The organism is Sphingopyxis sp., assembly GCF_019459305.1.
In the GTDB taxonomy this organism is placed as follows: Bacteria; Pseudomonadota; Alphaproteobacteria; order Sphingomonadales; family Sphingomonadaceae; genus Sphingopyxis.
Genome location: NZ_JAIBES010000129.1, coordinates 1 through 55,975, shown reverse-complemented (window position 1 = coordinate 55,975; position 55,975 = coordinate 1). Strand labels below are relative to the sequence as shown.

56 protein-coding genes (1 of these 56 cut by a window edge) are annotated in these 55,975 nt (G+C 63.0%); 30 read left to right on the top strand and 26 right to left on the bottom strand.

The window, feature by feature from the left end; translation table 11 throughout:
* A protein-coding gene (locus K0M74_RS15230; protein WP_293974257.1) for an NADPH:quinone oxidoreductase family protein crosses the window boundary here: on the bottom strand, positions 1-539 show its 5' portion. 427 nt of this gene lie to the left of the window's left edge; the window shows 539 of its 966 coding nt (coding positions 1-539); the start codon lies at positions 537-539; its stop codon lies beyond the left edge, outside the window.
* Between the two features lie 102 nt (positions 540-641).
* Between K0M74_RS15230 and K0M74_RS15225 the strand changes: the two genes are divergently transcribed.
* Both K0M74_RS15225 and K0M74_RS15220 read left to right on the top strand, forming a co-directional pair.
* Complete coding sequence (locus tag K0M74_RS15225; protein ID WP_293974254.1) at positions 642-1,622, top strand: nitronate monooxygenase family protein; 981 nt, start codon at positions 642-644, stop codon at positions 1,620-1,622.
* Between the two features lie 4 nt (positions 1,623-1,626).
* A complete protein-coding gene (locus K0M74_RS15220) occupies positions 1,627-2,478 on the top strand; it encodes an NAD(P)-dependent oxidoreductase (RefSeq protein WP_293974251.1) in 852 nt (283 codons plus the stop codon).
* On the opposite strand, the gene K0M74_RS15215 is transcribed toward K0M74_RS15220, so the two are convergent.
* Genes K0M74_RS15215 through K0M74_RS15190 form a run of 6 tightly spaced genes read right to left on the bottom strand, consistent with a single transcriptional unit; the run spans position 2,475 to position 7,370 of the window.
* A complete protein-coding gene (locus tag K0M74_RS15215) occupies positions 2,475-3,221 on the bottom strand; it encodes an SDR family oxidoreductase (RefSeq protein ID WP_293974248.1) in 747 nt (248 codons plus the stop codon). The two genes, K0M74_RS15220 and K0M74_RS15215, sit on opposite strands and share 4 nt — an antisense overlap.
* Positions 3,218-4,513, bottom strand: coding sequence for an acyl-CoA dehydrogenase family protein (locus tag K0M74_RS15210; protein WP_293974245.1), 1,296 nt, complete (start codon positions 4,511-4,513; stop codon positions 3,218-3,220). The genes K0M74_RS15215 and K0M74_RS15210 overlap by 4 nt, the downstream gene beginning before the upstream one ends.
* Positions 4,514-4,528: 15 nt before the next feature.
* Entirely contained in the window at positions 4,529-5,596 is a 1,068-nt protein-coding gene (locus tag K0M74_RS15205) for a phosphotransferase family protein (protein ID WP_293974242.1), read from the bottom strand.
* Positions 5,593-6,054 (bottom strand): helix-turn-helix domain-containing protein, encoded by a 462-nt coding sequence (locus tag K0M74_RS15200; RefSeq protein ID WP_293974239.1) that lies wholly within the window; start codon positions 6,052-6,054, stop codon positions 5,593-5,595. The genes K0M74_RS15205 and K0M74_RS15200 overlap by 4 nt, the downstream gene beginning before the upstream one ends.
* A gap of 31 nt (positions 6,055-6,085) precedes the next feature.
* Positions 6,086-6,517 carry a nuclear transport factor 2 family protein gene (locus K0M74_RS15195; RefSeq protein WP_293974236.1) on the bottom strand — a complete coding sequence of 144 codons (432 nt, stop codon included), beginning with the start codon at positions 6,515-6,517 and terminating at the stop codon, positions 6,086-6,088.
* Positions 6,510-7,370 carry an SMP-30/gluconolactonase/LRE family protein gene (locus tag K0M74_RS15190; RefSeq protein ID WP_293974233.1) on the bottom strand — a complete coding sequence of 287 codons (861 nt, stop codon included), beginning with the start codon at positions 7,368-7,370 and terminating at the stop codon, positions 6,510-6,512. The genes K0M74_RS15195 and K0M74_RS15190 overlap by 8 nt, the downstream gene beginning before the upstream one ends.
* 106 nt (positions 7,371-7,476) lie before the next feature.
* Between K0M74_RS15190 and K0M74_RS15185 the strand changes: the two genes are divergently transcribed.
* The 5 genes from K0M74_RS15185 (at position 7,477) to K0M74_RS15165 (ending at position 12,064) form a co-directional block, all read left to right on the top strand.
* Positions 7,477-8,334 (top strand): SDR family NAD(P)-dependent oxidoreductase, encoded by an 858-nt coding sequence (locus tag K0M74_RS15185; RefSeq protein ID WP_293974230.1) that lies wholly within the window; start codon positions 7,477-7,479, stop codon positions 8,332-8,334.
* Complete coding sequence (locus K0M74_RS15180) at positions 8,331-8,834, top strand: SDR family oxidoreductase (RefSeq protein ID WP_293974227.1); 504 nt, start codon at positions 8,331-8,333, stop codon at positions 8,832-8,834. Before K0M74_RS15185 ends, K0M74_RS15180 begins: the two co-directional genes overlap by 4 nt.
* A complete protein-coding gene (locus tag K0M74_RS15175; RefSeq protein ID WP_293974224.1) occupies positions 8,827-9,687 on the top strand; it encodes a glucose 1-dehydrogenase in 861 nt (286 codons plus the stop codon). The genes K0M74_RS15180 and K0M74_RS15175 overlap by 8 nt, the downstream gene beginning before the upstream one ends.
* A 152-nt stretch (positions 9,688-9,839) precedes the next feature.
* On the top strand, positions 9,840-10,562 hold the full coding sequence (locus K0M74_RS15170; RefSeq protein WP_293974221.1) for a GntR family transcriptional regulator: 723 nt from the start codon (positions 9,840-9,842) through the stop codon (positions 10,560-10,562).
* A complete protein-coding gene (locus K0M74_RS15165; protein WP_293974218.1) occupies positions 10,559-12,064 on the top strand; it encodes an AMP-binding protein in 1,506 nt (501 codons plus the stop codon). The genes K0M74_RS15170 and K0M74_RS15165 overlap by 4 nt, the downstream gene beginning before the upstream one ends.
* On the opposite strand, the gene K0M74_RS15160 is transcribed toward K0M74_RS15165, so the two are convergent.
* From K0M74_RS15160 to K0M74_RS15145, 4 genes are read right to left on the bottom strand one after another with little or no spacing between them, the layout of a single operon-like run.
* Positions 12,061-12,849: an SDR family oxidoreductase gene (locus K0M74_RS15160; RefSeq protein ID WP_293974215.1), complete on the bottom strand. Its 789-nt coding sequence runs from the start codon at positions 12,847-12,849 to the stop codon at positions 12,061-12,063. The genes K0M74_RS15165 and K0M74_RS15160 overlap by 4 nt on opposite strands.
* A gap of 2 nt (positions 12,850-12,851) precedes the next feature.
* Positions 12,852-14,336: an aldehyde dehydrogenase family protein gene (locus K0M74_RS15155; RefSeq protein WP_293974212.1), complete on the bottom strand. Its 1,485-nt coding sequence runs from the start codon at positions 14,334-14,336 to the stop codon at positions 12,852-12,854.
* Positions 14,337-14,358: 22 nt separating this feature from the next.
* The gene (locus K0M74_RS15150; RefSeq protein ID WP_293974209.1) at positions 14,359-14,793 is read right to left on the bottom strand and encodes a VOC family protein; all 435 of its coding nucleotides are present in this window, start codon (positions 14,791-14,793) and stop codon (positions 14,359-14,361) included.
* Between the two features lie 4 nt (positions 14,794-14,797).
* Positions 14,798-15,985 carry a cytochrome P450 gene (locus K0M74_RS15145; protein ID WP_293974206.1) on the bottom strand — a complete coding sequence of 396 codons (1,188 nt, stop codon included), beginning with the start codon at positions 15,983-15,985 and terminating at the stop codon, positions 14,798-14,800.
* A gap of 59 nt (positions 15,986-16,044) precedes the next feature.
* Here K0M74_RS15145 and K0M74_RS15140 point away from each other — a divergent pair, with 59 nt between their 5' ends.
* Positions 16,045-16,608 carry a TetR family transcriptional regulator gene (locus K0M74_RS15140; protein WP_293974203.1) on the top strand — a complete coding sequence of 188 codons (564 nt, stop codon included), beginning with the start codon at positions 16,045-16,047 and terminating at the stop codon, positions 16,606-16,608.
* Between the two features lie 8 nt (positions 16,609-16,616).
* Here the strand turns inward: K0M74_RS15140 and K0M74_RS15135 are convergent, their stop codons facing one another.
* From K0M74_RS15135 to K0M74_RS15110, 6 genes are read right to left on the bottom strand one after another with little or no spacing between them, the layout of a single operon-like run.
* Positions 16,617-17,660 (bottom strand): NAD(P)-dependent alcohol dehydrogenase, encoded by a 1,044-nt coding sequence (locus K0M74_RS15135; RefSeq protein ID WP_293974200.1) that lies wholly within the window; start codon positions 17,658-17,660, stop codon positions 16,617-16,619.
* Positions 17,657-18,559: an acyl-CoA dehydrogenase family protein gene (locus tag K0M74_RS15130; protein WP_293974197.1), complete on the bottom strand. Its 903-nt coding sequence runs from the start codon at positions 18,557-18,559 to the stop codon at positions 17,657-17,659. The genes K0M74_RS15135 and K0M74_RS15130 overlap by 4 nt, the downstream gene beginning before the upstream one ends.
* A gap of 4 nt (positions 18,560-18,563) precedes the next feature.
* Positions 18,564-19,715 carry an acyl-CoA dehydrogenase family protein gene (locus K0M74_RS15125; RefSeq protein WP_293974194.1) on the bottom strand — a complete coding sequence of 384 codons (1,152 nt, stop codon included), beginning with the start codon at positions 19,713-19,715 and terminating at the stop codon, positions 18,564-18,566.
* A complete protein-coding gene (locus tag K0M74_RS15120; RefSeq protein ID WP_293974191.1) occupies positions 19,715-20,470 on the bottom strand; it encodes an enoyl-CoA hydratase/isomerase family protein in 756 nt (251 codons plus the stop codon). The genes K0M74_RS15125 and K0M74_RS15120 overlap by 1 nt, the downstream gene beginning before the upstream one ends.
* Complete coding sequence (locus tag K0M74_RS15115) at positions 20,467-21,378, bottom strand: SDR family oxidoreductase (protein ID WP_293974188.1); 912 nt, start codon at positions 21,376-21,378, stop codon at positions 20,467-20,469. Before K0M74_RS15115 ends, K0M74_RS15120 begins: the two co-directional genes overlap by 4 nt.
* A complete protein-coding gene (locus tag K0M74_RS15110) occupies positions 21,379-22,158 on the bottom strand; it encodes an enoyl-CoA hydratase/isomerase family protein (RefSeq protein WP_293974185.1) in 780 nt (259 codons plus the stop codon). It abuts the gene before it with no gap.
* 96 nt (positions 22,159-22,254) lie between these two features.
* Here K0M74_RS15110 and K0M74_RS15105 point away from each other — a divergent pair, with 96 nt between their 5' ends.
* Positions 22,255-23,013: an SDR family oxidoreductase gene (locus K0M74_RS15105; RefSeq protein ID WP_293974182.1), complete on the top strand. Its 759-nt coding sequence runs from the start codon at positions 22,255-22,257 to the stop codon at positions 23,011-23,013.
* Positions 23,014-23,021: 8 nt separating this feature from the next.
* The gene (locus tag K0M74_RS15100) at positions 23,022-24,509 is read left to right on the top strand and encodes a class I adenylate-forming enzyme family protein (RefSeq protein ID WP_293974179.1); all 1,488 of its coding nucleotides are present in this window, start codon (positions 23,022-23,024) and stop codon (positions 24,507-24,509) included.
* Here K0M74_RS15100 and K0M74_RS15095 read toward each other — a convergent pair.
* A complete protein-coding gene (locus K0M74_RS15095) occupies positions 24,506-25,117 on the bottom strand; it encodes a cysteine hydrolase (protein ID WP_293974176.1) in 612 nt (203 codons plus the stop codon). The two genes, K0M74_RS15100 and K0M74_RS15095, sit on opposite strands and share 4 nt — an antisense overlap.
* Positions 25,118-25,188: 71 nt before the next feature.
* On the opposite strand from K0M74_RS15095, the gene K0M74_RS15090 reads away from it, so the two are divergent.
* The 6 genes from K0M74_RS15090 (at position 25,189) to K0M74_RS15065 (ending at position 32,608) form a co-directional block, all read left to right on the top strand.
* Positions 25,189-26,010 carry an SDR family oxidoreductase gene (locus K0M74_RS15090; RefSeq protein WP_293974173.1) on the top strand — a complete coding sequence of 274 codons (822 nt, stop codon included), beginning with the start codon at positions 25,189-25,191 and terminating at the stop codon, positions 26,008-26,010.
* Positions 26,010-26,804 carry an SDR family oxidoreductase gene (locus K0M74_RS15085; protein WP_293974170.1) on the top strand — a complete coding sequence of 265 codons (795 nt, stop codon included), beginning with the start codon at positions 26,010-26,012 and terminating at the stop codon, positions 26,802-26,804. The genes K0M74_RS15090 and K0M74_RS15085 overlap by 1 nt, the downstream gene beginning before the upstream one ends.
* Before the next feature lie 22 nt (positions 26,805-26,826).
* On the top strand, positions 26,827-27,621 hold the full coding sequence (locus K0M74_RS15080; protein ID WP_293974167.1) for an SDR family oxidoreductase: 795 nt from the start codon (positions 26,827-26,829) through the stop codon (positions 27,619-27,621).
* A 142-nt stretch (positions 27,622-27,763) separates the two neighbouring features.
* Positions 27,764-28,651, top strand: coding sequence for a DUF2889 domain-containing protein (locus K0M74_RS15075; protein WP_293974342.1), 888 nt, complete (start codon positions 27,764-27,766; stop codon positions 28,649-28,651).
* Between the two features lie 119 nt (positions 28,652-28,770).
* A complete protein-coding gene (locus tag K0M74_RS15070; RefSeq protein WP_293974164.1) occupies positions 28,771-31,281 on the top strand; it encodes a TonB-dependent receptor in 2,511 nt (836 codons plus the stop codon).
* A gap of 76 nt (positions 31,282-31,357) precedes the next feature.
* Complete coding sequence (locus K0M74_RS15065; protein WP_293974161.1) at positions 31,358-32,608, top strand: MFS transporter; 1,251 nt, start codon at positions 31,358-31,360, stop codon at positions 32,606-32,608.
* A gap of 141 nt (positions 32,609-32,749) precedes the next feature.
* Here K0M74_RS15065 and K0M74_RS15060 read toward each other — a convergent pair whose 3' ends face one another.
* Complete coding sequence (locus tag K0M74_RS15060; protein ID WP_293974158.1) at positions 32,750-33,865, bottom strand: amidohydrolase family protein; 1,116 nt, start codon at positions 33,863-33,865, stop codon at positions 32,750-32,752.
* 131 nt (positions 33,866-33,996) lie between these two features.
* On the opposite strand from K0M74_RS15060, the gene K0M74_RS15055 reads away from it, so the two are divergent.
* From K0M74_RS15055 to K0M74_RS15025, 7 genes are all read left to right on the top strand, one after another.
* Positions 33,997-34,707, top strand: a complete 711-nt coding sequence (locus tag K0M74_RS15055; protein ID WP_293974155.1) for an FCD domain-containing protein — start codon at positions 33,997-33,999, stop codon at positions 34,705-34,707.
* The gene (locus K0M74_RS15050) at positions 34,704-35,930 is read left to right on the top strand and encodes an alpha/beta fold hydrolase (protein WP_293974152.1); all 1,227 of its coding nucleotides are present in this window, start codon (positions 34,704-34,706) and stop codon (positions 35,928-35,930) included. Before K0M74_RS15055 ends, K0M74_RS15050 begins: the two co-directional genes overlap by 4 nt.
* 67 nt (positions 35,931-35,997) lie before the next feature.
* Entirely contained in the window at positions 35,998-37,215 is a 1,218-nt protein-coding gene (locus K0M74_RS15045; protein WP_293974149.1) for a thiolase, read from the top strand.
* 5 nt (positions 37,216-37,220) lie between these two features.
* Positions 37,221-37,649 carry an OB-fold domain-containing protein gene (locus K0M74_RS15040; RefSeq protein ID WP_293974146.1) on the top strand — a complete coding sequence of 143 codons (429 nt, stop codon included), beginning with the start codon at positions 37,221-37,223 and terminating at the stop codon, positions 37,647-37,649.
* A gap of 3 nt (positions 37,650-37,652) precedes the next feature.
* On the top strand, positions 37,653-39,860 hold the full coding sequence (locus K0M74_RS15035) for a CoA transferase (RefSeq protein WP_293974143.1): 2,208 nt from the start codon (positions 37,653-37,655) through the stop codon (positions 39,858-39,860).
* A complete protein-coding gene (locus K0M74_RS15030; RefSeq protein ID WP_293974140.1) occupies positions 39,860-41,233 on the top strand; it encodes a phosphotransferase family protein in 1,374 nt (457 codons plus the stop codon). The genes K0M74_RS15035 and K0M74_RS15030 overlap by 1 nt, the downstream gene beginning before the upstream one ends.
* A gap of 107 nt (positions 41,234-41,340) precedes the next feature.
* The gene (locus tag K0M74_RS15025; RefSeq protein WP_293974137.1) at positions 41,341-42,168 is read left to right on the top strand and encodes a coniferyl-alcohol dehydrogenase; all 828 of its coding nucleotides are present in this window, start codon (positions 41,341-41,343) and stop codon (positions 42,166-42,168) included.
* Positions 42,169-42,317: 149 nt separating this feature from the next.
* Here K0M74_RS15025 and K0M74_RS15020 read toward each other — a convergent pair whose 3' ends face one another.
* Complete coding sequence (locus K0M74_RS15020) at positions 42,318-42,959, bottom strand: TetR family transcriptional regulator (RefSeq protein WP_293974134.1); 642 nt, start codon at positions 42,957-42,959, stop codon at positions 42,318-42,320.
* 148 nt (positions 42,960-43,107) lie between these two features.
* On the opposite strand from K0M74_RS15020, the gene K0M74_RS15015 reads away from it, so the two are divergent.
* From K0M74_RS15015 to K0M74_RS15000, 4 genes are read left to right on the top strand one after another with little or no spacing between them, the layout of a single operon-like run.
* Complete coding sequence (locus K0M74_RS15015) at positions 43,108-43,890, top strand: SDR family NAD(P)-dependent oxidoreductase (protein WP_293974131.1); 783 nt, start codon at positions 43,108-43,110, stop codon at positions 43,888-43,890.
* Positions 43,891-45,291: an MFS transporter gene (locus K0M74_RS15010; protein ID WP_293974128.1), complete on the top strand. Its 1,401-nt coding sequence runs from the start codon at positions 43,891-43,893 to the stop codon at positions 45,289-45,291.
* Complete coding sequence (locus K0M74_RS15005; protein WP_293974125.1) at positions 45,288-45,683, top strand: Zn-ribbon domain-containing OB-fold protein; 396 nt, start codon at positions 45,288-45,290, stop codon at positions 45,681-45,683. Before K0M74_RS15010 ends, K0M74_RS15005 begins: the two co-directional genes overlap by 4 nt.
* Entirely contained in the window at positions 45,680-46,849 is a 1,170-nt protein-coding gene (locus K0M74_RS15000; RefSeq protein ID WP_293974122.1) for a thiolase family protein, read from the top strand. The genes K0M74_RS15005 and K0M74_RS15000 overlap by 4 nt, the downstream gene beginning before the upstream one ends.
* Positions 46,850-46,879: 30 nt before the next feature.
* On the opposite strand, the gene K0M74_RS14995 is transcribed toward K0M74_RS15000, so the two are convergent.
* The 5 genes from K0M74_RS14995 to K0M74_RS14975 are packed head-to-tail and all read right to left on the bottom strand — an operon-like array spanning position 46,880 to position 53,341.
* Positions 46,880-47,992 carry a Gfo/Idh/MocA family oxidoreductase gene (locus K0M74_RS14995; protein WP_293974120.1) on the bottom strand — a complete coding sequence of 371 codons (1,113 nt, stop codon included), beginning with the start codon at positions 47,990-47,992 and terminating at the stop codon, positions 46,880-46,882.
* 14 nt (positions 47,993-48,006) lie between these two features.
* Positions 48,007-49,239, bottom strand: coding sequence for a CoA transferase (locus K0M74_RS14990; RefSeq protein ID WP_293974118.1), 1,233 nt, complete (start codon positions 49,237-49,239; stop codon positions 48,007-48,009).
* An 11-nt stretch (positions 49,240-49,250) separates the two neighbouring features.
* Positions 49,251-50,726, bottom strand: a complete 1,476-nt coding sequence (locus K0M74_RS14985) for an aldehyde dehydrogenase family protein (protein ID WP_293974115.1) — start codon at positions 50,724-50,726, stop codon at positions 49,251-49,253.
* 13 nt (positions 50,727-50,739) lie between these two features.
* Positions 50,740-52,014: a cytochrome P450 gene (locus K0M74_RS14980; protein ID WP_293974112.1), complete on the bottom strand. Its 1,275-nt coding sequence runs from the start codon at positions 52,012-52,014 to the stop codon at positions 50,740-50,742.
* A 13-nt stretch (positions 52,015-52,027) separates the two neighbouring features.
* On the bottom strand, positions 52,028-53,341 hold the full coding sequence (locus K0M74_RS14975; RefSeq protein ID WP_293974109.1) for an amidohydrolase family protein: 1,314 nt from the start codon (positions 53,339-53,341) through the stop codon (positions 52,028-52,030).
* Between the two features lie 134 nt (positions 53,342-53,475).
* Between K0M74_RS14975 and K0M74_RS14970 the strand changes: the two genes are divergently transcribed.
* The 3 genes from K0M74_RS14970 to K0M74_RS14960 all read left to right on the top strand — a co-directional run bounded on the left by K0M74_RS14970 (position 53,476) and on the right by K0M74_RS14960 (position 55,070).
* A complete protein-coding gene (locus K0M74_RS14970; RefSeq protein ID WP_293974106.1) occupies positions 53,476-53,889 on the top strand; it encodes an OB-fold domain-containing protein in 414 nt (137 codons plus the stop codon).
* Positions 53,886-54,359 (top strand): hypothetical protein, encoded by a 474-nt coding sequence (locus tag K0M74_RS14965; protein WP_293974103.1) that lies wholly within the window; start codon positions 53,886-53,888, stop codon positions 54,357-54,359. The genes K0M74_RS14970 and K0M74_RS14965 overlap by 4 nt, the downstream gene beginning before the upstream one ends.
* A 186-nt stretch (positions 54,360-54,545) precedes the next feature.
* Positions 54,546-55,070 carry a hypothetical protein gene (locus K0M74_RS14960; protein ID WP_293974100.1) on the top strand — a complete coding sequence of 175 codons (525 nt, stop codon included), beginning with the start codon at positions 54,546-54,548 and terminating at the stop codon, positions 55,068-55,070.
* On the opposite strand, the gene K0M74_RS14955 is transcribed toward K0M74_RS14960, so the two are convergent.
* Positions 55,067-55,864 (bottom strand): amidohydrolase family protein, encoded by a 798-nt coding sequence (locus K0M74_RS14955; protein ID WP_366932676.1) that lies wholly within the window; start codon positions 55,862-55,864, stop codon positions 55,067-55,069. The two genes, K0M74_RS14960 and K0M74_RS14955, sit on opposite strands and share 4 nt — an antisense overlap.
* Between the last annotated feature and the right edge of the window lie 111 nt (positions 55,865-55,975).

Here is a 55,975-nt window from a genome sequence, read left to right as displayed (position 1 = left end):
CCCGTGGTGGCCAGCGCGCGCTTCGCCTCGCTCGACGCCGAGCCAATGACGCGTGCGCCCAGATATTTGCCGATTTGCACCGCAGCATAGCCGGTCGCGCCCCCCGCACCCAGAACGAGGAGCGTCTCGCCCGCCTGGAGCCGCCCGCGGTCGACGAGGGCGTGCCAGGCGGTTGCATAGCTGACCGGGAACACCGCTGCTGCCTCGAATGACAGCGCCGCGGGCATTTTGCGAACGGTGCGTGCGGGCAGGTTGACGACCTCCGCGAACATCCCGCCCCAACCGCTGCCGACCACTTTGTCGCCGGGGGCAAGATCGCGCACCGCGCTCCCGACCGCCTCGACGATCCCCGCGCATTCGCTGCCGGGGATAAAGGGCACCGCCGGTTTGACCTGATAACCGCCCGACGCGGTCAGTACATCGACGAAGCTGATCCCCGCCGCCCTGACACCAATGCGGACTTGCGTATCAGAAGGCGGCCCCGGATCATGCAGGACAAGCCGATAGGTGTCGGGCGGCCCAAGTTCGTCCGCCCTCACGGCGCGGGAAATTGCTGGCGGTGCGATTGTCATGGGACACCTCTTGTCACGCGTTCAGAAGAAGTATAACCAGGTTAGATAAGTAAGGAAAGGGACAGGTTGATGGGCTTCAAGACGCGGATCACCGAAATGCTGGGGATCGAACATCCGATTGTCCAGGGTGGTATGCAAGCGGTAGGCACGGCGCAAATGGCGAGCGCGGTCTCGAATGCCGGTGGTTTGGGCATGATCACCGCCCTGAACCAGCCGACCCCCCAGGCTCTGCGTGACGAGATCGAAAAATGCCGCTCGCTGACCGACAAGCCCTTCGGCGTCAACCTCACCGTCTTCCCGACGATCCATTCGCCCGATTACAACGCCTATGCCGACGCCGTTGTCGAAAGCGGTGTCAAGATCATGGAGACCGCAGGCACGCCTGCGGTGCGCGAAATCTGGGCGCGGGTAAAGCCGCACGGCGTGATGATCCTGCACAAATGCACCGCCGTTCGCCACGCGCTGTCGGCCGAGAAGGCGGGATGCGATATCATCTCTATCGACGGTTTCGAATGCGCGGGCCATCCGGGCGAAGATGATATTCCAGGACTGATCCTGATCCCCGCCGCGGCGGACAAAGTGAAAATCCCGATGCTCGCGTCGGGCGGGTTTGGTGATGGTCGCGGGCTTGTCGCGGCGCTCGCGCTCGGCGCCGACGGCATGAACATGGGGACGCGTTTCTGCGCCACCCGGGAAGCGCCGATCCACGACAATGTGAAGCAGGCCTATGTCGACAATGACGAACGCGGCAGCTTTCTGATTTTCCGCAAGTTCAAGAACACCGCGCGTGTCGGCAAAAGCGAAGTCAGCGAAGAAGTGGTCCGCCGTCTGTCCGAGCCTGACGCCAAATTCAGCGATGTGCAGGAACTGGTGGCGGGAACCGCCGGACGCGAATTGTTGCGGACCGGCGATCTCAGCAAAGGCGTGTTCTGGGCGGGCATGATCCAGGGCCTGATCCACGACATTCCGACCTGTCAGGAACTGATAGACCGGATCATTTCGGACGCGGAGTCGATCCTCGATCAGCGGCTCGCTGCCATGCGGCGCTGACGCCATGAAGGTCATCGTTACGGGCAGCGCTGGAAAGATCGGTCGGCCCGCGCTCGCTGCGTTGCGCGCGGCGGGCCATCGCGCGGTCGGTCTCGATATTGTGGGGCCGATAGAGTCCGGTAGGCAATTGCACTGCGATTGCACCGATTTCGGCGCGGTCATGGGCGCGCTGTCGGGGATCGATCCGGCGGGCGGGGTGCCCGACGCGGTTGTCCATCTTGCCGGCATTCCCGCACCGGGTCTGGCGACCGACGAGACGACGTTTTCGGTCAATACGCGGTCGACCTATAATATCTTCTCGGCTTGCGCGCGGCTAGGCATCCGCAAAATCGTGTGGGCGTCCAGCGAAACGATCCTGGGCCTTCCGTTCGACGAGCCGCCCGCCTTCGCGCCGCTCGACGAAACGCATCCCGACCGGCCAGGCTGGTCTTACGCGCTCGCGAAACAGCTGGGCGAGACGATGGCCGACACGTTCGTTCGCTGGCATGACGATATGGCGATCGTGTCACTGCGCTTTTCCAATGTTTTTACGGCGGAGGATTATGCCGGGCTGGCAAAGATGCAGGCCGACCCCGCGCGGCGGAAATGGAACCTCTGGTCCTATGTCGATGCCGAGGATGCGGCGCAGGCCTGCGTCCGCGCGGTCGAGGCGCCGGTCTCTGGCCACGAACGGCTGCTCATCGCGGCGACGGACACGCTGATCGACCAGCCGAGCGCCGATCTGATGCGGACATATTTCCCCGATGTGCCTTTGCGCGCCGTCCAGGGTTTCCAGTCGCTCCAGTCGTCGGCCCGCGCTGCCGAACGGATCGCTTATCAGCCACAGCATAGCTGGCGCGATCGCCCCCGGCCCTAACGCTGACCACCGTCGACACGTAGCAGCGCGCCGGTCGTAAAAGACGATGCCGGGCTTGCGAGCATCAATGCCGCGGTGACGATTTCGGGCGGATTTCCCGGACGCCCGAGCGCCACGGGTTGCTTCTCGCGCTTTCGCTCGTCCCACGCATCGGCGATGTCGGTCAGGAACGGCCCTGCGGAGATGGTGTTGACGCGGACCTTCGGGCCATATTCGCGGCTCATCGACACCGTCATCGCATTGAGCGCGGCCTTCGCTGCACCATAGGGTACGATACCCGGCAGCGCCATCAGCGCGCCGGTTGAACTGATATTGATGATCGCGCCGCCCTCACCATCGGCCATCCGCTTGCCGATCTGGCTCGCAAGTCGGAACGGCCCCTTAAAGTTGAGGTTCATCACGCTGTCGAACAGGCTTTCGGGCATGTCATGGCTTGCCATCGGCGGCGACATGCCGGCATTGTTCACCAACACATCGACGCGGCCGAATTCGGCATAAGCGGCATCGATCAGCGCATCGCATTCGGTCCATTTTCCGACATGCGCGGCAAAGGGCAGGGCGCGGCGCCCGAGCGCGCGACATTCATCGGCGACGGTCGCGCAATTGTCGAACTTGCGGCTCGCGACGATCATATCGGCGCCGCGCGCCGCAAAGGCCTTGACCATCTGATAGCCGAGCCCGCGCGAGCCGCCGGTGACCAGAATGACCTTGCCGGTGAAATCGAATAGCGGATCGCGGCTCATGCGGCTTTGCTCTGTTTCAGCGCCGCGAGGCGGGTTGGAATATGCTCGCTGGGGAATAGTCCCGCTGCGGGCTGGGCGTTTTTCAGATAGGCTTTGGCGACCTGCGCCTTGTGTACTTCGGTTGGGCCGTCCGCCAGCGCCAGGCTGGGCAGCCCCATCCACATATCGGCCAGCGGCGTTTCGAGCGTCACGCCCAGACTTCCGTGGAGCTGGATCGCGCGCTGGACGATGTCGTGATAGACCTTGGCCATCTGCACCTTGCACATCGCGATGTGCGTGCGGGCCGCGCCGTGGGGCTCCCGCCCTTGTTCCACTTCGTCGATGATCCATGCGGTCTTGAGCACCAGCAGGCGGAATTGTTCCAGTTCGATGATCGAATCGGCGATCGCCCCCTGCACGAACTGATGTTCGCTCAGCATTCTGCCCTGTGTCCGGCGCGACACGGCGCGCTCAAGCATCATGTCGATTGCGCGCTGGCATTTGCCGACGGTGCGCATCGCATGATGAACCCGCCCGCCGCCAAGCCGCGCCTGAGCGACCTTGAAGCCCTCGCCAGGTCCGCCGAGCATCGCGTCGATCGGCACGCGCACCCTATTGTAGCGGATATAGGCGTGGGTGCCGTCATCCGCACCCTTGCTGTCGCCCATCGTCTGCGAATGGCGGATAAATTCGATTCCCGGCGTGTCGGTCGGCACGATCAGCATCGACATGCGGCTGTGTGGCGGATTGTCGGGGTTGGTCACGACCATCACGATCAGGAAGGCAGCATAGCGTGCGTTGGACGAGAACCATTTCTCGCCTTCGATCACCCACTCGTTGCCATCCTGCCAGGCGCGGCAAGTGAACTCCTTGGGGTCGGCGCCCGCTTGCGGCTCGGTCATCGAAAAGGTCGAGACGATCGTTCCCGCCATCAACGGCTTCAGGAAGCGGGCTTTCTGCTCCTCGGTCCCGAACATCGCGAGAATTTCGCTGTTTCCGGTATCGGGCGCGGCAGTGCCGAACACCGTCGGCGCCCAATAGCTGCGGCCGAGAATTTCATTCATCAGCGCCAGCGTCAGCTGGCCATGGCCCGGCCCGCCCAGCTCTTTGCCCAGGTGACACGCCCACAGTCCCTGCGCCTTCACCTGCTCTTGCAGCGGCGCCATATAGGCGCGCGATTCGGTGTTCGCGACGTTATAGGGCGCGCCATGACCCGGAAAAATCATATCCATCGGCTCGCATTGCTCACGGACAAAGGTGGCCATCCAGTCGAGTTTTGCCTGCAACTGGGCTTCGATACGAAAATCGATCATGCTTATGTCCCTGGTTTAGCCGATCAGCCTGATTAGTTTTTCGGCCTCGGCGAAATTGCCGCGCACCAGCCGGTCGAAAAAGCGCCCCGTCTCGGCGCTCAATATGCCTTTGGCCGCCTGCGCCACCTTGTATTCGAGGATGCAGCCGCCCTTGAACATCGCGAGCAACAGATAATAATCGAAGCTTGCCATGCCGCGCCCGGTGCCTGCGGCATAATGGGCCATCAACGCCTGCCGGCTCGGCCAGTCGCCGACATTATAGAGCGCCTTTTCGGGTACATGACTGGGGAAGCGGTTGTCGCAGATGCCGTTGCAGAACCATGCAAGATCGAGCAGCGGATCGCCGATCGTCGACAACTCCCAATCGATCAGTGCGGTCAGGCGGCACGGCGCATCAAAGCTGAACAGTGCATTGGGTGTTCCAACATCGCCGTGGATGATCCCCGGCCGGAAATCGTCCGGGATATTGGCGCGCAGCCAGTCGCGCAGCAGCGCAAAGCCGGGAATGTCGCGCCATTCATAGTCATAAAGCTGCTTGTAGCTCCTGATCTGACCCTCCCAACGGTCGACCTGGCGCTGCAGGTAATTGTCCGGCTTGCCAAAGCCTTCAAGTCCGACCGCCTTGTAATCGACATTGGCCAACGCGATCAGCCCGTCGACCATTGCGAGCGGGACTTCGTGCGCGTGCGGCGGCCTGTCGAACGGTGGGCGGTCGTGGATTTTCCCGTCGCGCAGGTCGGCGGGCCACCCGGTAACCAGCTCCATGACATAAAAGGGGGCGCCAATCACATTCGCATCGGCGCAGCTGCCCTGGCATTTTGGATGCGGCACGTCGGTGCCGCTGAGCGCGGTCAGCACCTGCGCCTCGCGCATCACGCTCTTCTCGCTGCCCGGCGGCGGCACGGCTGGCGGACGGCGAAGGATCAGCGTCTCGCCGCCGCGGTTCAGCGACAGGATCACGTTCGACGTGCCGCCGTGGATTTTCTCGATCCTCAGTGGCCCGTCCCCGAGCGCCGGAATGTTGGCATCCAGCCACGGCATCAGTCGGTCTGGATCGGCGAGGGTTTTTATATCGTCGCTCATCCGTCGCGCTCCCGCAAATAGGCTTCGATCTCGGCACGAATGATGTTCAACTGGTTTGCCGCACCGGCGAAGGTCGCGCCCTCGATCCGCGCCAGCAAGGCATTGGTGACAGCCTGGGCGCGCGCATGGTCGGCGGCTTTGAGTGCGCGTCCGGCGTCGGTCGCGACGATCAGCGACGCGCGCTTGTGATCGGGGTTATCGGCAAAGGTGACAAGGCCGCGCTCGGCGAGTGCATTTGCGGCGCGCTGCACGACCTGCCGCGGATGACCCAGGCTGCGGCCGATTTGCGCGACGGTCGGTGCGTCGGCGGCGTTGACCGCCGCGGTCAGCACGGTGAGTTCCATTTCCGCGATCCCGCTCGCGGCGCGCGTGTCGGCATATAGGGCACGCATCCGACCGCGCAGCCTTGCGACTTCGTCGGCGAATCGTTCGAAATCGGTGAAGCGCTGTGTCGACATGACACTATAATGTCAAAATGACACTAAGGTGTCAACGTGTGTGGCGTGTGGTCATCTTCCGGAACAGCGATGCTTCAGCCTGCCAGTCGATCCGCACCCGGCGGTGCGCAAATCGCCAGCCGTCGGCGGTCCGCACCAGCCGGTCGTCATAGGTGCCGCTGTGGTCAGGGCCAAAATCGCAGTGGACCGCAAAGTAACTGCGCGCGATCGCGGTGTCGCCATCGACCGCGATTAGCGGATTGGTGATGTGGTGGCGCACGAAAGTCAGCCGCGGATCGCGCGTGCCCGAACCGAGCGACGCCGCGATGGCGTCAGGGCCTTTCGGGCTGGCGCCAGGGTACTCGAGCACCCCGTCGGCGGCAAAACAGGCGGTCAGGGCATCGAGGCGCCCACGATCACCGTTATAAGTATAGCGCGCGAGCAGGTCGCGGATCGCGTCGCGGTCGGCGACCAGATCAGCCATTGAAATTGAGCTTCAGGCCGGGCTCGTCCCAGCGCACCTTGATGAGGCGGCCGGTTGTCGAAAGCGTGATCCAGGCATCGCGCATATCCTCGCCGCCGAAGGCGATATTGGTGACGTAAGGTTCACCTTCGATCACATATTTGAAAACATCGCCCCCCGGGGTTATCGTCGATATCCCACCGTCATAAAGTGTCGCGACGCATACATTGCCAGCAGCGGTTACCGCCAGACTGTCGAACCCGACTGGTCCCGGCGCCGTTGCCACCCATGTCGGGCGCTGTGCCGCGAAGTGACGGTCATAGCGCCACAGCCGGCCCTGATGCGTGTCGGCGACATAGAGATGCTCACCGTCCGGCGACAGGCCAACGCCGTTATATGACACCGCGTGGCGGTTGATCGCGGCAATCGACGATCCGTCGGGCAGCGCGCTGAACAACCCGCTCGCGGTGCGAATGCCGTCGTGCGTCTTGCCAAGGTCGGTAAACCAGATCCGCCCGTCGGCGTCGAATATGATATCGTTCGGCGCTTCCAGCGCGATCCCCTCGCAGCTGTCGTAAAGCCGCTCGAACCTGCCGGTGGCCAGATCGACGCGCTCGACCCGGCCTTCGTGCCCGGCACCCCGAGCATTCTGGAATTTGACTAAATCCAGCCCGCCGTTGTTGCAGACATACAGCGCGCCATCGGGTCCGATAGCAGCGCCATTGGGTCCGCCGCCGATCTCGCACATCGGCTCGGTCCGACCATTCCAGCACCGCGTGATACGTCCTGCCGCCAGTTCGACGACGATCACCGATCCATCGGCCATCACGACCGGCCCTTCGGGAAAGGCGAGGCCCTCCGCGATGCTCTCCATCCACCCTGTCCTATATAACCTAGTTATGTATGTCTTGACACGCGACAGCGTAGCGCGCAACCCTTGGCGCCGGGAGAGACAATTGCCGGTACCGCAGCATCATATTGTGGCGACACCGCCACCCTTCGACCATCCGCCTTATCCGGCGGATATATTTTCCGGACAGACCGTGCTCGTTACCGGCGGCGGTTCGGGAATGGGCCTTGCAATGGCCAAGGCTTTTGCACAGGGCGGCGCGCAGGTCGCGGTCCTGGGACGGAGCATCGAGCGGGCCGAAGAGGGGGCGCAGCAGATTGCTGCACTGGGTGTTCGCGCCCATGCGATGAGTTGCGACGTCCGTCAGCCCGATGCAATAGCCGCCGCCTTCGATGAGGCCGAACGCGCCCTGGGTCCGATCGGCCTGCTCGCCAACAATGCCGGTGCCAATTTCCCGATCCTGGCCGAGGATATTTCACCCAATGCCTGGAACGCCGTCACGCGTATCGCGATTGACGGCACCTTCCTCTGCTCGGCCGAATTTGCCCGCCGCCTGATCGCGCGCGGCGAGGGCGGGGCGATCGTCAACAACAGCGCGCAATATATCTGGACCGGCTTTCCCGGCGATGCGCACAGCGCCGCCGCAAAGACCGCTCAGGCGACGATGACCAGGAAACTCGCCGCAGACTGGGCGCCCTATGGCATCCGCGTGAATGCCATTGCTGCCGGTTTCTTCCCGCACGACACGTCGACGGCGGGGCGCCGCGAGGGCGGCGTCGAGCTGCTTCAGAACATGATCCCTGCCGGCCGTACCGGCAGCATATGGGAATTTGGTTGGCTGTCCGCGATGACTTGCACGCCGCTTTTTGGCGATATGACCGGACAGGTGATTGTCCAGGATGGCGGCGAAAGCCTCCGCCGCTCGCTGATGATGCCCGACTTCGTCCCGCCGCGCGAACGCGGCGATGGACCCTGGGGGTGGCAATGAGCGGCTGGCTTTCGGGGAAGCGCGTGCGCATCGAGGGCGTCAGTCCCGCGATTGCATCGGCATTGGCCGCGCAAGACGCCGCCGTTGATGATTCTGAAGATTGCGACATCTGGGTGCATGTTGCCCCGCCCCCTGCGATCAGGCTCGCACACGAATTGACCCACAGCGAATGGCGCGCGAGCCTAGACATCGGGCTTGATCGCCGCTTCCTCGGCGCCAGGGATTTCGCCGCGCAATGCCGTGCGCGCGGGACGGGCGGCGCGGTGCTTTTCGTTGGTGCGCCCGAACAGGCGCTCGGCGCCGATCACGCCGCCGCTGCTGGCGCTCTTGGCAATCTGACCAAGACGCTGAGCGTCGAATGGGCACGTGACGGCATCCGGGTGAATAGCATCCTGACCCGCGACACTGGCAACACACTAGGCAATCTCGCGGCTTATCTGGTCAGCGATTACGCCGCCTATGTTACCGGCGCCGTTATGGGGATCGACCTCGATGACTGACCGGTCGCGCCTCAACGGGCAGGCGGCGTTCGTCACTGGCGGCGGCGGTGGCATCGGGCGCGCCATCGCACTGCGGCTTGCCGAAGCAGGCGCCGATGTCGCGATCTTCGACATTTTTCCCGAACGCGCTGATGAAGCCGTCGCGCGCGTACGCGAACAGGGCCGACAGGCAATCCCGATTGTCGGTGACGTCATGGATTCCGCGGCGTTACGGTCCGCGATCGATATGGCGGCGGCCACGTTCGGACGACTCGATATACTGGTCAATAACGCCGGTGGCGTTTCGGCGCGCCCATTCCTTGAACAAAGCGAGCGCAGCATGCGCAAGCATATCGACATCAACCTGATGTCGATGCTCGTCGCGACGCAGGCGACGGCGCTTCATATGGTGGCGGGCGGGCGCGGCGGCACGATGATCAACGTCGCCAGCATCGAGGCGAGCCGGGCGGCGCCGAATTTTGCAGTCTATGCGGCGTGCAAGGCGGGGATGCTCAGCTTCACCAAGTCGATGGCTGTCGAGTTGTCGGAGCATGGCATACGCGTAAACTGTCTTGCGCCCGATCATACGATCACCCCCGGGAATCAGGGCAATCGAGCAGGTCCGGTCGATCCCGCGACATGGAAAAAACGCAGTGACGACGAAATCGACGCGATGAACCGGTTGATCCCGCTGGGGCGCGAGGGGGTGGATATGGAATGCGGCGACGCGGCGGTGTTCCTGGCAAGCGCGATGTCGACTTACATCACCGGCGTCCTGCTGCCCGTCGATGGCGGCACCTGGGCGTCGTCAGGCTGGGTGCGCGGCCGCGACCGCCGGTGGACGCTGAACGAGGGGTTGGCGTTTGGCGGGTAAGCGGCAGATTGGCTCCCGGCATTGCGAAGTTGCACTCGTCACCATAATGACGCACCAGAAACCCCAGAATTAACGGGCTTTGGCAAAGGGACGGTAGATTGCAGAGCGATAGGGACAATGGGCGGATTCGCGTTCCCAAGACTTCGGAGCTGGTGGCCGATCAGATCCGGGCGCAGATTATTCGCGGCGAACTGACCGAGGGCGATTCGTTGCCACCCGAAGGCGTGTTGATGACCACGCTCGGTGTGTCGCGGCCGACGCTGCGCGAGGCGTTTCGTATTCTCGAGGCCGAGAGCCTGATCAGCGTCGTGCGCGGATCGCGCAGCGGCGCGCGCGTGCATCGCCCTTCGACCGAGCTTGTTTCGCGTTATGCCGGCTACGTGCTGGAATCACAGGGTACGACGATCGCGGATTTTTACGCCGCGCGTCTGGCGATCGAGCCGACGGTGGTGCGCTGGCTGGCGACGGTTAAGGGCAAGACTCCGGGGATGCCCAAACTCAAGTCCGTGCTCAAGGACCTCGGTGATATGCTCGCCAACGAGCAATATGACGAATTCATCGATAATATCGCCTATTTCCATCAGGTGCTTGTCGAGGCGACGGGCAACAAGACGCTCAGTTTTATGAACCGGATGCTCCTGAACCTCGCGCGTACCCACCAGAATGATTATCAGCGCCGCCACCCACGCACGACGGAGGAACGGATGAAAAGCATCCGCGCCGGGTTTAAATCCTACGACAAGCTGATCGGCCTGATTGAAAAGGGTGAGGTCGAGGAAGCCGTCGCGCACTGGCGGCTGCACCTGCGCAACGCCAACGAAACGTGGGCGGTGCGCGGCGAAGGCGAGCGGATCGTCGATTCGCTGCACGGATGAGCTTCATCGAAGCGATGATCGTTGCGGCGGAGCGGGCAGCTGCTGCGCCGCTCACCGTTGCTTCGGATATCCGCCCCTGCACAACGGCTTTGGGCGAAGTGATCGCCGCGGGCCGCCGCATGGGCACACGAATGACGGCCTCGGGCGTCGGACCCGGCGATATTGTCGGCTGTATGGTGCCCAACTGGCGCGAATGGCTGGTGGTCGCGGTCGCCGCGGCGCAGGCGGGTGCCGTGATGCTCCCGATCGTCACGATTTATGGCGCCAAGGAGCTTGGCTTCATTCTTCGCCAGTCCGGCGCCAGATGGCTCTTCACCCCCGATCATTTTCGCGGCGTAGATTATGACCGCGTCGTTGCAGATTGCGGTGCTCTGCCCGCGCTCGAACGTCATATCGCGACCGGTCCCGCTTTTGACGCACTGGAGGCCGACGGTCCCATCGCCGATCCGGTGCGCATCGACCCGGACGATATGGCGCTGCTCGTCTACACATCCGGCACCACCGCCGATCCCAAAGGCGTTATGCACTCGGCGCGCGGTCTGCTCGCGGAACTGGCGACGATGCAGGCAACGCGCGGCGGCGATGGAAACGATGCCGTCATCTCGCCCTGGCCGCCCGGCCATGTCGCAGGCGCATTGTCGATGTACCGCTATCTTTGCCAGGGCGCGCCGCTGGTGCTGATGGACCAGTGGGACGCGTCCCTGGCCGCCGAACTGGTGGAACGGCACCGCGTCACCACGTCGTCTGGCACGCCTTTCCATCTGTCTGGCATGATTGCGGCGGCTGACGCCAACGGCAATGACCTCAGCTCGCTGCGCCAGTATCTGGTGGGCGCGGCGCCGGTGCCACCGTCCCTGATCGCGCGCTGTCAGGCACAGGGGCTGGCGGTCTATCATTGCTACGGGTCGAGCGAACATCCAACAGTGACTTCAGGCGTTGTCGACGATCCGCTCGACAAGCAACTCCACACCGAAGGCCGCGCGATCATGGGATCCGAAATGCGCTTCGTCGATGACGACGGCCATGACGTCGCCGCGGGGGAAGACGGCGAAATCTGCACCCGTGGCCCCGAACTCTTCATGGGCTATCTGGACCCTACGCTCAACGCGGCGGCCTTTCTTCCGGGCGGTTGGTATCGCACCGGCGACATCGGCCGCGTTGATGCCGACGGCTATTTGCTGATCACCGACCGCAAAAAGGACATCATCATCCGCGGCGGAGAAAATATCTCGTCGAAAGAGGTCGAGGCGGTGCTGTTGTCGCACCCCGCGATCGTCGATGCCGCCGCAGTCGCCGCGCCTGATGACCGGATGGGCGAGGTCGTGCTGGCCTGCGTCGTGCTGGCGCCGGACGCCGCGCTGACTTTGGATGATGTGCGCAACCATTTTGCCGGAGCGGGGATTGCCAGACAAAAGACGCCCGAACGGCTCAGCATCCTGCCCGAATTACCGCGCAACGCCTCGGGCAAGGTGCTGAAGCACGCACTGCGGCAAACCGCCTAGTTGCGCATAATAAAGCCGCCATCGACGTTGAGCGCCTGACCCGTGATCCAGTCACCCGCCGGCGAACAAAGTAGCAGCAGCGCGCCGACCAGCTCTTGCGGTTCGCCGCGCGGTTGCTTGACAACGCGCGCCATCGCCGCTTGCACGAACGGGCTTTCCTCGGGGGTCAGCGCCTTGCCCGCGTCGGACATCGTCATGCCAGGCGCGATCGCGTTGACGTTGACGTTCAGCTTGCCAAGCTCGGTGGCTAGCGTGGTGGTCAGGCCGAGCAGCGCAATCTTGCTGATGCCATAGGTGGTTTGCGCCGGAAAGCCGCCTGCCGACAGCTGGTTGACGATCTTTCCGCCGCCGCGCGCCTGAAACAGCGGCACGGCCGCTTTGGAACAGATCAGCGCGCCGGTCAGATTGACGCGCATCAGCTTCTCGAAATCGGCGACGCTTGTCTGGATCGCAGGTGTACCCACTGCTTCCACCATCAGTGCGGCATTGTTCACGAGGATATCAAGTCCGCCAAAGGTAGCCTTCGTGGCGGCCATCATGGCCGCTACCGACGCTTCGTCGGCGATGTCGGCCTCGACCGCGATCGCGCTGCCACCGGCCGCAGTAATCTCGTCCGCAACGCGATCGGCGCCCTCTTTGTTGAGATCGGCGACGACGACGCGGGCACCCGCATTCGCCAACCCGACCGCATAAGCGCGCCCGATGCTGTTGCCGCGCCCCCCCGCGCCGGTGACGATCGCGACTTTGCCGTCGAGCCGAAATTGGTCGTTGGTGAAATCGGCCATGCTCACGCCTCCTGCTTCGGGAAAATGGGGGCGCCGACGCCGATGGTGACGGTCTTGTAGTGCAGGAATTCGTCGATCCCAGCCTTGCCGCCCTCTTTGCCGAAGCCCGAGATGCCCACCCCGCCGAACGGCGTGTGCGGATTGATCTGGAATCCGCCATTGTTATAGACGCCGCCGGCGTTAAGCCGCTCGGACAGCCGGTGGACGCGCTGCAGATCGTTCGACTGGATATAGGCGGCGAGGCCATATTCGCTGTTGTTGGCGATGGCGACCGCCTCATCCTCGTCGTGGAACTTGATCACGACGACCGCGGGACCAAAGATTTCGACCTGGCTGATCTCATGGTCGGGGTCGGCATCGACGATCAGCGTCGGTTCGATGAAGTTGCCGCTCGCCAGATCGCCGCCGCAGCGCCCACCGCCGAGCAGGAAGGTCGCGGCGCCGTCGGCCCGGGCGCGGTCGAACATGGCGGTAATCCGGTCGACCGCCGCCTTGTTGATAACGGGGCCGACCGCGACCGTCGGATCCATCGGATCGCCGACCTTGAACTGGGTGATGATTGCCTTCAGTCGCGCGACGAAATCGTCGTAGATGTCGGCATGGACCAGCTGGCGAGTGGGCAGCGCGCATCCCTGTCCCGACAGACAGCCGACGGTCCAGAACACCGCGCGTTCCGCCGCCGCCTGGACGTCGCAATCGGGAAAGACCAGGCTGGCCGACTTGCCGCCCAATTCCATCACGCTCGGTTTGATCTCCTCGGCGCACGCGGCGAGGATTTTGCGGGCGGTGATCGGTCCGCCGGTAAAGCTGATCTTGCGGACCTTCTTATGGCGCACGATTGCGTCGCCCGCCTCGGCGGTGCCGGGCAGGATCGACAATACACCGTCGGGTACTCCGGCCTTGGCGCACAATTGCGCAAATAGTTCGGGCGCGAACGGCGTAATCTCGGCGGGTTTGCAGATCACGCAGTTACCCGCGGCAAGCGCCGCACACACCTTCATCCCCAGCGAGATCAGCGGGCCGTTCCAAGTGATGATGATACCGACGATGCCGATCGGCTCGGGCACCGTATAGGACAGCTCGCCGCGCGTATCGAAGGTGCTGAGCAGCTCGCCCGACAGCTTGTCGCACCAGCCGGCATAGTAGCGCGTCCACCCCACCGCGGTGTCGACCCCGCGTTCACCGACCATCAGCGTCGTGCCGCCGTCGAGCGCCGCCGCATGGGCCAGTTCGGCCCGATTTTCCTCGAGCAGGTCGGCCAGTCGGTTGAGGATATCGCGCCGCGCCTCCGGCTTGGTGCGACGCCAAGCCTCGCGCACCCCCTCGGCCTTGGCGACCGCTTCCTCGACCTCTTTGGTCCCGGCGAGCGGAATGTCCGCCTGCACCGATTGGGTCACGGGATGCAGATGGGCGTGCGTTCCGCCGCTGCCGCTGCTGCGTTGCTCATGTCCCAAATGCAGGTGAACTGCGGGTGCTGCGCTGGTCATCATTCTATCCTCTTCGGGTTGTTCAGTTGGTATCGGGCAGGACGAGCGTCAGGCCGCCGTCGGCGCCGGGCCGCATCACGGGACTCCAGACGATTTCCCACCCATTGCCTTCAGGATCGCTGAAATAACCCGAATAGAGCCCGCCATCGCGGTCGCGGATCGCACTGGTGACGGTGGCGCCTGCATCGATCGCCTTGGCGAACTGCGCATCAACGTCGGCCTTGGTCTCAACAAAGATGGCATTGATGGCGCGCGGAGTCGCCGACAGGTCGATGCCGCTTTCTGCGGCCAGATAGTCGCGCGGGACAAACACGATCACCGCGGTGCCGGCGCGCAGCATCAATGACCCCGGCATATCCGGACCCCAGCTATTCCAGCCCAGATCGCCCAGATAAAATCTGCGCAGCGCCGCCATGTCGGTGGCAGGCATCATCACCATATGAAGGGCTTGATCCAATTGTTTAGCTCCACGCCAGATGCAGATGTTCGAGCGCCATTACGCTGCCGCCCCGGCACGTCTCGTCACCCTTTTGGACCTGTTCGAAATGTCCGACGCGGGCGAACCAGGCGCGGTAGAAAACGATCAGCTCCATGCGCGCGAGGTGAAGGCCAAGGCAGGTGTGAATGCCCGCCCCGAAAGCCGCGTGGCGATAGAATTGTCGCTCGAGCGACACGATTTTCGGATCGGGATTAAGACCCTCGTCCCACCCGACAAGTGGCAAAGGGGCCAGAATACAGTCCCCGGCGTGCAGCTGCACGCCTTCAAGCTCGGTGTCCTGGACGATGTAGCGCGGGGTCGCGACAAAGGCATAGCGGCGCAGCAGTTCCTCGACCAGATCGGGGATCACGGCCGGGTCGTCGATCGCCCGCTGGCGCAGCTTTTCGTCATGCGCAAGGTGGCGCATCCCGAAACTCATCGCATTTGTGACCGTGTCGAGTCCGGCCAGGAACATCAGGAAGCCGATCGACATCATCTCCTCGAATGTCACCCGCCGGCCATCGACGTCGCTGACGATGATCTTGGAAATCATGTCGTCCTGAGGTTCCGCCATCCGCTGCTGGATCAACTCGGCCAGATGCCCCAGGATTTGTTGCGCCAGCGCATTGCGCTCGTCTGGCGTCGCGCGCGCATTGAAAAAACTGACGACAAGATGACGGAACTCGTCGAACTTCGACATCGGAAAGCCGAACAATTCCATGAACACAGCAACCGGTAGGCGCGATGCGATGGTCGATACAAACTCGCATTCCCCCGCATCGACGATTTCACCCAACAACTGGTCGGTCCATTCGACGACCCGTCCTTCGAGCGGTTCGATCGCTTTCGATTCAAAGAACGGGCGCAGCATCTGTCGATAGGGGCGATGCTCGGGCGGATCGAGCATCTCGGGGATCATCTTCGGCTGGTTGGGATTGGGCGGGATCGACAGATAGCGGCTGGAGAAGATTTCAGGATGCCGTATCACCTTCGAAACCGACGCCGACGTGTTGCACATCCAATGTCCGCCATGAGCGTTGGTCCAGAACACCGGCGGCGCGGTTTCCTTCAGTTCCCAATAACGGTCATGGACGTCGGCCAGCAGGCCGGGGTCGGCAATATAGTCGAACTCATAGACCGGCGAACGCGCCGGTGCTTGCGAATCGGTCATATTCTCTCTCCCATTGACGTAAGTAAACGAGTGTTTACATAAGGAGTCAACGGGGAGATATGATGACGACCACAATCGAACAGCCTTCGCGCGATGCCGACCGGACAAGGGCGGCGATCCTTTTTGCTGCGCAGCAAATTTTCGCCGAAAAGGGCTTTGCCGAAGCCGGCGTGCGCGACATTACCGCGCTCGCCGGCGTGAACCCGTCGCTGGTCAGCCGCTATTTTGGCGGCAAGCTCAAACTGTTCGAGGCGGCGCTCGATGCTGCACTCGATCCCCGGCTGATGACCAACCTGCCCAAGGAAAATTTCGGCAAACTCATTGTCGCGCGCTTTGCCGACGAGGATGATCGCGTTAGTCCGCTGCCGATGATGTTCCGTGCCGCCGGTGACAGCGAAGCGCGCGCAATCACCGCGCGATTGCTGCGCGACCGGGTGTTCGAGCCGTTGCAGATATGGTTCGGCGGCGACATTGCGGCGGTCAAGGCGGCGCGGTTCATGATGGTTTCGCTCGGCTTCTTTGCTTACCGCGACCAGTTGCCGCTCGCCGAATTCGCGGGTCCAGTCGAACCCAGTCTTCGCGCCTGGCTGGAAAGCGAGTTCCAGGCCATCGTCGACGACTAGGCACGGCCTCATAGCGTCCCCATGTCGATCACGAACCGGTATTTGACGTCCGATTTCTCCATGCGCTCATAGGCCGCATTGATGTCGGCCATCGCGATCGTTTCGATGTCGGGCAGGATGCCATGCACGGCGCAGAAATCGAGCATTTCCTGCGTTTCCTGGATACCGCCGATAGCGGAGCCGCCAATGGATTTGCGGCCGCCTAACAGCAGCCCCGAATGAAAGCCGGGCATTTGCTCGATCGCCCCGACGATCACCAGATGGCCGGATGTCTTGAGCAGGCGCAGATAATTCTGATACTCATGCCCGACCGGGATCGTGTCGAGGATGAAATCGAAGCGGCCGTTCGCTGCCTTCATTGCTTCCTTTTCGGTCGCGATCAGCACATGCGCGGCGCCTAGCGCACGCGCGTCGTCGGCTTTGGATGGTGAGGTGGTGATCATCGTCACCTCGGCGCCGAGCGCGGCGGCGAACTTTACCCCCATATGGCCGAGCCCACCGAGTCCGGCCACCGCGACCTGCTGGCCAGGGCCGACGCCCCAATGCCGCAGCGGCGAGTAGGTGGTAATGCCCGCGCAGAGCAGCGGCGCGGCTTTCGCGAGGTCGAGCGCTTCGGGAACGCGCAGCACAAACGCATCGCGCACGATCACGCGCTTCGAATACCCGCCTTGCGTCTGACTGCCGTCGTGCCGGTCGCGGCTATTGTAGGTGCCGACGCTGCCAGGGCAATATTGCTCCTGATGGTCGGCGCAGTTCGGGCATTCCAGACAGGCGTCGACGAGGCAGCCGACCGCGACAGCGTCGCCAATCGCAAAACCCGAAACCGCGCTCCCGACGGCGCTGACGCGGCCGACGATCTCATGTCCCGGCACGATCGGATAGCGTGTCCGTCCCCAGTCGTTGCGTGCGGTGTGCAGGTCGGAATGACAAACACCGCAATAGAGGATATCGATTGCGACATCGTCGATGCGAAGGTCGCGTCGCTCGATCGGCAGCGGGGCGATGGCGGCGTCGGGGGCGATTGCGCCCCAGGCGGCTACAGCTTCAGTCATACCGGATCCTTCAGCAACAGGGCCGCGTCGGCAGGCGCGATGAACTGCAACAGATGCGCGCGCTTCAGGCAAAGATGCGGCGCCGCTTCGTCGGTCATACCGATACCGCCATGGACCTGGATATTGGCGCGGCCGTTATCGAGCGCGGCCTGATCGGCGAGCCGTTTGGCGGCGGAGATGTGAAAAGCTGCGTCGGCGTGCCCGGCGTCGAGCGCGCAAGCGGCATAGTAGAGCTGCGACCGCGCAACCGCAGCGCGCACCGCCATGTCCGAACAGATGTGTTTTAACGCCTGGAACCAGCCGATCGGGCGGTCGAACTGCTGGCGCAGCTTGGCATAATCCGCCGCCATGTCGCGCGCTGCATCGGCGCACCCCACGGCATAGGCGGCGGCGAGCAATTGGAGGTGCAGCGGTGCGGCCGTATTGTCGCTCTGTACCGACACCGTCCACGACCGACGGCACTGGTCGGTCGACAGATCGATCGTCGGCGCGTGTGGAGCGTCGTCGGGCGTGACGAACAGACAAAGCTTGTCGGCTTGCCACATCAGCACCGCGGCCGATCCCCCGGGATCGAGCACGCGCATATCGCCGGGCTCGTCGGCGGGCAGCGCAAGGGCGACCTTGCCAGCAAAGCCGTCGGCGAACCAGCGGTTGGCCGCCGCGGTGGAGAGCAAGCCGATCGGCGCGATAGAACGGCCGAGTTCGCAAAACACCACGGCTTCGGTGGCATGATCCAGGTCCATTCCGGGCGCGGTCATGCCCGTCCAGCCCATCGCTTCCAATTCAGCCCACAGTCCCGGAGCACGCCATCGCGCATCCTCCAACGCCATGTTGTCGCGGCACCAGTCTGCGGTCGCGGTCCGCAGAGCTTCCTGCTCGTCGTTGAGGGTCAAATCCATCGCGTCACCTCGATTTCGGCAGGCCGAGCAGGCGCTCGCCGATGATGTCGCGCTGAATCTGCGCGGTTCCGCCCGCGATAGTCGATGCAAAGCCGCGAAGATAATCCTGCACCGCATTGTCGTCGCCATAGGCGAAGTCGATCATGTCCTCGCCCATCAGCAACACCGCCATCCGTTCCAGCCGCTGACCCAGCTCGGCCGTGAACAGGCGGATCACGGACGCTTCGGGCCCTGGCTGGCCCGTCCGCACCACCTCGGAAATGTTGCGATATGTCATCGCGCGGAGCGCAGCGACCTCGGCGCGCATCTGCGCCAGCTGATCGGCGATGCCGTCATCCCTGATCATGCCATTGGCGCGAGCGGTCGCAATCAGCTCGGCGATCTCCTGACCCGCTCTTACCTGCTCGGCGATGAAGCCGGTGCCGCGCTCAAAGCTCAGCGTCGACATGGCAACCTTCCAGCCGTTGCCCAAGCCCCCGACGACATTCGACAGCGGAATGCGGACATCGTCGTAAAACACCTCGGCAAATTCGGTCTGCCCCGACATTTTACGGATAGGGCGGATCGTGATGCCCGGCGCGTGCATGTCGCAGATCGCCCAGCTCAGCCCGGCGTGGCGCTGCGATCCCTCTTCGGTGCGCAAGACCAGTTCCTGCCAGTCGGCAACATGAGCAAAGCTTGTCCAGATTTTCGACCCGTTGACGACCAGTTCATCGCCCTCGATCCGCCCGCGCGTCTTGATGCTCGCAAGATCGGACCCCGCGCCGGGTTCGGAAAAACCCTGACACCAGATCGCCTCGCCCTGCAGGATGCGCGTCAGGTGATAAGACTTCTGTGCCTCGCTCGCGTTCAGGATCAGCGTCGGCCCGCCATGGTTGACGCCGACGAAATTGGCACCGATCCATGGTGCGTGCGCCTTGGCATATTCCTCCAGCCAGATGACCTGCTGGACGATCGACAGTCCGCGCCCGCCATAGGCCGTGGGCCAGTTTATCCCCGCCCAGCCGGCGTCGAACAGGCGGCGTTGCCACGCCTTGTCGAAACCGATCGCGTCGGCGGCATCGATCGGGCGCTTTTCAAGCGGCACATTGGACTGCAACCAGTCGCGGCATTCGTCGCGAAACCGCATTTCCTCGGGCGAAAAACCGATATCCATCAATCGGCCTTTTTGGCGCGGCCGATCGGCTCGCCCTTCTTGCGCATCGCCGGATCGAAGCCCGCGTTGCGCATCAATTCATGGCTAAGCCCGGCGCCCAGCGCCATGCCGTCGGTGTCATAGATCAGCCGTTTGTTTTCGGCACTGCTGTGGCGACTGTTGCCCAGCATCAGCGCGGCAAGTTCGGCGACCTTGGCGTCGAGCGCGTCTTCCGTCACGCAATAATTGGCCAGCCCCATCGCCGCCGCGTCCTCGCCCGAATAGGGCTGGCACGTCAGCATCATTTCCAGCGCCTTTGCCTGCCCGACCCGGCGCGGCAGGCGCTGCGACAGGCCCCACCCCGGCACCAGCCCCCATTTGCCATGCGTATCGGCGAAGCGTGCGCTGGGGTCGCAGACAATGAAGTCGGCCGACAGCGCGAATTCGAGCCCGCCGGTATAACAACTGCCGCTCACCTTCGCGATCACCGGTTGCGGCAGCTTGGTCAGCCGTTCGAGGATCAGCATCTCCTGCCGCAGCCAGCCCAGCGCATCGGCGTGGGGTGGCTGCTTCAGATCGTGTCCGGCACAGAAATGCCCGCCCGCGCCCGTCACGACGATCACTCCCACCGCGCTGTCATTCGCCTCGATATCGCGGATATGGGCGCGAAATTCGCGAAACAGCGCGCGGTTGACCGCGTTGCGCTTCGCGGGGCGGTTGAGGGTCAGCGTGCAGACGCCATCTGCATCGTCACGCAGGACGAGGGCGTCGGTCATATCTTGTCTCCGCGTGTCTTGGCGATGGCGGCCGCGGCGGTCCCGTCGGCGCGGGCGCGCTGGCCGAACTGTTCGCGGATCGGCACAAACTCGGGCATCACCAGCGACCGGCGAAGCCAGTTGGCGGCGTCGACGACCAGCGTATGACCGCTGATATACGTCGCATAGGGCGAGCAGAGGAACGTCGCGGCCCAGCCCAGTTCGCGCACTTCGCCGACGCGCATCCCCGGGATCGTGTTGTCACCGCGTTCGCCGACGCGGTGGCGCGTCATATGCTCGGGCAGATCGTCGTGCGGAAAGCGTCCCGGCGCGATGCAATTGACGCGGATGCCGTCGGGCGCCCATTCGACCGCAAGGCTCTGCGTCAAATTGGTGACCCCCGCCTTCGCCGCCGCCGAGTGCGCGGTTCCGGGTCCGCCCGTCCAGCTATAGGTCGCGCCGATATTGAGGATCGCCCCCGGCAGCCCCGCCGCAAGTCGGCGGATCGCAAACTCGCGGCTGCAATTATAGGTGCCATTGAGGACGATATCGACGACGGTGCGAAACCCGTTCGGCGTCATTTCCTCGGCCGGGGCCGGAAAATTCCCCGCCGCATTGTTGATCAGCACGTCCACTGGCCCCAGCGTCGCCTCGATCTCGTCGAACGCCGCTGCGATCGCTTCGGGATCGCGCACGTCGCACGCGACCGCAATCGCTTCGGCACCAACGTCCCGAATAGCCGCCAGCCCTGCTTCCAGATGCTCGGGCTTGCGGCTCAGCACCGCGATCTTCGCGCCCAGCCGCGCGAACTCGATCGCCATGCCCTTGCCCAGTCCCGTGCCGCCGCCGGTCACCGCGACCACTTGGCCGGTGTAGGTTCCATCGGGCAGCGCTTTCGCGCCGAGTGGCGGCGGGGCGGGAAGGGCCATTTACTTGCCTTTATAGTGGGGCGCGCGCTTTTCGCGGATTGCGGCGCGGGCCTCGTGATAGTCTTCGGTCTTGAAGAGGTAGCTTTGCGCATAAAGCTCGGCGCGCGTGCCGGAGCGGATCGTCGCGCCATGCATCAGGTTGATCATCTCCTTCGCCATTGCGAGGTTGATCGGCGGTTTGGCGGCGATGTCGCGTGCGACCTCCAGCGCTTTCGCATCGAGGCTTTCCGGCTCCACGACGAAATCGACCGCCCCCCATTCGAGCGCGGTGGCGGCGTCGATCTTCTGGCCGGTCATCACCATATATTTGGTGCGCGATGGCCCGATCAGCGCGGTCATCATCTGCGTCCCGCCGGTGTCGGGCAGCACACCGTAAAGTATTTCGGGCAACGCCATTTTCAGCGTGGTGTCGCTGATCCGGATATCGGCCGCGATGGCGAGTTCGCACCCGCCGCCGATCGCGCCGCCCTTCAGCGCGGCGATAATGGGTTTGGTCGATTCCTGCATCCGCAGACGGCCTTCCTGGTGGCGGCGCACAAAGTGAAAGTCGCTTTCGTCGCGCGCGCGCTGGCCGAGCACATTGGTGTCGCGCCCCGAGCAGAAGCTTTTGCCGGTCGCGCGGATCAGGATCGCGTTCGACTCGGTCTCCTCAAGCGCCTCTCCGATCAGCGCCTGAAACAGCGCCGACATATCGTCGTCCATCGCGTTGTGTCGGTCGGGCCGGTTCAACGTGATGATGCGCAGAGAACCGTCGATTTCGCTCAATATTTGATCGGCCATGACCGCGATTCTCCCAAAGCATTTCGACATAGGCCTTGCACGAGTTATATAACTAGGTCAATTATGTCGTGACAAATAAGATCAGGGAGAGAGCGGATGTTCGAAGCCAAAACGGCATTGGTCACGGGCGGATCGCGCGGCATCGGCGCGTCGATCGTAAGGCGACTCGGCGCCGCGGGCGCGCATGTCGCGATCAACTATGCCGGCAGCAAGGATGCCGCCGACGCGCTCGCGGCCGATATCGTCGCCACCGGGGGCAAGGCGTTCGCGGTCCAGGCCGACGTGTCGACCCTTTCGGGCATTGCGGCGATGTTCGACGCCTGCGACGCGCAGTTTGGCGGCGCCCCCAATCTCGACTTCCTCATCAACAATGCCGGGGTCGGGCGCAGCGGGCGCGATGGCACGTTAAAGGGTGCGGACGAGGATCTGTTCGACGAGCTTTTCGCGGTCAATGTGAAGGGTCCGCATTTCGTGACGCAGGCGGCGCTCCCGCGGCTTCGTGACGGCGGGCGGATTGTCAACATCGGCTCGATGTCGGGCAAGGTCGGCCAGCCCTTCGCCGCAAGCTATGCCATGACCAAGCGCGCGGTGCAGAGCCTGACCTTCAGCACCGCTCTGGCTGTCGCCAAACGCCAGATCACCTGCAACTGTATCGCGCCCGGCGCGGTCGCGACCGACTTCATCACGGCATTGCGCGACCAGCCCGGCTGGGACGAAGCGACCGCAAAGCATACCCCGATGGGCCGTCTTGGCGAGCCGGATGATATTGCCGGCGCGGTGATGATGTTGCTGGGCGACGACGCACGCTGGGTGACGGGCCAGATCATCGAAGCGAGCGGAGGGCTCGCGCTCTGATGGCGCTGATGACTGAAAAATTGCGCGCGATCATGGCGCTTGATCCCGAACGAACCGAAATTGATTTCGAGGGGCGGGATTATAGCTGGGGCCAGATTGCTGCGTCGGTCCGCGCCATCGAAGCCGCAATGGACGCCATGGACCTGCCCGAAGCCGCGCGCGTCGGCGTGATGCTGCGCAATCGTCCGGGCCATATTGCGGCGATCGTTGCGGTCCTCTCGTCCGATCGCTGCCTCGTGACGCTCAATCCGATCCTGCCCGACGCAAGACTGATGGCCGATGTCGAGGGATTGGTGCTTCCCGTCGTCATCGCCGACGCAACCGATCTCGCGCGATCCGGCGTCGCGGCGGCGCTCGAGCGGGCCGGATCTGCTGTCATCGAGATCGACCCGCTCCTCGGCGGCGTTCGCATCGTCCAAGCTGCGGTCGGGGTCGAGGTCAAAACCTCGTCGGGGGTCGCCGTCGAAATGCTCACTAGCGGCACCACCGGTGCGCCGAAACGCGTGCCACTGAGCCGAGCGGCCTTCGACGCGAGCTTTCGCGGTTTCACCAAATATGAACGCGGGCGCAGCTTCGACGACCCGCCAAAGCTCAATTCGGGTTGCACGATGGTGGTCAACCCGCTCACCCACATCGGCGGGATTTATGGCTGTATCGCTGCGCTTGCGGCGGGGCGAAAGATCGCGCTGCTCGAAAAGTTCAGCGTCGATGCCTGGGTCGCATCGGTAAAGCGCAACAAGCCCTCGGTCGCTCCGGCCGTGCCCTCGGCCGTACGCATGCTGCTCGATGCCGACGTCGAACCCGCCGACCTGTCCAGCCTCAAATCGCTCATCTCGGGTACGGCTCCGCTATCGCCTGATCTGGTCGATGCGTTTCTCGCCAAATATGGCATCCCGATCTGCAGCAATTACGGCGCGACCGAGTTTGCGGGCGCCATCGCCGGCTGGACGATTGATGATTTCCGCCTGCGTTGGGCGGAGAAGCGCGGCGCGGTAGGCCGCGTCCACGGCGATATCGAGGCGCGGATCGTCGATCCCGAAACCGGGGCCATTCTGCCGGACGGCGCGGAAGGGCTGCTCGAGCTCAAGGGCCAGCAGCTCGCCAACGATATGCAATGGCTGCGCACGACCGACCGCGCCGTGCTCGATCCCGATCGCTTTCTTTATATCCGGGGCCGCGCGGACAATGCGATCATCCGCGGCGGGTTCAAGATTCACCCGGACGACGTCGCGCGCGCGATCAACGATCATCCTGCTGTGCGCGAAGCCGCCGTCGTCGGTGTCCCAGACGAACGGCTCGGCGAAGTGCCCGTCGCTGCGATCATCTTGAAGGACGGTGCCAGCGAACCGGCAGCCGACGACCTCAGGGCTTGGCTTAAGGACCGGCTGATCCCCTATCAGGTTCCGCTCCATTTCCGATTCGTTGCCGATTTTCCGCGCACCCCTTCGATGAAACCATCGGCGCCTGAACTGCGGCGTCTGTTCGGCGACGCCTAACCGAGCGCCTCTATGATATCGGCGTGTCGGGAAACCGTCGCTACGAGCGGGAGGTGCATCGTCACCTGAATCTGATGCGTCTCCGCAGTGCCGCCTGCGGCGCTGTCCTCGGCAATCACCGAAGTATAGCCATGACCCACTGCTTCGACCGATCCGCCCATCAGCGCGACATTTGTCGAAACACCGCAGAATACCACAGTGTCGATCCCGAGCCCGCGGAGGGTGGAAGCGAGATCCGTACCCGTGAACGCAGCCATGCCATGGTGGCGTTCAGAAACGATATCCTGGCCGCCTACGACGATATCGTCATGGATCGCCGCGAAGTGGCTGCCCGATACAAGGTTACCCTCCCTGAAAATCCGGGCTGCAAGTACGCAATTGCGGTTCCACCCGTAAAAATCGGCACGTGCGGTGATCGTGCAATGAATAACCGGAAATCCACGCTCACGAAAACCCGCAGAGAGCGCATTGATCTTGCCGACAATGCCGCGCGTTGCGACTTGTTCGGCGAGCGGAGTATCCCGAAACGCTCGGTCGGTGATACCGTTCTGCATCTCAGAAATTAGCAACGCAGGCCGCTTTCCTGGCTCGAGACCCTTGACCGTCATCCCATTCTCCTTGCTCGACCTATCAAACTAGGTAATATATGTAGCGAAGGATAAGGGCAAGGGAGAGAGCGATGGAAGAGTCTTTTGTCGGCAAGTCGGTGATTGTGACCGGTGGCGGTCGTGGGGTTGGTCGCGGTGTCGCGAAGGCTTTCGCAAACGGGGGGGCACAGGTCATGCTGGGCGCCCGGACCATCGCTTATGCCGAAGATGTGAAAGCAGAGATCGAAGAAGCAGGCGGCGCCGCCGAATGCTATGCCGCCGACATCGCACGCCACGCCGACTGCCGCGCGCTCGTTGCGGCGACCGTAGAGGCCTTTGGTACGATCGATATCATCGTCCACGCCGCCGCCGACATTCCGCACGGCGGTGTTGGACAAGTCGACGACGAGCGCCTTGAGGCGGGCTTTGCCAGCACTGCCAAAGCAGCGTGGTGGCTGCTCGACGCAGCGCGGCCTTACCTTGCCAAGGCACAGGGCGGCGGCCGCTTCATAGCGATCGGGTCGATCAATGGCACGTTCAACGTCGTTCCGAACATGACCGCTTATGGCATGGCCAAAGCTGCGCTCGATGCCTTTATTCGCGCCGCCGCGGGCGATGTGGTGGGGGAAGGGATCACCGTAAACGCGGTCAACCCTGGCCTCATTGCCAGCGATCGCGCGAAAGCCGTGCTCGGCGACGAGGGGCTTGCCGCCTATGGTGCGACGGTCCCCGTTGGACGCGCCGGTACGCCCGCCGACATTGCGCATGCCTGTCTGTTTCTCGCATCGGCAAAGTCCGACTATATCACCGGCACGACGATCAAGATGGACGGCGGCTCGACCGTCGCCGCATCGCCAGGACGTAACGATATCTTGCAAGAACGGCTCAAGCTTCAGCAGGGCAAGGCACCCTGATGGACTTGGGCATCACCGGCAAGGTTGCGCTCGTTTTCGGCGGCTCAAAGGGGATCGGCCTCGGCTGCGCGCACGAATTCGCGGGCGAAGGCTGCCGGGTCGTGATCGCCGCGCGCACGCAGACGACGATCGATGATGCTGTCGCCGAATTGCAGGCGGCGGGCGGGCAGGCGATGGGCGTTTCGGCCGATTGCACCACGAAAGACGGAATCGCGTCGGCGGTGAAGACGGCGAGCGAAACGTTCGGGTCGCCAGACATATTGATCTTCAACGTCGATTCCGGCCCAAAGGGCGCCTTCCTCGATGTCGACGACGAAACCTTCGCGGCGGCGAACAACAACAATGTCATGGCCTTTCGCTGGGCGGTGCAGGCGGTTTTTCCGCATATGCAGGGCAAGGGCTGGGGCCGCATCCTGACCATCGGCACCAATTCGGTAAAGGCGCCGCACCGCAAGCTCGCGCGTGCGGCACAGAACACCTATCGGGTCGGAGCGCTTGCGCTCTCGAAAACATTGTCGGCTGAACTCGGTCCCTTCGGCATCACCGTCAACACGCTGGGCACCGGCGCGATCGCCACGCCGCAATTTCGCGATGTGTTCACGAAAATCGCCGAGGCGCAGGGACAGACCTATGACGAGCATATCGCCGAACGCACCAGCCATTATCCGATCCCGCGGATGGGGACGCCGCAGGACATGGCGGCTGCCGCTGCCTTCCTCTGTTCGGATCGTGCGGGGTTCATCACAGGTCAGGTGCTGATCGTTGATGGCGGCAATCTGGAAGTTCTGCAATGATTGAAAGCAAGGAAATAACAGCATGAAACTCGACGATAATTTGGTCGCAGTCGTTACCGGCGGCGCTTCAGGCCTTGGCCGTGCCAGCGCCGAGGCGCTCGCAAGCGCGGGCGCGAAGGTGGCGATCTTTGACGTCAATGAAGAGGGTGGTCAGGCGGTCGCCGACGCAATCGGCGGTATCTTCTGCAAAGTGGATATTACCAGCGAGGACAGCGTTATCGCGGGATTCGAAGCGGCCCGCGCCGCGCACGGACAGGAACGGGTGCTCGTCCACTGCGCGCAAATCTCGAAGGGCGGCAAGACGGTCCGCTACGACAAGGCCAGCGGCGGCTATGTCCGTTACTCGACCGACGACTATGCCTTTTCCGCGCAGGGCATTTTGATCGCAAGCTACCGCCTCGCGTCACTGTCGGCGCTTGGCATGGCAAACGCCGAACCGCTCAATGACGATGGCGAACGCGGTGCAATCATTCTCACGGCATCCGCTGCGGCGCAGGACGCTCAAATCGGTCAGGTCGGCTATGGGTCTTTGAAGGCGGGGGTGAACGGTCTGGTGCTACCGCTGGCGCGCGATCTCATGGATCTTGGCATCCGGGTCAATTCCATCATGCCCGGCATTTTCGCGACGCCGCCGATGCTGGCGGTCAAGGATCGCGCCCCCGCGATTTTCGAGGGGTTGGCGGCGTCGGTACCATTCCCCAAGCGCCTTGGGCATCCGGAAGAATTCGGTTCGCTGGTGCTGGAACTCGTCCGTAACGGCTATTTCAACGGCCAGACTCTGCGGCTCGACGGCGCCATCCGTATGCCGCCGAAATAGGATCAATGTTTTGAACGCTCCTCAGCAATTCCCCTTTGCACGTCAGTCGGCCGGCCCCGCGCCCGACCGTCGCCCCGGTTCGATCCGACGAACGACGTCGATCGACTCGGAATGGCCGGACGGCTTAGGTGAGCCTTGGGTGATGCAAGGACGCGGCCGCGATCTGCTGACCCCCTTCGACGGGGATCCGGTCGAGCTGGCGACCGGTGAATTTCGTATCCGGACGTCGCCGATGCGCGAGATTCTCGAAATATCGGCTACCCCCGATCATCCCCGCCTGTCCGACATGGTCGGCGTTCGCGCGGGCGGGGCAAGCCGCCATGCGCTGGCGGCGACGCTGAGCGACATTCGCGGCACGCCGACGTTTCAGCTTCTCGACGATTTCGCCGGCGCCAGCCTTGTCGCGGGATGGATATGGTCGCGGTGGATCGCCGACTGGCAAGCGGCGATGCGCAGCAAGGGAACCCAATCGACCGCCGGCAACAAGGGGCGGATGCTCAATATCTGCACCGGGTTTACCGAGGGGGCCAGTTCGCTGTCCGATGTCGGCAGCGTCGACCATTCGCATCAATCCTCGACCGAGGTCGGCCCTCTCGTCAATCCGGATGATCCAGTGGGCTGGCACGCGATGACCGAACAGACCGGCCGTCCGCAGGCGCGGCGTGCGCGGCGAATCGATGTGTGGCGCTCCGAGGGGGTGCTCAAGATCGACGCGGGCTTTCAGGACAGCGGCCCCAACCCGCAGGGCACACGCACCGCGATTCACGAGTATCGGGTCTATGCCGAAATCGACGAGGTGGATGAAATGTTGCTGTCGCTTCAGGTTTTGCCACTGATCCTGCCGTTCCGCGAATGTCCCGGTGCGTCGATGAAGGCGGCAAGGATGGTCGGCCAGAAGGTGGCGGACTTCCGGCAGGCGGTGCTCGACACGCTGGTCGGAACCTTGGGTTGCACCCACCTGAATGATGTGCTGCGCGCGCTTGCCGACGTCCCCACGCTCGCACGATTGTTACCAAAAGGACGCAGTTGAGAACAATTTAGCGCGCCATTCCCAACGGAAGGCGCAATCCACTTGTCTGTCTTATTAGACTTAGTTATATAACTGGATAAGTGAGGCCGGCAGGAAGCCTTGCAGGGAGGATGTTGACCATGAATTTCAAGCAGAAGCGCTATTCGTTTCGGATGCTCGCTCAGGTTTCGTTGGCGGCAGTGGCGCTGTCATCGGCCCCGGCCTTTGCCCAGGACGCCGCAGCGCCGGCTGACGAAGCCCAGGAATATGGCGGCCTTGACGCCATCATTGTTCAGGCACGCAAGGTCGACGAAAACCTCCAGGACGTCCCGGTTGCAGTTACTGTGCTGTCGGGCGATGATCTCGCCAACCGCAATGTCCAGCAGGTGCAGGACTTGGCCAATTTTACGCCTGGCCTGCTGATCCGTTCGGGTTCGAACACCCCCAGCGCGCTGACCGTAACACTGCGCGGTCAGGTCCAGACCGATACGCTTATCACGCTCGATCCATCGGTCGGAACATATGTTGACGGTGTTTATTGGGCACGATCCTATGGCCTGAACGGCGATTTCCTCGACGTCCAGTCGGTGCAGGTGCTCAAGGGGCCGCAGGGCACCCTGTTCGGTCGCAACACCACCGGCGGTGCGCTGCTGATCAACTCGAACAATCCGGATCTCAATGACTTTGGGGGCAGCCTGTCGGTCACGTACGGCCGATTCAACGAGTTTCAGGCGACCGGCGTACTCAATTTGCCGATCGTCGATGACAAGCTCGGCGTGCGCGTGGCGCTTCAGCGACTGAGCCGCGAGGGTTATACCACCAATGTCGTTCCTGCGGGCACCGTGTCGGCGATCGCGCCCGATAATCCGGCCGTCGCACAGGCGCCGTTTGCGGGTACGCCGGACGGCGTAAAGCTCGACAACCGCGACCGGTGGAATGGACGGGTCAAGGTCGATTTCAAGCCAACCGAAAATTTCACGCTCCGCCTGTCGGGCGAATATTTCCGGATGGATGAGCAGTCCCCCTCTCGGCAGTTGCGCCTTGCGACTTCGGGATTCACCGCGTCCAATTCCACCTTTAATCTTGGTGGGACTGGTGCACTGTTCGTCGGCCTGATCAATGGCGCCACACCCGCAACGGCCACAGCGCTCGGACTGTCGCTGCTCAACCCGGACATTGCGGCGCTCGCTGCCGACCCGTCGATCGCTTCGAACAACGAAGTGCCCTACGCCTTCGCCAAGACGAAGACTTTCGGTGCGACGGGCATCCTCGACACCAGCTTCGGTCAGATGCAGATGATCCTCGGTTATCGCAAGATCGACGCTCATGCCGGCGTCGACCTCGACGGCAGCCGCTTCGCGATCCATTTCACCGAGAGCCAGCAGTCGGTCGAACAATATTCGGGCGAGTTTCAGATCACTGGCACGGCGTTCGATGACAAGCTCGACTTTGCGACCGGATTCTTTGCCTTTCACGAGAACGGATTCGATCAGTCGATCTCAATCGTGGCTCCGGCGATCAACCCCGTTACGTCGCATTTCTTCGCCAATATCGACAATGACAGCATGGGTGCCTACACACAGGGCACGTTCCATTTCACCGATCGCTTTTCCTTCACCGGCGGCCTTCGCTATTCGGTAGATGACAAGGGGATCAACAGCCTCAACAACAATTTCAATCGGGCGACGCAGACCACGACTTGTTCGCTGTTCACTGCTCCGCCGATTGTTGGTCCGGAGCTGGTCGAAACGCCGCAATGCGCTGTGAAGCGCCGCGACAGTTTTTCAGGCTGGTCCTATACGGCGGGTTTAGAATATGATCTGACCGACGACACGATGGTCTATCTCAAGACCGCGAAGGGCTTCCGCTCGGGTGGTCAGAATCTGCGCGCGCCGTCGTCGGTCTTCTTGATTCCGTTCCAACCCGAAGTCGCCTATTCTTACGAGGCGGGGTTCAAAGGTGAGTTTTTCGATCGCCGCTTGCGTTTCAACGCGGCGGTTTATCAGTCGGACATCAGCGATATTCAGCGTAGCACCCTGATCGCCCAGCCCGGGGCTAACCAAGGCGCGTCGGCCACGGTTCTCGGCAATGCGGGCAAGGTGCGGGTTCGCGGTTTCGAAACCGAGACGATGTTCGCCGTCACCGACGATCTTCGGCTCAGTGGCTTCCTCGCCCATGTCGATCCGAAATATGTCAGTTATTCGGATTTGCAGGGAGACCGCAGCTTCGAACGTTTTGAATCGATCGCACGTTGGCAGTGGGGCGCCGCGCTCGATTTCAATCGCGATTTCGGCGATTTTCGTCTGAAACTTCACGCCGACTACAGCCACCTCGGCAAGAGCCCGACCGGATCCTATTTCTTTCCGCAGAATGCGGCGACCGTTCCCCCGGGATCGACGGCCGTTCCGGGTGCCGTCAACACGCAAAACGATGCGGTCGTGTTTACCACGACACGCAAGGCTCAGGATCTGTTCGGCGCGCGCGCGGCGGTCAGCTTTGCCGATGACACATACGAACTCGCGGTTTTTGTGCGTAATATCACCAACAACCGCACGTTTGTGAATAATCTGCTGGTGGCGCCGGTGGGCTATGTCTCATCGACCCGGCAGGAACCCCGCACCTTCGGCCTGACGGGGACGATAAGATTCTGAGAACACAGGGCGCTCTTAGGAGCATCGGGGGAGGGACGGCTTGCCGGACCTCCCCACTTTTTTGGGAAGGGATAGCATGGCTACCGACTCATCGAGCCGCCGCGGCCTGACCCTTGGACTGCTCGTAATCGTCGCGATCCTCAGCTATGTTGATCGCCAGGTTTTCACGCTGTTCCAAGATGATATCAAGGCCGAACTCGGACTCGACGATGGCCAGCTTGGCCTGCTTACCGGTATCGCCTTTGCCGCCTTCTATGCGCTCGCCGCGTTTCCGATCGCGCGTTATGCCGATCGCGGTGACCGGCGGCTGGTGATCGCGGTGTGCGTGTCGATCTGGAGCGCGGCGACCGCGCTGTCGGCCTTTGCGTTCAGCTTCTGGCAGATGCTGCTCGCACGTGTCGGGTTGGCCGCCGCCGAAGCGGGGGCCGGTCCGGCGGGCATGTCGCTGCTCACTGACATTTTTCCCAAGGAACGCCGCACGACCGTCATTTCGGTCATGCTTGCCGCCAACGCCGTTGGGCTTTCTGGGGGGCTCGCGCTCGCGGGATGGCTGTCGCAATGGTATGATTGGCGCACGGTCTTCATCATCGTCGGCCTACCGGGGATTGGCGTCGGTCTACTCGTCTATCTGTTGGCTGCCGAACCGCGGCGCCGCGGCGTAGTCGAGCCGGTCGCACCGCCGCAGACGAGCCTTGGCGAAGTGCTTCGCACCATGGCGGCCAGCCCGTCGCTACGCTGGGTCGGATTGCTGCTTTGCATGGTGCCGCTGACCGGTTTTGCCTTCATTCTGTGGGGCGCATCCTTCTTTCAACGGGTCCACGGCATGGACAAAACCGAAACCGGCTTCTGGCTCGGCGGGGCAATGGCGGCCGGGCTGGTGATCGGCAATCTCGTCGCGGGCTGGGTCAGCGACCGTTATGGTCAGGCAAACCCGCGGTTCAACGGCTGGTTCGCCGGTATCGGATTGCTCGTGTCATTTCCCTTTGGCGTCGGGTTCGCCCTTTCTGCCGATCCCTATGTTGCACTCGCCTGTTTCGTTGTCGTGAAATTCATGATGACGCTGCACCTCGGCCCGATCATCGCGCTCTGTTTTTCGCAAGTGCCGGTTCAGATGCGGGCGATGATGTCGGCGACGATCAACATGTTTATCGGGCTAGCGGGCGTCGGGCTTGGCGGCACTGTGGCCGGCTATCTCAGCAAGGCGTTTACACCGGGCTATGGCGAGCTGTCGCTTCAGCCGGCGCTGGCGATCCTGTCGGGGTGCCTGCTCGTGGGGGGTGTCGCTGCGATCATGGCGGGCAGAACAGCAAGACCGCTGGCGGAATGAGCCAATAGCCCCTCTTCTTCAGGGGAGGCGCTGGGGCGCGGGCTGTCGGCATAGTGCAAAAATGACCGATCCCACCCCGCTGCGATGAACGAACAAGTTCGTATGTCTCGCCGCCGTACCCATGAAGGAGAGGGAGCAATGTTACGCCGCGGCCTTTGCGCTGGTGGCGACCTCGGGTGTGACACCGAATAGCCGCGCGGCGTTCAGCCCCAGAATATTGCGACGCACCTCCTCGCTGACATCCATGTCCTCGAACAACTCGTCGACAATGCGGCGGCTGATCGGGAAAGTGCCTTCGGCGTGCGGATAATCGGAACCCCACATGACATTCTTCGCGCCCCGCAACCCGGCCGCGGCGGAAACGATGCAGGCGCGGTCATGCTGGAAGCTCGCCCAGATCTGGTCATCGACAATCTGGCTTGGCGCGCGGCTCAGCTTCGGAAAGACGAAATTGGAATGCGCGATCGACACTTCGTCCATGCGCTCGGCGAGCGCGACCAGCCAGCTGGCGCCGCTCTCGATAAACGCGACCCGCGCGCCCGGGTTGCGGTCAAGAACGCCGCCTGAAACGAGGTACATCGCGGTTTGCTGCGCATCGGTCATCTGATTGGTATAATTGATGATGCCCGCGCCAGGTCCGCGCTCGATGACCACCGTTTCCAGTCCGGTCCCCGTGTGCATGACAAATACGATCCCCAACGCTGCGGCTTTGGCAAAGACCGGATCCCATGCATCGTTGTTATATTTGGGCAGGTTGGGCGGCGAGACAGCCGGAAGCATCGCGGCGGTAAAGCCTTTCGACGACAGATAGTCCAGTTCGGCAAGCGTGTTGGAGAAATCGAGCACGGGCAGCATCCCGCAGCGGACAAAACGGTTTGCGTGTCCGCCAAGGAAGCTGTCGTTCCAATCGTTGTAGAGGCGCGCCGAAGCCGCTTCGGCGTCGGCATTGTCCAGGCAGTAAAGCCACAGGCCCAGCGAGGGGAAACAGATTTCGCTGTCGATACCCTCCAGCTCCATATCTTCCAGTCGACCAGCGATTTCGCGGATACCCCGCCGTTCATTATCGCCCAGCGCCTTTTCGCGATGCTGGCCGACGCGCAGGCGATAGATGATCTTATCCTTGGTGCCCGTGATTAGATATTCACCCTCTTTACGCGCGTGGATCGCATGATCCTTCAGCGACGCGGGCAGGCCTTCCAGGAAAATATCTGCCGGCTCCATGATATGGCTGTCGGCGCTGAATACGAAGGGTTTCATGATGGTCTTCCTCTCGACTCGGCTCGATCCGGTCTGATCTAATAACTACCTAGTTATACAAGTCTGGGCAAGGAAAATCTAGACATTGGGCCTATTTGCACATAAACAGATACCTATTAAGGGAGATGGTCATGCAATTTGCCGGCGCTAATGAGACGCTTGCCAGCCGCACCGCACGGGCGCTTGCCGGCCTCAGCCTCGCCGCCGAACCCGGCGACTATCTGGGCGCCGAGGACGAGTTGCTCGGGCGCTTTGGCGTCAGTCGGCCGACGCTCCGACAGGCGGCCAAGATGGTCGAGCGCGACCGGTTGATCAGTATCCGGCGCGGCACCAAGGGCGGCTATTTTGCCGAACGTCCCGACGCCCGCGATGCAATCCAATCGCTCGCGCGCTTCCTGCGGATGCGCGGCGCCAGCCTGAGTGACGTCATCCAGGTCACGCGCCCGGTATCGGAAGAGGCGGCGGTCGCAGCCGCACGCTTGCGCACCGACGAGGATGTCGGACGGATGCAGTCGTTCGTCGATCGAATCGACGGGCACGACACGGCGCGAGAGTTGATCACAGCCGAAGTCGAACTCGCGCGGATGATCGCACAGATGAGCGGGAATCCTGTCGTCGAACTGGTGATGGAGATCGGCTACAGCTTCGGCCTCGATGAACGGGGCAGCGACCTTTATGCCGACGCTGATCGGCGCGAGCGCACGCGCGCGATGCAGCGCAGCCTGTGTCAGGCGATTATCGAGGGCGACGCCGATATCGCGCGCCTGATGATGCGGCGGCGGTCGGAGCAGTTTGACGTCTGGCTTCACCTCGGCGTCGCGTCGCAGGAAGAGATGGTATGACCATCATCCAGTATCAGGGCTTTGCTGGCGTCCGGTTGGAGGCCGAAGTGGTCGGAGCGGATGATGACCCGTCGGTGCTGCTGGTCCACGGTGCGGGACAGACCCGCCGCGTCTGGGACAGCGTTGCCGAGGCCCTTCGACAGGCTGGGCGCCGTGTCATCAGCCTCGACTTGCGCGGCCATGGCGGCAGCGAATGGCCCGAGGACGGTCGCTATGATTTTGAGTCGATGGTCCAGGATTTGCGCTCTGTGCTCGCGCAACTTAGTACGCGGCCGGTGGTCGTCGCATCGACGCTTGGCGGCTGGATCGCCAGCGCGGCGCTCGAACGCGATGCAGCGATGCTCGCGGCCGGTCTGGTGCTTGTCGATCTCCCGCTCAACGTCAATCCAGCCGTCTCGCACAAGATCGGCGCGCGACTCCGCGAAGTTGCCTCGCTCAGCCCCGGCCAGGCCCAGTGGGACGTCCGCATGCTGGGCGCGTTCGATACCGCATCGATGACCGGGCGGCTTGAGGGTGTCGCCGAGCATATTGCGGTGCCGACGCTCTACGTTCGCGGGGCGATGAGCGAGATCGTCTCGCGTGAAGACGCAGGGGCGTTCGTCGATCGGCTCCCCGACGGCGAACTCGTCGAAGTGGAGGACGCGGCATTTGTCGTGACCGAGGACCGGATCGACGCGATGGGCGGCCATCTCATCGATTTTCTCGAACGACGTGCGCCGCGCGGTTCGCCCGAATATCGCGCCGGGTCTGACGCGCGCACTTTCCGCGACGCCCTCGGATGCTTTGCGACCGGGGTCACGGTCGTCACCGCTTTCTGCCCCGACGGCGCGCCGATCGGGCTGACCGCGAACAGCTTCACTTCGGTATCGCTCGACCCGCCGCTGCTGCTCGTGTGCATCGCGAACAACGCGGGCAGCGCGCCTCACCTGCGCAAGGCCGAGCGCTTCGCGGTGAATGTGCTGCAGATCGGCCAGCAGCCAACATCAAACCGTTTCGCGGGAAAGGGTGAAGACCGCTTCGCCGCGACTCCATGGGAAACCGGCGAATTTGGTACGCCAGTCCTGACCGGATCACTCAGCAGCTTTGAATGCGTGCGCGATGCGGTGCACGACGGCGGCGATCATTTCCTTTTGGTCGGGCGCGTCGTGAAGGCGATTTTCGAGCCCCGCCGCGACCCGTTGCTCTACTTCCGCGGCAAATACCGGAAACTCCATTTCGCTTGACGGCTGGACAAGGTGCGTTCGACGTCATATCAAACCTAGTTAGATAACTGGGAATCGGGAGAAAAGCATGGCCTGGGTCAATCAGGACAAGTGCGCGATCGTCGGCGTCGGGTCTACCGACTATTATGTCCGGGGCAAAAGCTGGCCGCGCACGATCAACGATATGGCGGTCGAGGCGATCATGAACGCTTGCGCCGATGCGGGGATCAGCCATAAGCAGATCGACGGCTTCTCATATTATTCAACCGCGGGCGCGGGTTATCTCGACAAGTTCGATACCGCCAGCCTGATGGAAACATTGGGCATGCCGCATATCAGCTGGTCGGCGACTTTGACCAGCGGCGGCGGCGGCTGTCCGGGCGCAATCGGCCTCGCGACAGCGGGGCTGATGAACGAGGATTGCACCTATAGCGTAACGCTGATGGCGCTGCAGCAACTGCCGCAGCATCGCCTCGGCGTGGTGTTCGGTTCGGCCGCGCCCAATCCTGAAAACAGCTTCCTCCAGCCATCGGGTCTTGTCGGTCCTGGCCATCTGATGTCCGTTCTCGCGCGCCGACATATGCACCTTTACGGTACCACGCAGGACGCTTTCGGCGAGGTTGTGATGGCCACCCGCGCGAACACCCATAACCGCCCGAAAGCGGTGCGCAAGGAACCGCTGACCAAGGAACAATATGACGCGTCGGTAATGCTAGCCGACCCGCTCCGGCGCCTCGATTTCTGTCTCGAAACCGACGGTGCGGTCGCTGTTATCACAACGACGATGGACAGGGCCAAAGACTGTCGCCACAAGCCCGCGGTCGTTCATGCTGCGGCGCATGGCGGCCAGCGCGAATGGGGCCGGGCCTTCGCGTGGATGGGAATGCCAGACCCGCATTTCGCCAGCTCGGGGCATAAATTCACCGCCGACCGCGTCTGGGCGCAGTCGGGTCTGTCGGCCAAGGATATGGACGTCGCGCTGATCTACGATCATTTCAGCCCGATGGTGCTGATGCAGCTCGAAGATTATGGCTTCTGCGAAAAGGGGGAGGGCAATGATTATGTCCTCTCGGGCAAGCTTCGATACGATCCGGTGACCGGCAAGGGCGTCAACGGCGGCACGCCGGTGAACACCCACGGCGGGAACCTCAACGAGGCTTATATCATCGGTATGACCCATATCGTCGAGGGCGTCGAACAGGTGCGCGGCACCGCGATCAACCAGGTCAAGGACGCTGAATTCGCGCTTGTCTCGGGCGGCCCGGCGTCGCTCCCCGTCTCCAGCCTCATCCTGCGCAAGGACTGACCCTCATGACCTATGGCCCCGCCCGCGCGCTTCCCGGCGACCAGATCCGCATCACCACCAACCCCGACACCGAACCTTTCTGGCAGGCGGCGAAAGAGCATAAGCTTACCGCGTGCGAATGCGGCGAATGCGGCCACTTCCGGATGCCGCCGACCGCGGTCTGTCCCGAATGCGGCAGCCGCGCCAAAAACTGGCCCGCGCTCCCAGGCACCGGCACGGTGTTCAGTTATGCGATCTGCAACAAGAACCCCAAGAATGGCGAGGATTATGTCTATGTCCCCGTTGTCGTCGACCTCGATGGCGCGCCCGGCACGCGCCTGAACGCCAATGTGTCGGGCTGCGATGCCGAGGACGTCCATATCGGGATGAAAGTCATCGTCGACTGGACTCCGATCCAGGACGACTGGGTTCTCCCGAACTTCAAGAAGGCCTGACCGATGCTCGGCGACCTTCGCATCGTCGAGATCGGCGAGGGAATGGCGGTCCAGGTCGCGGGGCTGATGCTGTGCGAACTCGGCGCCGACGTGCTGAAGGTGGAGCGCCCCGGTGGCGACCCCGCGCGCGGCACCGCACCCTTTGCCAACTGGAACCGCGGCAAGCGCAGCCTGATCCTCGACCTTGATACCGCCGACGGCCTTGCCGCGCTGACCGACCGCCTCCCGGGCGCCGACGTCCTGCTCCACCAGTTCACGCCGCAGCAGGCGCAAGCGCTGGGCTTCGACGACGCAGCACTGGCCCGCGCCTTCCCCCGTCTCGTCACCTGCGGCATCACCGGCAGCCCGCATAATCACCCCGATGTCGAACGCGGCGCCGACGATCTGCTCGTCGCCGCGCGCGTCGGCGTGCTTTACGAGAATGACGGCTATCGTGGCGGCCCGATCGTCTACCGCTACCGTCAGGGAAGCTGGGCCGCGGCGCACCTCGCCGCATCGGGCATCCTCGCGCGGCTCGTCATGCGGCTCCAGTCGGGGCAGGGCGGCGCCGCGCACACCTCGCTGTTCCAGGGATTTCTCTCGACGCTGCCGCTCGTCTGGGCGCGCAACAGCGAAGGGCCCATGCCCAATCCGCCGACCTATGCCCCCGGTGCCCCGCGCGCAATGGCGCAGCAGCTGTTCGAGTGCCAGGGCGGCGACTGGTTGCAGATCATGGATCCGACCCGCCAGTTCGATTACGCCACGATGCCGACGATGTGGGACGTGATGGCAGAGGCGGACGTCGACCTCGAGACCCCCGAAGGCATCGAGGCGGCGTTTCGTCTGCGCCCGCGCGACAGCTGGATCGCCGATTTGCGCGCTGCCGACATCGCGGTCGAACCCGCCTATCCGATGGGCGAAGTCCTGCGTCATCCGGAGGTCGAGGCGAATGGCTATGTCATCGCCGTCGACGACCCCGATCTCGGTAAGACGCGCCAGCCCAACGTCCCTTTCCACACCGACGCCGACCTGCCGCAGGGGCGCCCCGCACCGCGCCTCGGCGAAGGCGGCGACGAGAGCTGGACCTCAGAGTCCATCGCCCCTGCACCCGACGCCGCCCCCGCCGAAATCCTCGAAGGCGTCCGCGTCCTCGACCTTGGCATGTTCCTCGCTGGCCCGATGGGGCCATCGATGATGGGCGACATGGGCGCCAATGTGATCAAGGTCGAGGCGCTGACCGGCGACCGCATCCGTTTCATGCACCGCTATTATCAGGCGGCGGCGCGCTCAAAGCGCAGCCTCGCACTCGACTTGACACGGCCCGAGGCGCAGCCGATCCTCGAACGACTGATCCAGTGGGCCGAGGTCGTCCATCACAATATGCGGTTCAGGGGCGCGGCGAAACTCGGCCTCAGCGAAGAGGGCATCCGTAAATATAACCCCGACGTCGCGTTCAACTATGTCAGCGCTTATGGCCAAAAGGGCGCGCGCGGCAATTGGCCGGGCTATGACTCGATCTTCAACGCGATTGCGGGCTGGGAGTTCGAAAATGCGGGTGCCGGCAACAAACCCGTGTTCAACCGCCCCGGCACGATGGATGTCACGTCGGCGCAATCCTGCCTCGTCGAAATCATGGCGTCGCTATACGCCAAGCGTGCGGGGAGCAGGGGGTATACGACGCAAAGCTCGCTGCTCGGCGTCGCCGCTTTCACACAGGGCGAGCGGCTGATCGACGCCGAAGGAAAGCTCACCGAAACCTATCATCTGACCGACGACCAGACGGGTTTCTCGCCCTATCACCGCATCTATGAATGTTCCGACGATCAGTGGGTCGCGGTCGCCGCGCACCGACCCGAACAGCAGGCCGCCCTGCGCGATCTGCTGGGCGAAGAATCGCGCTTTGAAGCCGCCACTGAAGGGTGGAAAGCAGCCGACCTGCTCGCTGCGCTCGAAGCCGCTGGTGTGCCCAGCGACGCGGTTAATTTCGAAGATGCGATGCACCGTTTCTTCGACGATCCGCAGAATCGCGAATTGAACCTTGTTTCGGCCCTGCCTCAGCCACTCTATGGCCTCGTCGAACAGCCCGGCGCCTTCTGGAATTTCGGTGACGTGCCGATTGTCTTCAAACGTTGCGCCCCCGCGGTCGGCGAGCATAGCGACGAGATTCTGCGCGAAATCGGCTATTCGGATTCCGAGATCGCGGGCTTCCGCGAAGCAAAGATCATCGCCTGATGGAGCCCGCAGCACTTCTGCCTGACGGCCTCGCAGTTGCAGTTGAGGCGGCAAGCGGCGCGCGCGTGACAGCCGTCCGGCCGCGCGGCGGCGGAGGCGCATCGCGCGACGGCGCCGAACTCGACCTCGCCTGGCCCGACGGACGCACTGCAAGCGCGTACATGAATTATGATGTGCTTAAAGCGGGGGCAGGGGACGACGCCGCTTTCCTGCGCGAAGCGGCCGTGCTGCGCGCGCTGTCGGGTCCGTTGGCATCGGCAGGCGTGCGTGTAGCGCCCTATTTCGCATCGGTGCCGGACCAGCGCGCGCTCGTGTGCGGTATGGTGCCCGGCAAGGACCGCTTCGGCGGCATCGCCGATCCGGCTCAGCGCAGCGCAATCGCGGCCGATTTTATGGCACAACTCGCAGCACTCCATCGCATCGACGTGACCGCCAGCCCGGTCGAGGGCATGGGCGCGGTCGAGCCCGCCGACTCTTTCATCCGCCGGCGGCTCGCCGTGCTGCGCGCGGCGAATAGCGGAAAGGCTTGGGATCCGCTGATCCACCTGTCATTGAACTGGCTTGACGCAAATATCCCCGCCGATATGCCCGCGCCTGTGATCGTCCACGGCGACGCCGGGCCGGGGAATTTCCTTTACGACGGCAAGCGGGTCACTGCGCTGCTCGACTGGGAACTGGTGCATTACGGCGACCCGATGGCGGACCTCGCGATGCTCTGCCTGCGGATGCTGTTCCAGGGCTTTGTCCCGCTTCCCAAAGCTTTCGCAGATTATGAAGCTGCGGGCGGTTACCCGATCGATCTGGCGCGCGTGCGCTATTGGCGGCTGCTCTTTCAAACCGGCTTCGCACGGCGCTCGCGCTATGACGATCCCGATGCGCCGCCGCCGCCAAACCTCGGCATGAACCTCGTCTACTCGACGATCCACCGCCGCGTGTTGTCGGAGGCGCTGGCCGACGCGGCGGGGGTGGCTATGCCGCCTGTCGCCATGCCCGACGCGCCTCTCGGTGCCCATGACCGCAGCTTCACGATCGCGCTCGACGATATCCGCAACAGCATCGTTCCGCGCATCGCCGACCAACAGGCCGCGGTGAAGGCCAAGGGCATGGCGCGGCTGATCAAATGGTGGCGCGCGATCGAACGCTTCGAACCGGGTTTTCACGCGGTCGAGAAGCAGGAGGTCGAGGCTGCACTGGCTCGCCAATTTTCCGATCATGCCGCCGCCTGGGCCGCTTTCCGCGACTCGGTGGCCGCCGATCGCATCGCAACTGCAACCGCGATGATCCTCTGCAATGCGCATGAAGCGCGTGAGGCGGCATTGATGGCCGAAGCTATGGGCGGGCTCGCCCAGACGACGTTCGCACCGCTGGAATGATTTACAGCGTATCCAAATTATTGACGAAGTGTCAAGTTTTGACTTGCTGCTCGGTCGGCGCGGGTTTACCCCGGTTTCTCTAGATAAAAACGGACGGAGAAGGTGTGATGGCTACCGATATTTTGGGCTATAAGGGCAAGCGCGTGGTCGTCATGGGCTGTTTCTCGGGAACCGGCGAAGCCGCCGCCCGCGCACTCGTCGATCTGGGCGCGGAAGTGCATGGCGCCGATGTCAAACCGTCGCCCGTCGACCTCGCCAGCTTTACCGAAATCGACCTGAAAAGCCCTGAAGCGATCGCGGCGGGCATCGCCAGCATTGGTGGCAAGGTTGATGCGGTGTTCAACGTCTCGGGCCTGCCGCAGACTTTCCCGGGCGAGGATGTGGTCACGGTCAATTTCCTTGGCATCCGCGCCTGGACCGAAGGCTGGATTCCGAACCTAAACCCGGGCGCATCCATTGTCAGCGTCTCGTCGCTCGCTGGTATGGGTTATCTGGCGCGTCAGCCGCTGCTGCGCGAATTTATGGGTATCACCGACTTTGCAAAGGCGCGGCAATGGTACACCGATCGCGCCGACGAACTCGGTGATCCCTACACATTGTCAAAAGAACTCATCAATACCTGGACCCAGATCAGCGCCCCCGCCCTGATCGCTCGCGACATCCGCATCAACTGCACGATGCCCAGCCCGATCGACACCCCGATGCTTGGCGAATTTCGCAAGATTGCGGGCGATGCGGTGCTTGGCGCATTTGCCAAAGCAAAGGGCCGTTATTCGACCCCGGAGGAACAGGCGCTGCCGCTGATCCTTCTCAACAGCGACGCGGCACGTTTCATCAGCGGCGTCTGCCTGCCGGTCGATGCGGGTCTTGCCGGCGGATTGGCCACCGGCGTTCTCAACATTCAGCAGATGATTGCAGAGGCGTCGGCGGCGTGACTCAACCTCCCGGTGACGAAGTCATGGGGAAGGGAACCGCTCGCCCAGCGAGTGGTGAAGGCGCGGCGACGGCAGTGCCAAGGCCCCTCCGTCAGGGGTTACACCGCTGTCGGCTTCCCATCGCTGCGCGACAGGGGGGATCGCCACAGCTACCCTCTGGCGCCCAGCATCGTCGATATGCTGTACGCGGCTGCGGCCTTGAGGTCGGCATAGCCGACCCCGTCATCGTCGCGGCTCATCGGGCCGATGGCCGAAAGGCGTTCCAGCATCATCAGCATCGTTCCGGCGCACGAACGCGGCGACAGGTCGGCTGGGATACGGCCAGCCGCCTGCGCGCGCTCGACCTGCTCGCTGATCGCAATCAGGATGGGCCGCGCCAAGGTCATTCGCGCTTCGTAAAAGCGCGCGTCGCCTTCTTCGGCGGCGAGGTTGCGGACCACGAATATTGTCCGGTTGCGATTCCAGATATCGGTATAACAATCGACGAACGCTCGCGCATTTGCCGCGGCCCCAGCCGCCAGCCAGTCGCTCGCCACGATCGCCTCCAGTTCCGGGGACGTTTGCGTCGCACTTTCAAGCGCCGCCAGAACAACCTCTGGCACGCCTTTGAAATAGACATAGAAAGTCGCTGGCGAGGTATTGGCGGCGCGAGCGACGTCGACCACGGAAACGTCCCGCAACCCGTGCGTTTCCAGCAACGCAACCGTGGCATCGATCAGTTGCTGACGGGTGCGCTGACCTTTGGCGCCCAGCTTGCGACCAGTGCCCTCGGACACCGCATCAGACGCCACGCGCTGCTCAACCACGGCTTGTTGCTGTGTCGTCAAATTCGTGCCCCGCTCAAAATGTGCCACTCTTCCTAACAGCTGGGTTGCGATAAGGCAAAAAATTGACGTATCGTCAGAAACAAAAGAAAAGCATAGTAATTGGGGAATCGGGATGGAAAGCCTTTCCGGCAAAACTGCCGTTATCACGGGTGCTTCGAAGGGGATGGGCCGTCATTTCGTCACCGCGCTGACGGGGGCGGGGATGCGCGTCGCCTGCCTTGCGCGGCCGTCGGACGAACTCGACAGTCTGGCGCAGCAATTCGGCGACGCCGTCCTGCCGCTGGCCTGTGACGTCACCTCGTCGACCGCTGTCGATGCGGCGATCGCACGCACCATCGATGCGTTTGGCCGCATCGACGTCGTTGTTGCCAATGCTGCAATCTACCACCCTTTCGCGTTCGAACATGGCAGCGACGACCTGATCCGCAATCATGTCGATATCAACATCCTCGGCGTCGCCTGGCTGGCCCGCGCTGCGATTCCGCATTTGCGCGAAACCAAGGGGCAGATCATCGCGATCAGCAGTGAATCGGTCCGAATGCCTTTCCCGATGTTGGCGCTGTATGCGGCGACCAAGGCGGCCGTCGAAACGCTTTGTCAGGGCCTGCGCGACGAACTGCGCTCGGAAGAAATCCGCGTCACCATCCTGCGTTCTGGCTCGGTCAAGGGCGGGTCGGGCGGCAAGGCATGGTCGCAAGACACCATGGCAGCTTTCTATAAAAAGATCGTCGAGACGGGCCACGCCTCGATGTCAGGGGAATCGGCGACCCCCGAATCGATGGCTGCGGCGCTGCTGGCGGTCATCGGCCTTCCCGCCGACATCGGGGTCGACCTTATCGAGGTTCGCGCAGCGCAGGTAGGGGTTCCCGACGGGGCCAAGACGGTCGCAAGCTGAGTGAGCGATCGCCGCAACCTTCCACTTCTCATCGGTGCACTATGGGTCGCCGAAGTCACCGGGTCGTTCGAAACTGCGATGATCCTCGCGGCGCTCAAAAAGCTGATCGAGGATTTTGGAAATCCCGCAATGGTCGGCTGGCTGATCACCGGCTATCTTATCGTCGGCGCGGCGATCGCGGCGGTCGTTGGCCGTCTCGGCGATTTGTTCGGGCGGAGACGGGTGCTGATTGTCGTCCTAGCGATCGGGGCGATCGGTTCTCTGATCAGCGCGCTTTCGACCAATTTCTCGGTGCTGCTCGCCGGCCGGCTGATGCAGGGGGTCACCGGCGCGATCCTCCCTTTATGCATAGGGCTGGTGCATGAAAATATGCCAAAGGACCGCGCGCCAATGGCGATCGGCCTGATGATTTCGGGCGCGTCGATCGGAACGGCGGCAGGGCTCGTCGTCGGCGGCATGATCGTCGATCAGTTCAGCTGGCACGGCATTTTCTTCACCAGCGCCGGACTGTGCGTGACGGCTATGCTCGCGATTCTCGCCTTCGTGCCCGTTTCGATCCGGCGCCCATCGACGCAGGCGGTCGACTGGATGTCGGGCTTGGCTTTTGCGCCCGGCGTGGCGCTCGTGCTTGTCTATTTCAGCATGGGAAAAAGCTGGGGCTGGGGCAACCCAATGCCGCTGGGTGCGCTGGCGCTCGGCGTCGCGCTTGTCACCTGGTGGGTCCGCCGCAGCCTGACCAGCCCCAATCCACTGATCGCGATCCGCAGCTTCGCCGACCGCACGATCGCAGTGGGCGGCGCAGTTACCGCGCTCGTCTCGATGAGTACGCTTCAGATCACGGTATTCTTCTCGCTGCTGCTGCAGGCGCCGGCATGGACTGTTGCCGGGCTCGGACTCACGGCAACGGTGGCGGGACTTGCCAAGCTTCCCTCGAACCTCAGTTCGACCTTCGCCGGACCGCTCGGCGGCTGGCTCGCGGGCAGGGGGGGTGGTCGGATCGCGCTTATTGTCGGCGGCCTTATCACCACCGCGGGGTGGCTCCTGTGGTTTATCGTCGATATCGACGGCTTTGCCATTGCTGTCGCGCAGCTCATCATCATCAGCTTTGGCGCGACGATGCTATTCTCGGTGGCTCCGACGATCATCGCGCAAGCATCGCCGCCTGAACGGATCAGCGAGATTTCGGGAATGCTCACCGTCATCCGTCAGCTGTTCCTGGGTATCGGCGCGCAGATGGTAACGACCTTGCTCGCGGTCGATGTCGTGCGCCGCGGCGATGAAATCTATCCCTCGCCGTTCGCCTACGACCTCACCGTCACTGTCATCGTCGGTATCTGCCTCGTGGCGATTCTCGTCGCATTTGCGCTACCGCGACAACTTTCACCGCAGGAACAGCCATGAGACCACTCCCCGAACTGACGCCCGAAAATACCGCCTTCTGGACCGGCGGCGCGGACGGCAAACTGATGATCGCCTTCTGCGCCGACTGCAACCACGCGATCCACCCGCCGCAGCTGATCTGTCCGAAGTGTTGGAGCGAAGCCGTTGAAAGCAGGCCGGTTCCTGGAACCGGCACAGTCTATACCTATACGGTGAACCATCAGCCATGGGCCCCCGGAATGCAGGTCCCCTTTACCCTCGCGGTGGTCGATCTCGACGGCGCTCCGGGTGTCCGCGTGACCGCCGAAGTTGTCGGAACCGACCCTGAAAGCGTCGCTATCGGCCAGACGATGCGCATAAGCTTCGCCAACATCGAAGATATCTGGTTTCCGCAGTGGGAGAAGGCGCAATGACGCTGAATGCAGCGATTACTGGCGTCGGCATGTCCGACATCGGGCGGAAGACCGGACGCCCCGCAATGGCGCATCTTGCCGAAGCCGCGAAGCGCGCGCTCGAATGCGCCGGGCTGACCAAGGACGATATCGACGGCATCTCGACCTATCCGGGCAAAGCCGACAATTCGCCTGGCATGTCGCCACTGGGCACCGGCGAGGTCCGCAACGCACTCGGCCTCCAGACCCGCTGGCACAGCGCGGTGCCCGATGGCCCGTCGCAGATGGCGCCGCTGATGGTGGCGGCCATGGCGGTCGCGACCGGGCAGGCGCGTCACGTCCTTTGTTTCCGCGCGCTTACCGAAAGCAGTTCGCAGACTGCGACCCAGCGCGCGAGCATCCCGGGTGCGGGACGCGCCCGGCTGGGTGGCTGGTACAGCTATCTTGTCCCTGCCAACGCCATGTCGGCATCGAACTGGGCCGGCTGGATGGCGACGCGATACTTTCACGAATTCGGCATGACGCGCGAGCATCTGGGCCTCGTCGCGACCGGTCAGCGCGCCTTTGCACGGCATAATCCATCGGCGGTGATGCAGGCGCCGCTGTCGATGGACGATTATCTGGGCGCGCGGATGATCTCGTCGCCGCTCGGGCTGTTCGACTGCGACGTACCGATCGACGGGGCGTGCGTGATCATCGTTTCGGCCGCCGACGCCGCCAGGGATTGTGCGCGCGCGCCGCTGACGATCGAGGCGATGGGTGCGGCGCTCGCGTCGCAGGAAACCTGGGATCAGCGCACCGACCTGACGACGATGGGCGCGCACGACAGCGCGGCGGATATGTGGAAACGCACCGACCTGAAACCCGCCGACGTCGACATGCTCGCACTCTACGACGGCTTCAGCATCTTCGTGCCCTATTGGCTCGAAGCCTTCGGTTTCTGCGGCCATGGGGAGGCAAAGGACTTCATCGCCGAGGGCAATATCGGTCCTGGCGGACGTTTTCCGGTGAACACCGGCGGCGGTCAATTGTCGGGTGGGCGACTGCACGGTTTCGGGTTGTTGCACGAGGCTTGCACGCAATTGTGGGGCAATGCGGGCGGGCGGCAGGTTGCGGACGCGAAAACGGCGGTGTGCGGAATGGGGGGTGGGTTCATTTCGGGATCGATGCTGATCCGGCGCGACTAGCTTCCTTCCCACCCGCCTGAGGGAGGGCGATTACAAGTCGATCCACCGCCGCTCGTCGCTCGCCTGCGCCGCCGCCTCGACCACGTGCTGTACATGCAGCCCCTGCGCAAAGTCGGGCGCCGTCGTGCCGAACCCATGGATCGCATCACGCATCGCTGCAAAAATCGACGCCAGCGCCAGCAGTCCGGTCTCAGGCCGGTCTGCAACCGCGTGGCAACCCGGCACCGTCAGATACTCAGGCGCAATCGCAATCTCGCCCATCATCGCGGTGCCCAGCGCCGTATCTCGGGTGCCGAACAGTCTTGTATCATGCGCCATCGGAAACACCGGCGCGCGTGCTTCGAGCCTTCCCGCCGATCCCCACACCGAGAAGCGAAACCCTTCGCCGCCGATCTTCGACCAGTTGGCCTCCACCCGCGTCGGCAATCCCGACGCGTGGCGCAAGAGCATCGAGGCGCGGTCGGGCACCTCGGGGCAGATTACGTCGCCATCGAGTGGCCATTGCTTCAGCGCCAAGGTGTGATCTGATGCAACAGACGTGATCGGCCCAAAAAAATGCACCAACAGATGCAGCATGTGGCTGCCCAGATTGCGGCCAGCGCTTGCGCCGTTGGCGGGGTCGGCGAACCAGACATAGCCCGGTACGTTGGTCTGCGCCGAACTGAATAGCGGCACCTCGAACGCGACATCCGCGCCAAAGACGTCGCCGATCCAGCCGTCGCCCAACATCGCCTTCATCTGTACCATCGCCGGCACCGCCTGCATGAAGGCGTCAACAACCGCGACCGTCCCCGCCGTGCGCCACGCATCGGTCATCGCGCGCGCATCGGCCATATCCTTGGCAAAGGGAATCCCGTTATACACATGCTTGCCCGCGCCGAGCGCCGCCATCACCATGGCGTAGCGTAAAGGCGGGCGCGTGCCGCAATCGACGATGTCGATATCGGGATCGGCGGCCATCTCACGGAAATCATGGAACGCGCGCGCGACGCCGAACTCGGCGGCGGCCTTCGCCGCCGTCTCGGGCCGCGAGGTGCAGATTGCGGTGACTTCGATCCCGTCGAGGCTGCGCCACGCGGGCAGATGTGCCTTGGCGCCCCAGGCCGCACTGATGATTCCGATGCGAAGGGGCGTGGGCGGCATGCCGCGCCCGCCGCTCAGGCGATCGCCTTCTTGTTCTTCAAGTCCTCGATCCGGTCCCATTCGAGCCCCAATTCCATCAGAAACAGCTCGGTATGCTCCGATGCCTCGGGCGCGCGGCTATTCTCGACGCCCTCGCGGTTGAACTGCACCGGGTTAGCGACGAGCCGGATCGGCGCACCACCATCGGCGCTCTCGACCTCGAAGATCAGATCATTGGCCAGCACTTGTTCGTCGCTCGCGACGTCGTGGACCGACTGATAGGCGGCCCATTGCCCCTTCATCGTTTTGAGATGCTGAACCCAATAGGAATAGGGCCGGGCCGCAATGGCTTCCTTGACCAGCGGATAGGCCTCGGTTGCATTCGCCATGATGGCCTCGGCGGTCGAGAAACGCTCGTCCTTTGCCGCGTCGGCGATGCCGAGATGGCCGAACACATCCTCGATATAGGGGCCGGGCGACAATACAGTCAGGTTGATGAACTTGCCGTCGGACGTCTTGAACACGCCCATGAAGGGATTGGTGCCGACCGCCTGGCTGCCGCCGGGCATCTGATTTTCGAACGGATCCGCGCCCAGTTCCATCGCGACGTCGACCGAACAGGCGGTCGCCCAGATGCCCGATGAGAGCAAAGACACATCGACCTCGGTCGCCTCTCCGGTGCGCTCGCGGTGGAACAGCGCTGCTGCAATCCCGCCTGCGATGTTCATTCCCCCGATCGTGTCGCCATACGCTGGGCCGGGCTGGGTCAGCGGTCCATCAAGCGCTTTGGGCGTCACCAATATGGCCGACCCGCCGCGCGCCCAATATGCGGTCGAATCGAACCCGCCCTTGTCACGCTCGGGACCTTTGTCGCCGAACGCGCTGCCGCGAACATAGATGATGTTCGGATTGGCGGCGCGGATATGCTCGAGGTCGATCTTCAGCTTCTGGCGCTGGCTGGGTAGGTAATTGGTCAGGAACACATCGCAGGTCACAGCGATTTCGTAGAGCAATTGCTGCCCCTCGGCGGTCGAAACATCGATGCCGACGCTGCGCTTGCCGCGGTTGGGATGCTGCATCAGCGACGAACGCTGGGGGTTTACCGCAAGCCGCTGCAGCATCTGGATGCCGCGCTGCGCGTCGCCGCGCACCGGATGCTCGATCTTGATCACGTCGGCGCCCCAGTCGGTCATGACCCCGCCCGCTGCGGGCACGAAGGTGAATTGCGCGACCTCGAGGACGCGGATACCGGCCATAACTTTGGTCATGCGCTTGTTCCTTACTCGGCGTGAAAGCCGATGACTTTCTGATAGGTGAATTCGTTGAGGCCATCCTCGCCATATTCGCGGCCGTAGCCCGAGCGTTTGATGCCGCCGAACGGTGCGTCGGACTGCATCGTCCCCGCGCCGCCGTTGATCGAGACCCCGCCGGTGCGCAGCTTGAGCGCCATTCGGTAAGCCTGCCCCGCGTCGGCCGAATAGACCGCGCCCGACAGCCCGAAATCGCTGTGGTTGGCCATCGAAATGGCCTCATCATCGTCGTCGAAACCGATAACCGCGCCGATCGGGCCGAACACCTCTTCCTGCGCGAGACGGCTGTCGTTCTTCACATTGTCGAACAATGTGGGCTCGTAATAGAAACCTTTGCCGAGGCCCTCGGGACGCTTGCCCCCCGCGACTAGCGTCGCGCCTTCGTCCTGCGCGATCGCCACATAATCCTCGGTCCGTTTACGCGCGACTTCGCGGATCAGCGGACCGTAGTTGACGGTTGGGTCGGAGGGATTGCCGATCTTCACATGCGCGAGCATCGCCTGCATCGCAGCGACGAATTGCGGGCGGATACTATTATGGACGAGATGCCGCGTTGTTAGTGCGCAGCCTTGGCCACAGTGCGTGGTGAATCCCATAATGCCGGCCGCCGCTGCCTTCTGGATATCGGCGTCGGCACGGACGATAAGCGCCGACTTGCCGCCAAGCTCCATCACAATACGCTTGAGCGTCGGCGCCGCCTGCGCCTGGATCATCGCGCCGACCTTGTCCGACCCGGTGAAATGAACCAGATCGACGCGCGGGTCGGTCGTCAGTAATTTGCCGGTTTCGACGTCGCCGGTGACAATGCTCAGCACGCCTTTCGGAAGTCCGACCTCATCGGCGATCTCGCCGAGAACAAGCGCTTCCATCGGCGTGTACGGCGAAGGCTTAAGGACGACGGTGCAGCCGACAGCGAGTGCCGGGATCACCTTGCCGATATTGAGGAAGAACGGGAAGTTATAGGGCGAAATCGCGGCGACGACGCCCACTGGCTCACGACTGACGACCCCAGTGCCCAGCGTTGTGCGGCCCTGTGCATTGGGCGTGAGCTCGACAGGCAGCGACGAGACCGCAGGCCGCGAAGCGAGCTCGACTGTCCGGCGCGCATGCTTCATCGGAATACCATATTGTAGGAACTCGGCGAGCATCCGCGTGGCGCCTGCTTCCGCGACGATCATGTCGACAATCGCCGCCTTCCGCGCGTCGAGTGCGTCGAGGAAGCGCGTCAGGATCGCCTGCCGTTGGGCGACGGGCATATAAGCCCAATCCCCTTGGTCGAACGCCGTGCGCGCCGCGCCGATCGCAGCGCCGACTTGCGCCGCGCTGCCGACCGGTGCTTCAACGAGAAGACTTTCGTCGGCGGGGTTGATTACTGCCTCGCGCCGGTCAGTCTTCTGCCATTCGCCGCCGACATAGATGGCGTCGTCATATTTCAAAAATGCCATGGTCTCGTTCCTGTCAGGCGGATTGGGCGTCCCAGACGATCGGCAGGTTGCGGATCGACAAAAGCCCTGGGATTACTGTGGTGTCCGCGCCGGGCTTGATCTTGAACGGCGGCACGCGGGTCAGCCATTCCTTGAGCAGTACACGAAGTTCGCGCCGCGCCAGATGCGCACCGAGGCAGATGTGCACGCCGCCAATCAACGTGAAGTGCCGGTTGTTCTTGCGCTCCGGGTCGAAGTCGCGCGGGCAAGCGAATTGCTGTTCGTCGAAATTGCCCGAGCTGTTGATGCAGGCGATCCAGTCGCCTTCTTTCAGGTCGACGCCATGCCACGTGAAATCCTTCTTGATCCTGCGGCCACTGTTGACCAGCGGTTGAACCCGGAGGAACTCTTCCACCGCGCTGTTCACCATCTCAGGGTTGGCGCGGATGCGTGCTTGCAACTCGGTGTCGAGCGCCATGCGGCGGAACATCTGGCTGATCGTCGAAGCCACGGTGTCGAGGCCACCAAGCCAAAGGAACCAGGTCATGCCGATCGTCTCGTCAGCCGTCAGCGGCGTCCCTTCTATCTGGCCGTTGGCGATGTAACTCCCGAGCGTCGCGTCGGGGTTCGCCTGTTTCTCCGCGATGAAAGCGCGCAGATAGGCAAGGATGCCCTTCACCGCATCGACCTTCGCCGGGATGTCGGGATTGTGCAGGATCGCATATTCCCACTCGAGAAACTGGTCGAACATGCTGAACGGAAAACCCATCAGGTTCAGGAACACGCGAACCGGATAAATTCGCCCGAAATCATAGGCGATATCGACTTCGCCCTCGGCAATCACCGCGTCGATCATTTCGGTGACGATCGCGTGGATTTTTGGCTCCATGTCGTTCATCGCGACCGGCGTGAACCAGGGATTCAGGAACTTGCGGTAGCGGCCATGATCCGGGGGGTCGATGCCGAGCGGGATCGAAGGGAAGCTCTCGCCCGCGAGCGCCTGGAATTGCGCGGCGCCTTCGGTAGAGAACAGGTCGTTATCCTCATAGACGCGGCGAATGTCGTCGTAATGCGACACCGTCCACGCGCCATGCTGTCGCCCACTGGTCGGCCAGGGATAATAAAGAATGCGCGGTACGTCGGGCGAACGCATGACGTCCGCCGGCAGGTACGGATCGGGCAGGTCGTTCGCCACCTGGCCCTGGGCGAAGCGCGTATCAAGCACCAGTTCGGCTGGGACATGCGCAGGAACGGCCGGCGCATCTGCCGGCGCGCGTGCGATCGGGCAACGGGACATCGTCTCGCTCATGGGGGCGCTCCTATCAAGCCGACGCGAACATGCGTTCGATGTCGCCCGACGTCACGGGACGTCGCGCCTGGCCGATTGCATCCATGCTGTCGGTCTTGAGCCCGCCCAGATTGTGCCGCGGGCTGACGTCGACGTCCTTGCCGAGTTCGCGTAGATGCGCGACCGTGCAATTTTCCCGGCCGCCGTTCAGCGCGAAGGCATCGAAGCTGTACTCGCGAATCACATTCTGATGCGTGATCTTGTCGATCGTTTCCTTCGAAAGCCCATTGACCGATGCCCAGAGATATTCGGGCACATTGGGCCACACCGTGTCAGAATGAGGGTAGTCGCATTCGTAGCAGACCATATCCTCATTCATATATTCAAGGTTCTTCACCCCGAACTGGTCGTCGATGAAGCAGCAGATGATGTGGCGTTTGAACAGGTCCGACGGGCGCTCGCCCTTGAAATCGGTGAAGGTCCATTCGTGATGATGTTCGTGTGTGAAATCGGCGCGCTCTAGGAAATAGGGTATCCAGCCGATGCCCCCTTCGCTGAGCGCCATACGCAGATCGGGGTAGCGCTGCCAGAAGGTCGCGAAGGTCCAGTCGGCGGCCGAATTGGCAATCGAGATTGGCATCGCGGTAATCCACGCGTCAATCGGGCTTTCGGGTGAGGGATGCATCGCGCGCGCGCCGGTGCCGATATGGCAGTTGATCACCATCTTGTAGTCGGAGCACGCTTTCCAGAACGGCTCCCAATATTCGTTGTGGATGCTCGGCAAGCCGATGTTCGAGGGATTGTCGGAGAAGCTGACCGCATGGACGCCTAAATCGCGCATTCGCTTCAACTCGGCGAGCGTGTCGTCCATGTTCCACATCGGGATCAGGCACATCGGGATGAAGCGGCCCGGGGCGGCAGCGCACCATTCCTGTACATGCCAGTCGTTCCACGCGCGGCACGCGAGCAGCGCCTCTTCAGGATCCTTCTGCGCCATGCCCACGAAGGTGCCACCGGCGAAGCTCGGCATGGTCGGGAAGTTGAGCGAAGCAAGCACGCCATTGGCATTCATGTCATCGACGCGAAGCTTCGGATCATAAGTGCCGGGACGAAGCTGATCGAAGGAACTGGGCTCCATGCCATATTCGCTGCGCGGCCGACCGACGACGGCATTGAGGCCAATGGTGGGGAAGCGTTGGCCGTTCCACGACCAGACGTCCTTGCCCTTGTCCTGCACGATCCGCGGGGCGCGGTCCTTCTTGCCTTCAGGATAGTGGCGGATGAACGCCTCGGGGGGCTCGATTGCATGATCGTCGACGCTGATGATCACCATGTCGTCCATCTTCATGGCGACTCTCCTCTTCCAGTTGATGTTCTTGTTGTCCGCATCATCGCAAAAATTGACGATGTGTCAACTATTGGTTTATCACCTAGTGTGATAAGTCGGGCTAAACGCTCACGTGCAAAGGGATGAGCAACTATATGACTCAAGCGCCCGTCCGCATCCTGCCGGTCGTCGACCGCGACAGCGAGGCCTTTTGGACCTGGGGCCGCGATGGCAAGCTCGCCGTCCATCGCTGTGCCGACTGCGACTATTTCGTACATCCGCCGGTACCATTCTGTCCGAAATGCGACAGCCGTGACGTCGTGCCGCACGCGGTAACGGGGCGGGGCAGGGTGGTAACCTTCACGGTCAACCACAAGTCGTGGGTGCCGGATCTCCCCGTCCCTTATGTGCTTGCTCTGGTTGCGATCGAAGAACAGGACGATGTCCGCATTCCCTGCAACATCGTCGACTGCGCCCCCCAGGACGTCATCTTCGACATGCCGGTCGAGGTGGTGTTCGAACGGGTCGAAGACGTCTGGATCCCCTTGTTCCGCCCGGTGCATTCATGACCCGCTTTGCAGAGAAAAACACCGCCATCACCGGCGTCGGCATGTCCGAAGTCTCGCGCGGCGCGACCAGGTCGGCGCTCGCGCTCACCGTCGATGCCGCGCTCGAAGCGATCGCCGACGCCGGCCTGAACCGCGCCGATATCGACGGCATCGCGACATGGCCCGGCGAGCGCGCCGACGGATCGGGCTTCTCGCCCGTCGGCTGTGCCGCCCTGCAGGACGCGCTGCGACTCGAAGTCGGCTGGTACGGCGGCGGCGGCGAGGCTCCCGGCCAATATGGCGCGGTGTTCAATGCGATCGGCGCGATCGCAGCGGGGCTTTGCCGCAATGTCCTTATATTCCGGACAATGTACGAAGCGACAGCGCGCAAGTCGTCCTATGCCAATTCCCTGCTCCGCGAGGGGCAAAGGCAGACGGGGCCTTTTTCGTGGTATGCCCCCTATTACACCTACGCCGCGGCTTTGCATTAGGCGCTGTTCTTCAACCTCTACGTCCACAAGAGCGGCATAGCGCCCGAGCAGGTCGGGCAGATTGCGGTAAACCAGCGCCGCAACGCCGCGCTCAATCCCAATGCGATCTATAAAACCCCGATCACGCTTGAAGACTATCTTGCCTCGCCGCTGATCGCGACACCGCTGAGGCTCTACGACTGCGACGTGCCGATCGATGGTGCGGCGGCGATCATCGTCTCCCGCATGGACATTGCACGCACCCTCAAGAACCCGCCGATCCAGATCGAAGCGATCGGCTCGTCAATGCGTTACCGTAACAGCTGGACCCAGCTCGACGCGCTCGACACGCAGGCGCAGCCGAAGGTCGCCGAGATGATGTGGGGCCGCACCGACCTCAAACCCGCCGATGTCGACATTGCGCAGCTTTACGACGGTTTCAGCTTTCACACGATCAACTGGCTCGAAAATTTCGGTTTTTGCGAGCGTTATGGCGCCAAGGATTTCCTTGAAGGGGGAACGCGGATCGCGCTTGATGGCGACCTGCCGGTGAACACGGGCGGGGGGGCGCTGTCGGGCGGCCGATTGCATGCTTATGGCGCCGTGCACGAAGCTTGCACGCAATTGTGGGGTCGCGCGGGCGAACGGCAAGTGAGGGACGACCCGCGAATTTGCGCGACGTCGACATCAGGCGGCCCGCTTGCGGGCGCGATGCTGCTGGTGCGCGATTAGCGCTGCCAAACGATAGTGCCGCCAATCAGCGTAAGCCCCACAGTGGCAAGGGCGCGCGCCTCTTCTGGCCATTCATAGAGGATCAAGTCGGCCGGCGACCCGGCAGCGAGCGGAGCGGGCTGATAAAGCGCCAGCGCGGACCGCCGGCCGATCGCTTCGTCTGCGCCGATGACGTGGCCCTCCCGCGTTCGCCGATCGGTCGCCGCACGAATCGCTATCCACGGATTGGCATCGCCATAGGGCGCGTCCGATCCGCCAAGCACCCGCACCCCGCCGTTCAGCAGCGAGCCGAGCCGATAGAGATCGGCAAGTTCTTGCGCGTCCATTTGCGCCAGATAGCGGTCGCCGCGGTCATGAATGAAGTTGGGCTGGGTGACCACTGTCAGCCCGGCGGCGGCAATGTCGCCGATCAGGCTTTCAGGGATGACACCGCCATGCTCGATGCGGTCGCCGTTGCGCGATCCCCCCGCTTCGGCGAGTGCCTGCAGGAAAAAAACGAGTTCGCCCAGCGTCACGCAGTGCGCGGCGACGGTCCGGTGCAGTGCGCGTGCCGCCTTGATGTGCTCCGCGAGCGTTTCGATCGGGGGCAGGTCATTTTCATCGAGCAGCAGCTTGACCGGGCCGAGCGTGTAGCCCTCGCCGGCAGGCAGTTCCGCCGTTCCCATCAGCACCAGCCGCTGCGGTATCGCTCCGGTGAGCAGTCTTGCCTCGGCCGGGCCGTTCGATGCGCCGGCGTCGGTCGCGCCGGTAACCCCCCATTCGGCGAATTCGTCCATGTTGAGCTTGCCCAGCATGACCGCGCCGTCGTCCCAGAGGTTCTCGGTGACGGTCGAGTCGAATTTCGGCTAGAAACTGTAGAGGATGCCAGAGCAGGCCTGGGTGTGGACGTCGCGGGTGGAGAAAAC

Coding starts and splice junctions, on each gene's coding strand:
- K0M74_RS15030 (WP_293974140.1), top strand. CDS start 39,860: ATGGAGCCCGCAGCACTTCTGCCTGACGGCCTCGCAGTTGCAGTTGAG.
- K0M74_RS15035 (WP_293974143.1), top strand. CDS start 37,653: ATGCTCGGCGACCTTCGCATCGTCGAGATCGGCGAGGGAATGGCGGTC.
- K0M74_RS15135 (WP_293974200.1), bottom strand. CDS start 17,660: ATGACTGAAGCTGTAGCCGCCTGGGGCGCAATCGCCCCCGACGCCGCC.
- K0M74_RS14985 (WP_293974115.1), bottom strand. CDS start 50,726: ATGGCATTTTTGAAATATGACGACGCCATCTATGTCGGCGGCGAATGG.
- K0M74_RS15005 (WP_293974125.1), top strand. CDS start 45,288: ATGAGACCACTCCCCGAACTGACGCCCGAAAATACCGCCTTCTGGACC.
- K0M74_RS15195 (WP_293974236.1), bottom strand. CDS start 6,517: ATGGCTGATCTGGTCGCCGACCGCGACGCGATCCGCGACCTGCTCGCG.
- K0M74_RS15220 (WP_293974251.1), top strand. CDS start 1,627: ATGAAGGTCATCGTTACGGGCAGCGCTGGAAAGATCGGTCGGCCCGCG.
- K0M74_RS15165 (WP_293974218.1), top strand. CDS start 10,559: ATGAGCTTCATCGAAGCGATGATCGTTGCGGCGGAGCGGGCAGCTGCT.
- K0M74_RS15175 (WP_293974224.1), top strand. CDS start 8,827: ATGACTGACCGGTCGCGCCTCAACGGGCAGGCGGCGTTCGTCACTGGC.
- K0M74_RS15105 (WP_293974182.1), top strand. CDS start 22,255: ATGTTCGAAGCCAAAACGGCATTGGTCACGGGCGGATCGCGCGGCATC.
- K0M74_RS14955 (WP_366932676.1), bottom strand. CDS start 55,864: ATGCTGGGCAAGCTCAACATGGACGAATTCGCCGAATGGGGGGTTACC.
- K0M74_RS15210 (WP_293974245.1), bottom strand. CDS start 4,513: ATGATCGATTTTCGTATCGAAGCCCAGTTGCAGGCAAAACTCGACTGG.
- K0M74_RS14970 (WP_293974106.1), top strand. CDS start 53,476: ATGACTCAAGCGCCCGTCCGCATCCTGCCGGTCGTCGACCGCGACAGC.
- K0M74_RS15090 (WP_293974173.1), top strand. CDS start 25,189: ATGGAAGAGTCTTTTGTCGGCAAGTCGGTGATTGTGACCGGTGGCGGT.
- K0M74_RS15190 (WP_293974233.1), bottom strand. CDS start 7,370: ATGGAGAGCATCGCGGAGGGCCTCGCCTTTCCCGAAGGGCCGGTCGTG.
- K0M74_RS14980 (WP_293974112.1), bottom strand. CDS start 52,014: ATGAGCGAGACGATGTCCCGTTGCCCGATCGCACGCGCGCCGGCAGAT.
- K0M74_RS15085 (WP_293974170.1), top strand. CDS start 26,010: ATGGACTTGGGCATCACCGGCAAGGTTGCGCTCGTTTTCGGCGGCTCA.
- K0M74_RS15215 (WP_293974248.1), bottom strand. CDS start 3,221: ATGAGCCGCGATCCGCTATTCGATTTCACCGGCAAGGTCATTCTGGTC.
- K0M74_RS15155 (WP_293974212.1), bottom strand. CDS start 14,336: ATGACCAGCGCAGCACCCGCAGTTCACCTGCATTTGGGACATGAGCAA.
- K0M74_RS14975 (WP_293974109.1), bottom strand. CDS start 53,341: ATGAAGATGGACGACATGGTGATCATCAGCGTCGACGATCATGCAATC.
- K0M74_RS14965 (WP_293974103.1), top strand. CDS start 53,886: ATGACCCGCTTTGCAGAGAAAAACACCGCCATCACCGGCGTCGGCATG.
- K0M74_RS15125 (WP_293974194.1), bottom strand. CDS start 19,715: ATGGATATCGGTTTTTCGCCCGAGGAAATGCGGTTTCGCGACGAATGC.
- K0M74_RS15200 (WP_293974239.1), bottom strand. CDS start 6,054: ATGTCGACACAGCGCTTCACCGATTTCGAACGATTCGCCGACGAAGTC.
- K0M74_RS15160 (WP_293974215.1), bottom strand. CDS start 12,849: ATGGCCGATTTCACCAACGACCAATTTCGGCTCGACGGCAAAGTCGCG.
- K0M74_RS15110 (WP_293974185.1), bottom strand. CDS start 22,158: ATGGCCGATCAAATATTGAGCGAAATCGACGGTTCTCTGCGCATCATC.
- K0M74_RS15075 (WP_293974342.1), top strand. CDS start 27,764: ATGCAAGGACGCGGCCGCGATCTGCTGACCCCCTTCGACGGGGATCCG.
- K0M74_RS15025 (WP_293974137.1), top strand. CDS start 41,341: ATGGCTACCGATATTTTGGGCTATAAGGGCAAGCGCGTGGTCGTCATG.
- K0M74_RS15045 (WP_293974149.1), top strand. CDS start 35,998: ATGGCCTGGGTCAATCAGGACAAGTGCGCGATCGTCGGCGTCGGGTCT.
- K0M74_RS15180 (WP_293974227.1), top strand. CDS start 8,331: ATGAGCGGCTGGCTTTCGGGGAAGCGCGTGCGCATCGAGGGCGTCAGT.
- K0M74_RS15050 (WP_293974152.1), top strand. CDS start 34,704: ATGACCATCATCCAGTATCAGGGCTTTGCTGGCGTCCGGTTGGAGGCC.
- K0M74_RS15000 (WP_293974122.1), top strand. CDS start 45,680: ATGACGCTGAATGCAGCGATTACTGGCGTCGGCATGTCCGACATCGGG.
- K0M74_RS15145 (WP_293974206.1), bottom strand. CDS start 15,985: ATGACCGATTCGCAAGCACCGGCGCGTTCGCCGGTCTATGAGTTCGAC.
- K0M74_RS15095 (WP_293974176.1), bottom strand. CDS start 25,117: ATGACGGTCAAGGGTCTCGAGCCAGGAAAGCGGCCTGCGTTGCTAATT.
- K0M74_RS14990 (WP_293974118.1), bottom strand. CDS start 49,239: ATGACCAAAGTTATGGCCGGTATCCGCGTCCTCGAGGTCGCGCAATTC.
- K0M74_RS15115 (WP_293974188.1), bottom strand. CDS start 21,378: ATGGCCCTTCCCGCCCCGCCGCCACTCGGCGCGAAAGCGCTGCCCGAT.
- K0M74_RS15205 (WP_293974242.1), bottom strand. CDS start 5,596: ATGAGCGACGATATAAAAACCCTCGCCGATCCAGACCGACTGATGCCG.
- K0M74_RS15080 (WP_293974167.1), top strand. CDS start 26,827: ATGAAACTCGACGATAATTTGGTCGCAGTCGTTACCGGCGGCGCTTCA.
- K0M74_RS15070 (WP_293974164.1), top strand. CDS start 28,771: ATGAATTTCAAGCAGAAGCGCTATTCGTTTCGGATGCTCGCTCAGGTT.
- K0M74_RS15040 (WP_293974146.1), top strand. CDS start 37,221: ATGACCTATGGCCCCGCCCGCGCGCTTCCCGGCGACCAGATCCGCATC.
- K0M74_RS14995 (WP_293974120.1), bottom strand. CDS start 47,992: ATGCCGCCCACGCCCCTTCGCATCGGAATCATCAGTGCGGCCTGGGGC.
- K0M74_RS15120 (WP_293974191.1), bottom strand. CDS start 20,470: ATGACCGACGCCCTCGTCCTGCGTGACGATGCAGATGGCGTCTGCACG.
- K0M74_RS15225 (WP_293974254.1), top strand. CDS start 642: ATGGGCTTCAAGACGCGGATCACCGAAATGCTGGGGATCGAACATCCG.
- K0M74_RS15100 (WP_293974179.1), top strand. CDS start 23,022: ATGACTGAAAAATTGCGCGCGATCATGGCGCTTGATCCCGAACGAACC.
- K0M74_RS15060 (WP_293974158.1), bottom strand. CDS start 33,865: ATGAAACCCTTCGTATTCAGCGCCGACAGCCATATCATGGAGCCGGCA.
- K0M74_RS15065 (WP_293974161.1), top strand. CDS start 31,358: ATGGCTACCGACTCATCGAGCCGCCGCGGCCTGACCCTTGGACTGCTC.
- K0M74_RS15140 (WP_293974203.1), top strand. CDS start 16,045: ATGATGACGACCACAATCGAACAGCCTTCGCGCGATGCCGACCGGACA.
- K0M74_RS15130 (WP_293974197.1), bottom strand. CDS start 18,559: ATGGATTTGACCCTCAACGACGAGCAGGAAGCTCTGCGGACCGCGACC.
- K0M74_RS15015 (WP_293974131.1), top strand. CDS start 43,108: ATGGAAAGCCTTTCCGGCAAAACTGCCGTTATCACGGGTGCTTCGAAG.
- K0M74_RS15055 (WP_293974155.1), top strand. CDS start 33,997: ATGCAATTTGCCGGCGCTAATGAGACGCTTGCCAGCCGCACCGCACGG.